Source organism: Amycolatopsis samaneae, from assembly GCF_039541975.1.
In the GTDB taxonomy this organism is placed as follows: Bacteria; Actinomycetota; Actinomycetes; order Mycobacteriales; family Pseudonocardiaceae; genus Amycolatopsis; species Amycolatopsis samaneae.
Genome location: NZ_BAABHG010000001.1, coordinates 170,038 through 226,182 on the forward strand (window position 1 = coordinate 170,038; position 56,145 = coordinate 226,182).

At 71.4% G+C, this 56,145-nt stretch carries 51 protein-coding genes and 1 riboswitch (2 of these 52 cut by a window edge); of the genes, 27 read left to right on the forward strand and 24 right to left on the reverse strand.

The window, feature by feature from the left end:
* Positions 1-583: the final stretch of a putative bifunctional diguanylate cyclase/phosphodiesterase gene (locus ABD987_RS00765; protein WP_345385684.1), read on the forward strand. 1,556 nt of this gene lie to the left of the window's left edge; only the last 583 of its 2,139 coding nucleotides appear in the window; its start codon lies beyond the left edge, outside the window; the stop codon is at positions 581-583.
* Positions 584-613: 30 nt separating this feature from the next.
* Here ABD987_RS00765 and ABD987_RS00770 read toward each other — a convergent pair whose 3' ends face one another.
* A complete protein-coding gene (locus ABD987_RS00770) occupies positions 614-1,657 on the reverse strand; it encodes an alpha/beta hydrolase (protein WP_345385686.1) in 1,044 nt (347 codons plus the stop codon).
* A 307-nt stretch (positions 1,658-1,964) separates the two neighbouring features.
* On the opposite strand from ABD987_RS00770, the gene ABD987_RS00775 reads away from it, so the two are divergent.
* Entirely contained in the window at positions 1,965-2,783 is an 819-nt protein-coding gene (locus ABD987_RS00775) for an SAM-dependent methyltransferase (protein ID WP_345385688.1), read from the forward strand.
* A gap of 4 nt (positions 2,784-2,787) precedes the next feature.
* Here the strand turns inward: ABD987_RS00775 and ABD987_RS00780 are convergent, their stop codons facing one another.
* Positions 2,788-3,345, reverse strand: coding sequence for a hypothetical protein (locus ABD987_RS00780; RefSeq protein WP_345385690.1), 558 nt, complete (start codon positions 3,343-3,345; stop codon positions 2,788-2,790).
* Between the two features lie 257 nt (positions 3,346-3,602).
* Here ABD987_RS00780 and ABD987_RS00785 point away from each other — a divergent pair, with 257 nt between their 5' ends.
* From ABD987_RS00785 to ABD987_RS00795, 3 genes are all read left to right on the forward strand, one after another.
* Entirely contained in the window at positions 3,603-4,184 is a 582-nt protein-coding gene (locus ABD987_RS00785) for a hypothetical protein (protein ID WP_345385692.1), read from the forward strand.
* Positions 4,185-4,187: 3 nt separating this feature from the next.
* Positions 4,188-5,225 (forward strand): hypothetical protein, encoded by a 1,038-nt coding sequence (locus ABD987_RS00790; protein ID WP_345385694.1) that lies wholly within the window; start codon positions 4,188-4,190, stop codon positions 5,223-5,225.
* A 78-nt stretch (positions 5,226-5,303) separates the two neighbouring features.
* A complete protein-coding gene (locus ABD987_RS00795; RefSeq protein WP_345385697.1) occupies positions 5,304-5,813 on the forward strand; it encodes a hypothetical protein in 510 nt (169 codons plus the stop codon).
* Here ABD987_RS00795 and ABD987_RS00800 read toward each other — a convergent pair.
* The 4 genes from ABD987_RS00800 to ABD987_RS00815 are packed head-to-tail and all read right to left on the reverse strand — an operon-like array spanning position 5,799 to position 11,198.
* The gene (locus tag ABD987_RS00800; protein ID WP_345385699.1) at positions 5,799-7,577 is read right to left on the reverse strand and encodes a dipeptide ABC transporter ATP-binding protein; all 1,779 of its coding nucleotides are present in this window, start codon (positions 7,575-7,577) and stop codon (positions 5,799-5,801) included. The two genes, ABD987_RS00795 and ABD987_RS00800, sit on opposite strands and share 15 nt — an antisense overlap.
* Positions 7,574-9,253, reverse strand: a complete 1,680-nt coding sequence (locus tag ABD987_RS00805; protein ID WP_345385701.1) for an ABC transporter substrate-binding protein — start codon at positions 9,251-9,253, stop codon at positions 7,574-7,576. The genes ABD987_RS00800 and ABD987_RS00805 overlap by 4 nt, the downstream gene beginning before the upstream one ends.
* 11 nt (positions 9,254-9,264) lie before the next feature.
* Positions 9,265-10,260: an ABC transporter permease gene (locus ABD987_RS00810; RefSeq protein ID WP_345385703.1), complete on the reverse strand. Its 996-nt coding sequence runs from the start codon at positions 10,258-10,260 to the stop codon at positions 9,265-9,267.
* On the reverse strand, positions 10,260-11,198 hold the full coding sequence (locus ABD987_RS00815) for an ABC transporter permease (RefSeq protein WP_345385705.1): 939 nt from the start codon (positions 11,196-11,198) through the stop codon (positions 10,260-10,262). The genes ABD987_RS00810 and ABD987_RS00815 overlap by 1 nt, the downstream gene beginning before the upstream one ends.
* Before the next feature lie 500 nt (positions 11,199-11,698).
* Here ABD987_RS00815 and ABD987_RS00820 point away from each other — a divergent pair, with 500 nt between their 5' ends.
* Entirely contained in the window at positions 11,699-12,202 is a 504-nt protein-coding gene (locus ABD987_RS00820) for an RICIN domain-containing protein (RefSeq protein WP_345385707.1), read from the forward strand.
* Between the two features lie 61 nt (positions 12,203-12,263).
* Positions 12,264-12,869: a GNAT family N-acetyltransferase gene (locus ABD987_RS00825; protein WP_345385709.1), complete on the forward strand. Its 606-nt coding sequence runs from the start codon at positions 12,264-12,266 to the stop codon at positions 12,867-12,869.
* A 17-nt stretch (positions 12,870-12,886) separates the two neighbouring features.
* Here ABD987_RS00825 and ABD987_RS00830 read toward each other — a convergent pair whose 3' ends face one another.
* On the reverse strand, positions 12,887-13,549 hold the full coding sequence (locus ABD987_RS00830; RefSeq protein ID WP_345385712.1) for a GDSL-type esterase/lipase family protein: 663 nt from the start codon (positions 13,547-13,549) through the stop codon (positions 12,887-12,889).
* A gap of 180 nt (positions 13,550-13,729) precedes the next feature.
* On the opposite strand from ABD987_RS00830, the gene ABD987_RS00835 reads away from it, so the two are divergent.
* Together ABD987_RS00835 and ABD987_RS00840 are read left to right on the forward strand one after the other, a co-directional pair.
* Complete coding sequence (locus ABD987_RS00835) at positions 13,730-14,497, forward strand: PIG-L deacetylase family protein (protein WP_345385714.1); 768 nt, start codon at positions 13,730-13,732, stop codon at positions 14,495-14,497.
* 54 nt (positions 14,498-14,551) lie between these two features.
* Positions 14,552-15,013, forward strand: a complete 462-nt coding sequence (locus tag ABD987_RS00840; protein WP_345385716.1) for a DUF7878 domain-containing protein — start codon at positions 14,552-14,554, stop codon at positions 15,011-15,013.
* Between the two features lie 116 nt (positions 15,014-15,129).
* On the opposite strand, the gene ABD987_RS00845 is transcribed toward ABD987_RS00840, so the two are convergent.
* Positions 15,130-15,579, reverse strand: coding sequence for a carboxymuconolactone decarboxylase family protein (locus ABD987_RS00845; RefSeq protein ID WP_345385718.1), 450 nt, complete (start codon positions 15,577-15,579; stop codon positions 15,130-15,132).
* Positions 15,580-15,662: 83 nt separating this feature from the next.
* Between ABD987_RS00845 and ABD987_RS00850 the strand changes: the two genes are divergently transcribed.
* Entirely contained in the window at positions 15,663-16,532 is an 870-nt protein-coding gene (locus ABD987_RS00850; protein ID WP_345385720.1) for a sigma-70 family RNA polymerase sigma factor, read from the forward strand.
* An 84-nt stretch (positions 16,533-16,616) separates the two neighbouring features.
* Here ABD987_RS00850 and metH read toward each other — a convergent pair whose 3' ends face one another.
* On the reverse strand, positions 16,617-20,234 hold the full coding sequence (gene metH / locus ABD987_RS00855; RefSeq protein WP_345385722.1) for a methionine synthase: 3,618 nt from the start codon (positions 20,232-20,234) through the stop codon (positions 16,617-16,619).
* A gap of 14 nt (positions 20,235-20,248) precedes the next feature.
* Positions 20,249-20,326: riboswitch (S-adenosyl-L-homocysteine riboswitch) on the reverse strand.
* A 266-nt stretch (positions 20,327-20,592) separates the two neighbouring features.
* Here metH and ABD987_RS00860 point away from each other — a divergent pair.
* Positions 20,593-21,051 (forward strand): hypothetical protein, encoded by a 459-nt coding sequence (locus tag ABD987_RS00860; protein WP_345385724.1) that lies wholly within the window; start codon positions 20,593-20,595, stop codon positions 21,049-21,051.
* Positions 21,052-21,101: 50 nt separating this feature from the next.
* Here ABD987_RS00860 and ABD987_RS00865 read toward each other — a convergent pair whose 3' ends face one another.
* Positions 21,102-21,677 (reverse strand): TetR/AcrR family transcriptional regulator, encoded by a 576-nt coding sequence (locus tag ABD987_RS00865; RefSeq protein WP_345385726.1) that lies wholly within the window; start codon positions 21,675-21,677, stop codon positions 21,102-21,104.
* Between the two features lie 70 nt (positions 21,678-21,747).
* Between ABD987_RS00865 and ABD987_RS00870 the strand changes: the two genes are divergently transcribed.
* The gene (locus ABD987_RS00870; RefSeq protein ID WP_345385728.1) at positions 21,748-22,242 is read left to right on the forward strand and encodes an FBP domain-containing protein; all 495 of its coding nucleotides are present in this window, start codon (positions 21,748-21,750) and stop codon (positions 22,240-22,242) included.
* A complete protein-coding gene (locus ABD987_RS00875) occupies positions 22,239-23,390 on the forward strand; it encodes a GDSL-type esterase/lipase family protein (protein WP_345385730.1) in 1,152 nt (383 codons plus the stop codon). Before ABD987_RS00870 ends, ABD987_RS00875 begins: the two co-directional genes overlap by 4 nt.
* Positions 23,391-23,484: 94 nt before the next feature.
* Here ABD987_RS00875 and ABD987_RS00880 read toward each other — a convergent pair whose 3' ends face one another.
* From ABD987_RS00880 to ABD987_RS00895, 4 genes are all read right to left on the reverse strand, one after another.
* A complete protein-coding gene (locus ABD987_RS00880) occupies positions 23,485-24,216 on the reverse strand; it encodes a S1 family peptidase (RefSeq protein WP_345385732.1) in 732 nt (243 codons plus the stop codon).
* 353 nt (positions 24,217-24,569) lie between these two features.
* Entirely contained in the window at positions 24,570-25,706 is a 1,137-nt protein-coding gene (locus tag ABD987_RS00885; protein WP_345385734.1) for a phosphatidylinositol-specific phospholipase C1-like protein, read from the reverse strand.
* A gap of 203 nt (positions 25,707-25,909) precedes the next feature.
* Positions 25,910-27,145: a glycoside hydrolase family 18 protein gene (locus ABD987_RS00890; protein WP_345385736.1), complete on the reverse strand. Its 1,236-nt coding sequence runs from the start codon at positions 27,143-27,145 to the stop codon at positions 25,910-25,912.
* 136 nt (positions 27,146-27,281) lie between these two features.
* On the reverse strand, positions 27,282-28,871 hold the full coding sequence (locus tag ABD987_RS00895) for a PucR family transcriptional regulator (RefSeq protein WP_345385738.1): 1,590 nt from the start codon (positions 28,869-28,871) through the stop codon (positions 27,282-27,284).
* Between the two features lie 145 nt (positions 28,872-29,016).
* Here ABD987_RS00895 and ABD987_RS00900 point away from each other — a divergent pair, with 145 nt between their 5' ends.
* Together ABD987_RS00900 and kynU are read left to right on the forward strand one after the other, a co-directional pair.
* Complete coding sequence (locus ABD987_RS00900; protein WP_345385740.1) at positions 29,017-30,171, forward strand: PrnB family protein; 1,155 nt, start codon at positions 29,017-29,019, stop codon at positions 30,169-30,171.
* 41 nt (positions 30,172-30,212) lie between these two features.
* On the forward strand, positions 30,213-31,457 hold the full coding sequence (kynU, locus tag ABD987_RS00905; protein WP_345385742.1) for a kynureninase: 1,245 nt from the start codon (positions 30,213-30,215) through the stop codon (positions 31,455-31,457).
* 28 nt (positions 31,458-31,485) lie between these two features.
* On the opposite strand, the gene ABD987_RS00910 is transcribed toward kynU, so the two are convergent.
* Genes ABD987_RS00910 through ABD987_RS00920 form a run of 3 tightly spaced genes read right to left on the reverse strand, consistent with a single transcriptional unit; the run spans position 31,486 to position 34,484 of the window.
* Positions 31,486-32,157 carry a winged helix-turn-helix domain-containing protein gene (locus ABD987_RS00910; protein WP_345385744.1) on the reverse strand — a complete coding sequence of 224 codons (672 nt, stop codon included), beginning with the start codon at positions 32,155-32,157 and terminating at the stop codon, positions 31,486-31,488.
* A gap of 9 nt (positions 32,158-32,166) precedes the next feature.
* Positions 32,167-33,813 carry a right-handed parallel beta-helix repeat-containing protein gene (locus ABD987_RS00915; protein ID WP_345385746.1) on the reverse strand — a complete coding sequence of 549 codons (1,647 nt, stop codon included), beginning with the start codon at positions 33,811-33,813 and terminating at the stop codon, positions 32,167-32,169.
* A complete protein-coding gene (locus ABD987_RS00920; protein WP_345385748.1) occupies positions 33,813-34,484 on the reverse strand; it encodes a helix-turn-helix transcriptional regulator in 672 nt (223 codons plus the stop codon). Before ABD987_RS00920 ends, ABD987_RS00915 begins: the two co-directional genes overlap by 1 nt.
* Positions 34,485-34,630: 146 nt before the next feature.
* Between ABD987_RS00920 and ABD987_RS00925 the strand changes: the two genes are divergently transcribed.
* The 3 genes from ABD987_RS00925 to ABD987_RS00935 all read left to right on the forward strand — a co-directional run bounded on the left by ABD987_RS00925 (position 34,631) and on the right by ABD987_RS00935 (position 38,247).
* The gene (locus tag ABD987_RS00925) at positions 34,631-35,296 is read left to right on the forward strand and encodes a response regulator transcription factor (RefSeq protein WP_345385750.1); all 666 of its coding nucleotides are present in this window, start codon (positions 34,631-34,633) and stop codon (positions 35,294-35,296) included.
* Positions 35,293-36,543: a sensor histidine kinase gene (locus ABD987_RS00930; RefSeq protein ID WP_345385752.1), complete on the forward strand. Its 1,251-nt coding sequence runs from the start codon at positions 35,293-35,295 to the stop codon at positions 36,541-36,543. The genes ABD987_RS00925 and ABD987_RS00930 overlap by 4 nt, the downstream gene beginning before the upstream one ends.
* Positions 36,544-36,990: 447 nt before the next feature.
* Positions 36,991-38,247 (forward strand): HNH endonuclease signature motif containing protein, encoded by a 1,257-nt coding sequence (locus ABD987_RS00935; protein WP_345385754.1) that lies wholly within the window; start codon positions 36,991-36,993, stop codon positions 38,245-38,247.
* 167 nt (positions 38,248-38,414) lie between these two features.
* Here the strand turns inward: ABD987_RS00935 and ABD987_RS00940 are convergent, their stop codons facing one another.
* From ABD987_RS00940 to ABD987_RS00955, 4 genes are read right to left on the reverse strand one after another with little or no spacing between them, the layout of a single operon-like run.
* Complete coding sequence (locus ABD987_RS00940; RefSeq protein WP_345385756.1) at positions 38,415-38,999, reverse strand: hypothetical protein; 585 nt, start codon at positions 38,997-38,999, stop codon at positions 38,415-38,417.
* A 23-nt stretch (positions 39,000-39,022) separates the two neighbouring features.
* Entirely contained in the window at positions 39,023-42,934 is a 3,912-nt protein-coding gene (locus tag ABD987_RS00945) for a WXG100-like domain-containing protein (RefSeq protein WP_345385758.1), read from the reverse strand.
* 12 nt (positions 42,935-42,946) lie between these two features.
* Positions 42,947-43,273, reverse strand: a complete 327-nt coding sequence (locus ABD987_RS00950) for a hypothetical protein (RefSeq protein WP_345385760.1) — start codon at positions 43,271-43,273, stop codon at positions 42,947-42,949.
* Entirely contained in the window at positions 43,270-43,650 is a 381-nt protein-coding gene (locus ABD987_RS00955) for a YbaB/EbfC family nucleoid-associated protein (RefSeq protein WP_345385762.1), read from the reverse strand. Before ABD987_RS00955 ends, ABD987_RS00950 begins: the two co-directional genes overlap by 4 nt.
* Before the next feature lie 137 nt (positions 43,651-43,787).
* On the opposite strand from ABD987_RS00955, the gene ABD987_RS00960 reads away from it, so the two are divergent.
* The 3 genes from ABD987_RS00960 (at position 43,788) to mycP (ending at position 46,443) form a co-directional block, all read left to right on the forward strand.
* Entirely contained in the window at positions 43,788-44,144 is a 357-nt protein-coding gene (locus ABD987_RS00960) for a hypothetical protein (RefSeq protein ID WP_345385764.1), read from the forward strand.
* Complete coding sequence (locus ABD987_RS00965; RefSeq protein ID WP_345385766.1) at positions 44,141-45,094, forward strand: DUF6177 family protein; 954 nt, start codon at positions 44,141-44,143, stop codon at positions 45,092-45,094. The genes ABD987_RS00960 and ABD987_RS00965 overlap by 4 nt, the downstream gene beginning before the upstream one ends.
* Before the next feature lie 77 nt (positions 45,095-45,171).
* Entirely contained in the window at positions 45,172-46,443 is a 1,272-nt protein-coding gene (gene mycP / locus ABD987_RS00970) for a type VII secretion-associated serine protease mycosin (protein ID WP_345386779.1), read from the forward strand.
* A gap of 63 nt (positions 46,444-46,506) precedes the next feature.
* Here mycP and ABD987_RS00975 read toward each other — a convergent pair whose 3' ends face one another.
* Both ABD987_RS00975 and ABD987_RS00980 read right to left on the reverse strand, forming a co-directional pair.
* On the reverse strand, positions 46,507-46,800 hold the full coding sequence (locus tag ABD987_RS00975) for a hypothetical protein (RefSeq protein ID WP_345385768.1): 294 nt from the start codon (positions 46,798-46,800) through the stop codon (positions 46,507-46,509).
* Positions 46,801-46,837: 37 nt separating this feature from the next.
* The gene (locus tag ABD987_RS00980; protein ID WP_345385770.1) at positions 46,838-47,167 is read right to left on the reverse strand and encodes a WXG100 family type VII secretion target; all 330 of its coding nucleotides are present in this window, start codon (positions 47,165-47,167) and stop codon (positions 46,838-46,840) included.
* Between the two features lie 162 nt (positions 47,168-47,329).
* Here ABD987_RS00980 and eccCa point away from each other — a divergent pair, with 162 nt between their 5' ends.
* The 5 genes from eccCa (at position 47,330) to ABD987_RS01005 (ending at position 54,874) form a co-directional block, all read left to right on the forward strand.
* Positions 47,330-51,304, forward strand: coding sequence for a type VII secretion protein EccCa (gene eccCa, locus ABD987_RS00985; protein WP_345385772.1), 3,975 nt, complete (start codon positions 47,330-47,332; stop codon positions 51,302-51,304).
* Between the two features lie 81 nt (positions 51,305-51,385).
* A complete protein-coding gene (locus ABD987_RS00990; protein WP_345385774.1) occupies positions 51,386-51,766 on the forward strand; it encodes a hypothetical protein in 381 nt (126 codons plus the stop codon).
* An 11-nt stretch (positions 51,767-51,777) separates the two neighbouring features.
* Entirely contained in the window at positions 51,778-53,157 is a 1,380-nt protein-coding gene (locus ABD987_RS00995) for a hypothetical protein (protein WP_345385776.1), read from the forward strand.
* 26 nt (positions 53,158-53,183) lie between these two features.
* On the forward strand, positions 53,184-53,639 hold the full coding sequence (locus ABD987_RS01000; protein WP_345385778.1) for a hypothetical protein: 456 nt from the start codon (positions 53,184-53,186) through the stop codon (positions 53,637-53,639).
* A gap of 11 nt (positions 53,640-53,650) precedes the next feature.
* The gene (locus ABD987_RS01005) at positions 53,651-54,874 is read left to right on the forward strand and encodes a hypothetical protein (RefSeq protein WP_345385780.1); all 1,224 of its coding nucleotides are present in this window, start codon (positions 53,651-53,653) and stop codon (positions 54,872-54,874) included.
* A 93-nt stretch (positions 54,875-54,967) separates the two neighbouring features.
* On the opposite strand, the gene ABD987_RS01010 is transcribed toward ABD987_RS01005, so the two are convergent.
* Positions 54,968-56,005 (reverse strand): zinc-binding dehydrogenase, encoded by a 1,038-nt coding sequence (locus tag ABD987_RS01010; protein ID WP_345385782.1) that lies wholly within the window; start codon positions 56,003-56,005, stop codon positions 54,968-54,970.
* 61 nt (positions 56,006-56,066) lie between these two features.
* Between ABD987_RS01010 and ABD987_RS01015 the strand changes: the two genes are divergently transcribed.
* Positions 56,067-56,145, forward strand: partial view of an ArsR/SmtB family transcription factor gene (locus tag ABD987_RS01015; protein ID WP_378213975.1) — the 5' end (the start) only. Its footprint extends 230 nt past the window's final position; 79 of the gene's 309 nt are visible here — the first part of the coding sequence; it begins with the start codon at positions 56,067-56,069; its stop codon lies off the right edge, out of view.

Below are 56,145 nucleotides of genomic sequence, written 5' to 3' on the forward strand. Positions count from 1 at the left end.
CGCGCTGATCGGCCCGCTCGGCGCGTGGCTGGTCGAGCGTGGCTGGACGGAGACCGCCGCCCGCGCGGACGCGGATCTGACGCTGCTGTTCCCGTGCACGCCGAACCAGCTGGCCGATCCCCGGCTGACCGCGAAGATCCGGGAGATCCTCGAAGCGGGCGAGCTGCCCGCCGGACGGTTGTGGCTCGGCCTGCCGAGCGCCGCGCTGCTCGGGCCGCGGCACGAGCTGGTCGACACCGCGCGTGTCCTCGCCGAGCTGGGCATCGGGTTGGTACTGCAGGATTTCGGCGCGACACCGGGCGAACTGGCGTTGCTGGAGGATCTCCCGGTGCGCGCCGTACGCCTCGACTCCCGCCTCGTGTGTCACGCGCTCGACGAGGACTCGCTCGTCCTCGCCGGGGCGCGGGCCACGCTCGCGCTGGTCCGCCGGGCCGGGATCACGGTGCTGGCCGGTGATCTCGAATCCGGCGCGCAGGCACGGTGGTGGCAGCGCGCGGGAGCCGAGCTGGGGACGGGCCCGCTGTTCACCGGTGCCGCCGGGCCGGTGCCCGACCTCGGCGCGCTCCTCGGCGGTGACCGGTAGGTTTCGGTGCCACGCCACCCGAAATCGCGGTCAGTGCCCGATCACGCCGTCGGCCCACCGCGTCACCGCGGCGAAGTACTCCGGCGCGTCCGGCGCGAGGTTGATCGCGTGCCCGAAGCCGGGCACCACGAAGGTGCGCAGATCCGCCGCCGGGGAGTAATACGGCCCCTCCGTGCGCAGCAGGCCCTCGGCCGTCGAGCAGTCGGTGGCGAGCGCACCGCAGAACACCGGGTCGTACTCGCCCATGACGAGCATGACCGGCACGGTGATCCCCCGGGTGACCGGGACGACGACCCCGAACGCGGCGGCGTCGACCACCTCCCCGGCCGCCACGACGTCCTTGGTCTCCTCGTCGAGACGGGCCGCGGCCGGGTTGTACGGCCCGGGTTTCTGGAAGGAGTCGTACCGGGTGCCGTCGCGGGTGGTCAGGTAGGCGGGGTCGAGCCCCTGTCGCCGGGACAGCCGGGGATCCAGCGCGACCGGGATCAGCGAGGCGAACACGGGCAGGGTGGGCACCACGTTCAGGCGATGGGTCATGTCGGTGATCAGCACACCGTCCACGTCACCGAAGGTGCTCGCCTCGATCATGTTGATGACCGAACCGAGCGAGTGCCCGCCGCTGATCACCTTGTCGAACCGCTGCCCCAGCGCGCCGGACCGCAGTGCCTGGATCACCTGGTGCGCCGCGATGGCCTGCCCGGTGGAGGTCAGCAGCGCGCCCAGCGGCCGCGAACTGCGCCCGGAGCCCAGCCGGTCCATGGCGAGGGTGGCGTAACCGGCGTCGTTCATCGCCCGCCGGTAGGAACGGACCCCGGGGGCGTCGTAGTCCCAGTACGCCCGGTTGAAGGTCGCGCCGGGGATCAGCACCTGCACGACGCGGGCGCCCTCGGGCACGCACAGCGTGCCACGCACGGTCTGCCCGCCGAGCAGCGGGACGGCCACCGGCACGGCCACCTCCCGGCAGGACGTCACGGGCGCGGTGGCCCGTGCCGGCGCGGCGAGCAGGGCGACGGCCAGCACGGTGAGCACGACCGTGCCCGCCCGGCGCGGGAATCCGCGGTGACGCCAACGCATTTCGGGAAACCTCCGTCAGTCGCGGGAAAACACCGTCGTGGGCAGACGGCGGGAATAAGAACCGGTGAAGCGGAATCGGCGGCGCGGCATCACCGGGGTGTGCCCGGGTAACGGCCATCGGCCGGGGGCCACAGATACCGGCATCGGTGCTCCATCGCGGACGCGCGGAAAGAACAGTGCACTTTAGTAACTGTTCGGCGATGCCCGTAAGTACCCGATCGGGTTGACCGAATCGGCCCCATGGCCGTCGAGGTTTTTCCCGGACCTCGCTACGCTGGACCGCCGACGAGCTGATGAGGGGTACGCGGTGACGCACCTGCCGGACTGGGTTCCGCCCGGAATCGACCTGTCGAAACCCAGCTCCGCCCGGATCTACGACTACCTGCTGGGTGGTGCCCACAACTTCGCGGTGGACCGGGAGGCCGCCGCGCAGATCGAGCGGATCATGCCGGGTGGCCAGCGCTCGGCACGGCTGAACCGGGCCTTCCTGCGCCGGGCCGTGGTGTTCATGATGGAGCAGGGGGTCCGGCAGTTCCTCGACATCGGCTCCGGTGTGCCCACCGTGGGCAACGTGCACGAGATCGCGCACCGGGCCGATCCGGAGTACCGGGTGCTGTACGTGGACCGGGACGCGGTCGCCGTGGCGCACAGCAAGCTGATCCTGGGCGACAACGACCGCGCCGACGTGCTCCGGGCGGACATGCGGGATCCGGAGTCCATTATGGACAGTCCGGAGGCGAAGCGGCTGCTGGACTTCGACGAGCCGATCGGCCTGTTGTTCCTGTTGATGCTGCACTGGGTCTCCGACGAGGACGATCCGGCCGGCCTGACCGCCCGCTACCGCGACGCGCTGGCGAGCGGCAGCTATCTGGCGATCACCCACGGCACCGAGGACATGCAGCCGCGACGGGTGCACGAGCTGACCGGGGTCTTCCGCAGGGCGCGCAGCCACGAGCAGGCGACGACGCGGAGCCACGACGAGGTACTCGCCCTGTTCGGCGACTTCGACCTGGTGGAGCCCGGCCTGGTCGGCTGCGGCAACTGGCGTCCGATGGGGCCGGGCGACATCGTCGAGGACAGCAAGTACAACGAGATCTTCTACGCGGGAGTCGCCCGCAAGCCCTGAACGGTCACCGCGGCCGGGCCGCGCCACCCGTCCCGGCCCGGTTCTTCGCGATGTTCCGTATCTTCTCGGTACGTCCGGACCCGGCCAGCAGGGCAAGCACCGGCCGCGACGCCGTCGTCTCGGCGAGGGTGCGCTGCATCCAGTCCGTGACGCCGGCCAACTCGTCCGGCGACGGCACCTTCCCGTCCTCAATGGACAGACGGAACGACCAGTCGCGGACACGGGCCAGGAGGAAGTCCCGGTCCTTCCCTGCCGCCAGCCGGTCGATCTCCGGCAGGATCCCGGCCGCCCACCGCCGGAACTCCGCGGGATCGCCGGCCTTCCTCGCGATACTGTCGACGAGCAGCACCACCGCGGTCCTGCCCTTCATCGCGATGGGGTCACGGAGAAGCACGCCCACGATCGCGCGGTCACCGGCGCGGTTCGCGGACCCGGCGGCCGTCAGGACGACGCGCCGGTACACCGACGACCGCAGTTGCTCGTCCGCGACCGCTTCGTCGACATCCACGTCGGAGAGACCGGCGTTCACGAGCAGTCCGGCCAGCTCGGCGCGCAGTGTCACTCTTCCTCGACCGTCCCCGGCAATCCCGTCGCGCCCGCCGGATTCTCCCTGACGTACTTCCCGGAGCGAGCGAGGAGGTGCCCGATCCTACCCGGGACGTTCCAGCCCCTGGCAAGGGCGGTCGCGGGGCGACGCCTGCCTTCGCGGGTTGTAACGCGCTGTCGCGGACACACGACTTCCGGACGGCAAGCCGGGGTCTCCGCTCCGATCGCCCGGAAACCCATGTCGGAGAACACTTTTCCGGAAGGCGGTTTTGTGTGTCGAAGAGTTTGGTAAGCCTGGCGGGCGGCCACCTCGTGTTCGGCGACGCCGTGTCGCGGATAGCCGAATCACTGAGCCCGCTCGGCGCCGCCGGCCGGGTCATCGCCGAGTCCTACGCCCTGGTCACCGAGATGCGCCGGATCAACCTGGAGAAGACCCAGACCGCCGATGCCAAGGAGATCACCCTGGCGAGGCTGGAACAGCGGCGCCAGGAGTCCTCCGCGACACTGCACCAGATGCAGGGGGAACTCGGCCGGGCCGACATCAGCGCGCGGTCGTTACGGGAGTGCATGGTCAACATGCAGCGGGAGACCGTCAAACCCGGGCTTCCGCTGGCGGAACGCCGCGCCTACATCGACCTGACCCAGCACTTCACCACGATGCTCGTCCAGCACCACGCCGACCTGACCGGCGGGGTCGCGGTCGTGGTCGACAAGGTGCTCAACGGCTCCGGCGCGGCAGCGCTCGCACCCCCGTCGCGCGGTTCAGAACCCCGGAAATCCGTGCCACGAAACGGTTCCCGGCAGCAGGCCGCCGGGCGGAAGGCCCAGGGTGGCGGCCGCGGACGGCGTCGGTGAGCCGTGGCGAACAACCGCACCGGCCGCGGTGGCTGTGCCCTCGTGCTGCTCGCCGTGTTCGGCGGCCTGCCACTGACGATGGTGCTCGCGGCCCCGGCGATCGCGGCCCACATCGTGCTCGGCGGCGCGCCCACGATGCTGCCCTACCTGCGGGAATGGCAGTGGGCCATGATCGGCTCACTGCTGCTGGCCCTGGTACTGGTCCGGATGGTCCTGGACCGGAAGGGCAGGCTTCGCGGTAGGTCGGTGCCGCCGGCGAAACGGTGGCTGGGCGTACTGGCGCGGGCGGGGCTGCTGCTCGGTGTGGTCAACGCCCTCGCCCTCCTGCAGCTGACCCGATCCGGACGGACCGACCACGTCATCACGGGCAGCATCTGGCCGTTCGTCCTCGACGCGCTGGCCGGGATCGCCGTGCTCGTCGCGATCGCGCGGTGGGACCGCCGCCCGGAACCCGTCACCATCGAGGAGATCCGTGCCGCGACAACGGAAGCGGACCGCGCCCTGCGCCGTGTCCGCGCCGAGAACGAGCGGGTGCGCCGTCAGGCCGAGCAGGTCCAGGCACGGCTGGCGAAACTCCGCACGCCGACCACCGGCCCCGCGAACGGCCGGGCGAAGGGAAAACCCGCCGATCGGCACTCGAACGGGATCGACGTCGGCTTCCACTCCCTGCGAATCTGCCACCGCGAGTCGTACCAGTGTGCCGACACCGCGCATCTGGCCTACCAGTCCGCGCAGTCCTCGGTCCGCACCATGTCGCACCTGGTCCGGCGCGCCCGGCTCGCGCCACGACAGTGGGTGCCGACCGGCCGCGCGGGGAGGCGGGCCCGCGCCGAACTGCGCGCCGCCGCGGCGCACCTGACCCGTTCCCACGACGAGCTGCGGGCGCGGGTCGGCGAGGGGTTGACCATGGTCCGGACCCTGAACTCGAATACCGCCGATCTCAAACACGAGATCCGCGACAGCTGCGGCAGGCCGGGGCGGCTGTGGTTCGAGGCGCTGGAGGAACGTGTCGCCGAGCGCCGAGCGCACCGCACCGGCTGAGCACCGCCGCTCTCCCCTGGTAATTCCGTCGTGTGCGCGAAGCCCGCCTGGCATGCTCGGCGGCGGAGGGAGGTGCGCGTGAACAGGATCACACTCAGGACGTTCCAGCCACTGGCCAGGGCGGCCCACCTCGCCGCCGGGGGTTCGCTCGTCGGCAGCTGGGCACACGTGCCCGTGCCGTTCGGGGCCGCGTACCGGGCGATGGTCGACGCGATGGGCGAGGCCGGGGTGTCGACCGGCGGGTACCCGCCGGTGTGGGCGTGGTGGGGCCGGCTGCGGCTGTTCGACGCGACGGCCCTGTTCAACCCCGAACACGAGCTGAGCACCGGCTACGCGACCGTCGAGTTCGAGGCGCCCGCCCAGCTGGTCGTGCCCTCCGACTACGGCGTGTGGAACGACTATCTCGACGCGGTCTTCGAAAACCGCGTCGCGGCAACGGGAGTCGGCGTCCACCGCACCGCGGTACCCCTCGACGCCGAGAAGCCGACCCAGGTCTGCCTGCCCTACGTGCGGGCGAGCTGGGTCCGCGACATCCGGCCGCTGCCCACCTCCGGCTGGGACGATCTCGATCCGCTACAACCGGTGTGAGCGCTCCTCCGGCGAGCGCTGCCCGAGTTCGCGCCACGCCTCACGACGACGGCGCTGCGCCGCGGGATCGGCGACCGGCGCGGCCGAAAGCAGCCGCTGGGTGTAGGGGTGGACCGGGGCGGTGAGCACCGCCTTCGTCGGGCCCTGTTCGACCACGTGCCCGCGATGCATCACCGCGACCCGGGTGGCGAGCTGCTCGATCACCGCGAGGTCGTGACTGATGAACAGGCAGGCGAACCCGAACTCGTCCTGCAGCGAACGCAGCAGGTCGAGCACCCGCGCCTGGATGGTGACATCCAGCGCGCTCGTCGGCTCGTCGGCCACCAGCAGGTCCGGGCGCAGCGCCAGCGCGCGGGCGATGCCGACCCGCTGGCGCTGCCCACCGGACAACTCGTGCGGATACCGCGTACGCAGCGACGGCGAAAGCCGCACGGCGTCGAGCAGTTCGGCGACGCGTTTGTCCACTTCGGACCTGCGGAGCAGGCGGTGCAGCCGGATCGGGGTGGCCACGCTCTCCCCCACGGTGAGCCGGGGATTGAGCGCGGACAACGGATCCTGGAACACCACGCCGACCCGCCGCCGCAACGCCTTCGCCGCCCGCCCCCGCACGCGCGCGACGTCGGTGCCGCCGATCCGGACCGTGCCCGAGGTGGGCGGGACGAGGCCGGTGACCGCGCCGGCGACGGTGCTCTTGCCGGAGCCGGATTCGCCGACCAGGCCGAGGATCTCCCCCGGCTCCACGTGCAGGCTCACCCCGGCCGCGGCGCGGACGGCCAGCGATCGGAAGCGGCCCCGGTAGGTGACGGACAGGTCTTCGACGGTCAGCAGCGGTGACTCCGAGGGCACGTCGGGGACCGACCGGGCGGCCGGGTACTCGGCGGCGGCGTGGTGTCCCGGCACGAGCACCGGTTCGGCCGACAGCGCGCGTTCCACGCCTTCGGTGGCCACCGCGCCGAGCGAGACCACCGAACCGAGCAGCTGCCGGGTGTAGTCCTCCCCCGGCGCGGTGAAGAGCGAGGTGACATCGTTCTGCTCGACGACGCGGCCGTCGTACATCACCACGACGCGGTCGGCGAGGTCCGCGACCACACCCATGTCGTGGGTGATCAGCAGGATCGCGGTGCCGAGCCGCCGGCCCAGCTCACGCAGCAGTTCGAGGATCTCGGCCTGCACGGTGACGTCGAGTGCCGTGGTCGGCTCGTCGGCGATGAGCAGGCTCGGCTCGTTCGCGACCGCCATCGCGATCACGATCCGCTGCAGCTGACCGCCGGACAGCTCGTGCGGATACGACCGGAACCGCTGCTCCGGCGACGGAAGGCCGACGAGCCCGAGCAGCTCGATCGCCCTGCGCCGCGCCTCGGCCGCCGAAAGCGGCTGGTGCGTCCGGATGGCCTCCACCAGCTGGTCGCCGATCGAGAACACCGGGTTCAGCGCGCTCATGGGTTCCTGGAACACCATGCCGACCTCGTTGCCGCGCACCGCGCGCAGTTCGCCGGGTGTCATCGCGAACAGGTCCCGGCCCGACAGCAGCGCCCGGCCGGAGACCTCCGCGCCCGGCGGGAGCAGGCCGAGCAGCGACATCGCGGTGACGGTCTTGCCCGAGCCGGACTCCCCGACCACGGCCACGACCTCCCCGGCGGCCACCGAGTACCGGACCGAGCGGACCGCCTCCGTCGTCCCGAACGAGACCGAAACGTCTTCCAGTTCCAGCAGTGCGGCCTCGCCGACCGGCCGGGCCGACGCGGTCGGCGAGGCCCCGGTCACTGGACCAGCCCGAACTGGCGGTGGTCGGCGTAGGCCGGGAAGCGGCCGATCACGACGTTGCCGAACTTCGACCCGTGCAGGAAGGAGTTACGGGTGTAGATGAGCGGCACCACCGCCGAGTCGCCGAGGATCTTCTTGTCGAGCTCGACCCACTTCTTCGCGGCGGCGGCCGGGTCGATCGTGGCCTGCGCCTCGGTGATCAGCCGGTCGGCCTCGGGGTTGTTGTAGCGGGACTCGTTGTAGCCGCCGTTGCCGATTTCGGTCGACTGGAACAACGGCTGGATGTTGGCGTTGGCGCTCGGGATGTCGGGCTGCCACGAGGTGAGCGTCAGGTCGAAGTCCGACAGCCCCTTGGTGTCCACTTCGGACGTGTAGGTGTCCTCGTCCAGCGCCTTGATGGTGACCTTGATGCCCGCCCTGGCGAGCGCGGCCTGGATCGCGGCGGCCTTCTCCGGGAAGCTGTTCTCGTTCTTGGTCGCGAGCACCAGCCCGTCGAGCCCGTTCGGCAGGCCCGCTTCGGCCAGCAGCTGCTTGGCCTTCTCCGGATCGCCCTCGGGCTTCGTCGGGTACAGGTCGAACTGCTCGCGGCCCGCGATGCCGGGCGTGATCAGCGTGGTGGCGATGTCTCCGGCCAGCTGCGCGTTGCCCGCGCTCGCGACCTGGTAGGCCGCCTTGTTCACCGCGTACTGGAAAGCCTTGCGTACCTGGGGATCGGTGAGCTTGCCGCGCTGGGTGTTCAGCGAAAGGTAGGCCAGCGCCCCGGACTCCGAGGTGACCAGCCGGGACTTCGCCGACGGGTTGGCCTGGATCTGCGCCAGCTGCGCGGGTGAGGCGAACGAAATGCCGAACGCGGCCTGGTCGTTGCCGCTGTCGTCGATCAGCCGCTTGGAGATGACCGAGGTGTCCTGGCCGAGCTGGGTGACGATGGCGTCCGGGTTCGCCGCGCGCGTGTCGTCGGTCCTGCGGTCCCAGTGCGGATTGCGGACCAGCCGTGCTTCCTTGCCCCGCTCGTACTTCTCCACCTGGTACGGCCCGGACGTGATCGGGCGATCGCCGTAGTTCGGCTCGGCGCCCTTCCCCTTCGGCACCGGCGCGAACGCGGGCGTGCTGGCGATCCAGTTCCAGTCACCGTAGGGCCGGGACAGCTTGAAGACGATCGTCTTCTCGTCCGGGGTCTGGATCGTGTCCAGTTCCTTGCCGCCGTCGAACGGGCCCTTGTACGCCAGTCCCGGCGACAGCAGGTCCTTGTGGTAGCTGAGCCCACCCGAGAACGGGGCGGCGAACGACCGTTCGAGGCCCCATTTGACGTCCTCGGCCTTGATCGGCGTGCCGTCGCTGTACTTCAGGTTGTCCTTCAGCGTGAACGTCCACGTTTTCCCGTCGTCGCTCGGCCTGCCGGTGTCGGTGGCCAGATCGGGGACGATCGTGGTGTCCTGCCCCGGCGCGACCTTCCACGAGGTCAGCCTGCGGTGCACGAAGCTGAGCGAGGTGACCACCAGGTTCGAGCTCTTCGCCGGGTCGTACTGCTGCGAAGGCGCGTCGGAAAGCAGGTAGAGCGTGCCGCCCGGCTTCACGCTCCCGCCCGACGGCGACGGGTCGTTCGCACCGCAGGCGGTGAGCACCGAGACGGCCGCGACCGCCCCGGCGATCGCCTTCAGCACAGGTCCGCGTTTCATGGTTTTCCCTCTCACGTCAGGCGTGCTCGCGGATCGAGCGCGCCGTAGCACAGGTCGACTAGGAAGTTCACGACGGTCACGAGCACGGCGGAGAACAGCGTCACGCCGAGCAGCACGGGCAGGTTCATCGACGCGATGCCGTCGACGAGCAGCCTGCCGACGCCGGCCATGCCGAAGATCCGTTCGGTGATCACGGTTCCGGCGAGCAGGGCGCCGAGATCCACCCCGAACACGGTGACCACCGGCAGCAGCACGTTGCGCAGCGCGTGCCTGCCGATCACCTTCCGCTCGGTGAGGCCCTTGGCCCGCGCGGTGCGGACGAAGTCCTCGCCCAGCGTCTCCAGCATCTGGCCGCGGGTCAGCCTGGCGTAGATCGCGGCGTGCAGGAACGCCAGCACCAGCCACGGCAGCACGAGGTGCCAGGCCCACTGCGCCGGGTTGTCGCCGATCGGGACATACCCGGACTTGGGCACCATGTCCAGCGCGAACGCGAACACGGTGATGCCGATCATCCCGGCGAGGTAGGCGGGCATCGACACCCCGGCCATCGCGATCGTCATGGTGATCCGGTCCCACGCGGTGCCGCGGCGCAGCGCGGAGAGCACGCCGAGGCCGACACCGGTGACGAGCCAGAGCACCGCGGCACCCGCCGCGACCGAGAAGCTCACCTCGATCCGGTCGCCGATCTCGGCCAGTACCGTCACGTTGTTCTGGAAGTCGTAGCCGAAACACGGTGCCGCGCAGTGGATCGCGGCGGCGCCGGTGCCGAACGTCCGCCCGGCGAAGATCCCCGCGACGAAGTCGAGGAACTGCCGGTACCACGGCACGTCGAATCCCATGAACTCCTTGGCGAGCGCCAGGCCCTCCGGGGTGCAGGGCCGGCCGCAGGCCATCCGCGCCGGATCGGCGGGCAGCAGGTAGAACACCACGAAGGTGACGAACGTGACGATGAGCAGGACGAGTGCCATCCCGGCGAGCCGGGTCAGCGCGAAGCGGAGCGCACGCATCAACGACCCCCTCCCGACCGCGGGTCGAGAGTGTCGCGGATGCCGTCGCCCACGACGTTGAACGCCAGCGTGACCAGGAACAGCAGGGTGCCGGGGAAGATCAGGTACATCGGGTCGGTCTGGAAGAAGTCGATCGCGGTGCTGATGGTGCGTCCCCAGCTCGGGGTCGGCGGCAGCACGCCCACCCCGAGGAACGACAGCGCCGCCTCGCTGCCGATCGTCGACGGGATGCTCAGGCTGGCCACGACGATGATCGGCGCCCACAGGTTGGGAAGCAGCTCGCGGGAGAACACGTGCCACGGGCCGCCGCCCATCGCCTTCGCCGCGGACACGAAATCGCGCTTGCTCAGCGTCAGGGTCTGCGCCCGGACGATCCGCGCGACCCGGGGCCAGCCGAACAGCCCGAGCACCACGATCAGCAGCAGCTGCCGGGGGAACTCGACCGGGGCGACCGCGCCCAGCGCGATCATGAAGATCAGGTACGGGAACCCGAGGATCACGTCCGCGGTCCAGGAGACCACGCGGTCCCACCAGCCGCCGAGGTAGCCGGCGCTCGCCCCGATCAGCACGCCCAGCAGGGTGGCCAGCGCGGTCCCGCCGAGCCCGACCAGCAGTGACGTCCGCGCGCCGTGGGAGACCAGCGCGAACAGGTCGATCCCGGTCAGCGGCTCCACGCCGAACCAGTGCGCCCCGCCGATGCCGCCGAGCGGGCCCGCCGGGAGGCCGGTCGGCCCGAGGTTCCGGATGTCCGGCTGGAGACTCTGCCCCTCGATCAGGGTCAGCAGATCGGCCGCGACGGCCATGACCACGATCAGCACGACCACGATCGCGCAGACGAGAGTCCAGCGGCCGGCGCGGATCGCCCGCCACAGCGCGGCGGGGACCGAGCGCGCCGCGGTCGGCGGAGCGCCCGCGGCGGACGGCAGGGGGTCGGGCACGGCACCTACTCGGGTTCGTCTGATCGGGTGACGGACACGGACCCTAGGGAAAGAATCTTCCCGAACCCAATCCCCCAGCGACCGTCCCAGCCTTTGGACGCCGTGGTAACGCGCGCCGCCCAGGCGTCCGGTACCGGTGTCGGCACAATCAGCGAGCGTAGCCTTCGCACGAGGGCGAGGGGAACCCTTCGGAACTGTTCGCTCGCCAACCGGTCGGGCCCGCGCACACCACCGCGATGACCAGGTCGAGAAGGTGCCGTTCACGACACCTTCTCGTCCGTAAAACCTTGGCGGAGTAACGAAAGCCCGCCACGAATCGTCCGCATGCAGGCTGTTCGCACCGGTATCGCCGTTTATGCTTGGCCCTTCGGCGAAAATCGGTGGCACGACGCCACGACCGCCGCATTCCGGTGATTCCACAAAAGTGAGTTTTCTTCCGCGCGACCAAGGAAAATCGGTGCGATCGCGAGGTATCGCCCGTGCAGGAGGGTGGCTACGAAATGGTCGGATTCCTACGCCGTGTTTCGATGGTGCTGGGCGCGGCGGCACTTTCGCTCGGCGGTGTTCCCGCCGTGGCGCAGGCCAGGCAGGCGGGCCCGTTCTCGATCGCCGCCCGGCACAGCGGACTGTGCCTGGAGGTGGACCACGGCAGACTGGACCCGGGAACACGGGTCCTGCAGTGGAACTGCCACCGCGGCCAGCACCAGCTGTGGCGGATCAACGACCTGGGCAACGGCTACGTTCAGCTGGTCGTGGAGCACAGCGCGCAGTGCCTGGAGGTGGACAACGCCGGTGGGCCGGGCGCCTACGTCCTCCAGTGGCCCTGCCACGGCGGTACGCACCAGCAGTGGCGCCGGAGCGACCTGCCCGGCGGCTTCCACCGGTTCATGGCGAGGCACAGCGGTCTGTGTCTCGAGGTCGAGGCCGCGAACCTGCCACCGGGTTCCTGGGTGCTCACCTGGCACTGCCACGACGGCGCCCACCAGCAGTGGAGCATCAGGTAGCCCTCCGGCCGGGCGGGCCACCGCAGGATAATCCGGTTGCCGCCGCTGCGACGATCGGTGCATGACCCAGCCCGTACTGCACACGCCGAGGCTGACGCTCGTGCCGCTGGCCGACGAGCATCTCGACCTGGAGGTCGAACTCGACTCCGACCCCGAGGTGATGCGCTATCTCGGTGGCCGCGCCGCCACCCGCGCCGAGGTCGAAACCGCGCACCGCCGCCGCATCGCCGCCGCGCTCGAAGTACCCGGGCTCGGCCTGTGGGCCGGCTTCGCCGAGGACGGGTTCGTCGGCTGGTGGCTGCTGAGGCCGCCGCACGGCCCGGATCAGCCGAAGGTGGACGGCGAGGCGGATCTCGGCTTCCGGCTGCTGCGCCGCCGGTGGCGTCGCGGGTACGCCACCGAGGGCGCGCGGGAACTCCTCCGGTACGGCTTCGCCGATCTCGGACTCGACCGCGTCTTCGCGCAGACACTCGCCGTCAACACCGCGTCGCGAGCCACCATGTCCGCCGCCGGGCTCACCTACGTCCGGGCCTTCCCGTGCTCCGGCGGCGACGAGGACGCGGTACCCGGCGTCACGCAGGGCGAGGTCGAGTACGAGATCACCCGGGCCACGTGGCAGAAGACGGCGCCCGATTCCGTACGCCACGACCGAACATCCCGCACCTGACCCCGTTTCCCCCGGCGTCAGGCGACCACCCCCAGCCAGGCTTCCGCGAGCGCGGCGTGGCCCGCCGCGGTCGGATGCACGCCGTCCGCCGACCAGTGCTCCGCTCCGGTGGTCGCGGCGAGTTCGGTGAACATGCCGTCCGCGGCGATCAGCTGGGCGCCGTACCTGTCGGCGAGGTCCCGCACGGCCTGGATCTTCGGGTCCAGGTCGGCGCGCCACGCGCGTCGCTCCTTTTCCCCGACGAACGTGGGGCCTGCCTCGACGACGCCGTGGATCGGCAGCAGAAACGGTTCGATGAGGATCAGCTCCGTGCCCGCCGCGGCGAGCGGCGCGAGCAGACGATCGTACCCCGCCGCGAACTCCGCCGCGGGAATCACGCGCCCCTCCGGGTCCAGCGTGTGCCAGCCCATGTCGTTGGCCCCGACGAGGATCGACACCACGTCCGGACGCGCGTCGAGCACGTCGGTCTGCCAGCGGGCTTCGAGGTCCATCACCTTGTCACCGGCGTTCGCGGTGTTCAGCCAGGTCATCGGACGGTCGGGGTGCCGGAAGCACCACTCGCCCGCGATCCGCTGCGGGTAGCCGCAGCCGGCGGGGTCCTCCTCGGCCAGGTGCCGGCGGTCGGTGATCGAATCGCCGGTGAACAGCACGGTGCTTCCCGGGCGGAGAGTGATCGTCATCTGCCTTTTCCTTTGCTACTGCCGAAACTCGCGCCGCGACGACCCGGTTTCGGGGCCGGGTGCCCGGCACACGCAGAGCTTGACGCGGGCCGATCACAGGGAACGCACACGACACTGACACCGGCCTGGTGCGTCCTCGGCGCGTTCGACGGGCGGACGACGGGGCCCGCGTGCGGCAGGATGGCCGCCATGACACTGCCTGCCCTCCCCGAGGAATCCTTCCGGCGCGTGCTCTGCGTCGTCGCGCACCCCGACGACATGGAGTACGGCGCGTCCGCGGCCGTCGCTCGCTGGACCGCGCGGGGCATCGAGGTCGGCTATCTCCTGCTCACCCGCGGCGAAGCGGGCATGCCGAACCCTCCCGAGGAGACGGCTCGCCTGCGTGTCGACGAGCAGCGGGCCGCCTGCGCTGTCGTCGGCGTCGACCGCCTGACCGTCCTCGACCATCCGGACGGTGTGCTCGTCTACGGCCTGGACCTGCGCCGGGACATCTGCCGGGAGATCCGCCGGTTCAAGCCCGACGTCGTCCTCGGCACCGGCTACGAGATCGAGACGCCCTACGGCTTCGACCAGGCCGACCACCGCGCGGCCGGGCTCGCGACGCTCGACGCGCTGCGCGACGCGGGCAACCGGTGGGTCTTCCCCGAGCAGATCGGCGACGAGGGCCTCGAACCGCACTCAGCCCGCTGGTTCATCGTCCCCGGGCTCGCCGGCTCCGCGACCCACGGTGTCGAGGTCACGGGTGAGCCGCTGCGCCGCGGCATCGCCTCGCTCGAGGCGCACGCCGCGTACCTGGCCGCCCTCCCGGACCACCCCGCCCCCGCGGACTTCATCCCGCGGTTCACCGCGATGAGCGGCAAGGCCATGGGCGTCGAGCACGCCGTCCTGTTCCGCGCCCACGACCTGCAGGCACCGCCGGAGTTCTTCACCGACGACACCCAGCACTGACGCGGTGAGTTATTGCTGGTCCGGCATTCACGCCTGCTCGGCTACGGTTCATCGGTGTTCACCTTTGACGCCCTGCATGACACCGACCTGCGTCGATACCGGGCAGTGGGGCCCTACACCCCGGCAGAGATCTGGATCCATGTCGAAGCGAGTTTCACCCTCGTGGATGCCGGGGACGTGGTGTACTCCGAGACGGACTTCCCCGTCGTCGCGCTGGCCACCGACCTGCACCGGTGGACCCGCCGGCCCCAGCGGGACCGAGACACCTATCTCTTCGACGATCGCTACCACAACGGCTTCACCGAGGACGGCGCGGTGCGCATCGTCGCCGCGGACGCGGGGTGGCGCGTCGGTTCGGTGTTCGCGCCCGACACCTGGACCAGAGCCATCTCGACCGAGCAACTCGATCACGCAGTCGCCGAATTCGTCTCCCAGGTGATCCACGCGTGTCGCACTCAGCTCGGTCTGGACGTGGCCGACATGATCCACGTCGGTAACCGAGGCAATTCGAAGTGACATCGGGCTTTCCCGGCGGTGTAAGGACTTCGCCCGGTGCGCCTCCTCCGCGCACGGGGCGCCATCCGGCGGGGCCACGGAGAGCCGTAGCCCCGCCGGATGACGCGCCGCCCGGCTCACCAGGTCTTACCGGCCTGCTCCCGGTTCGTGCGGTTGATGCGGTTGAAGAAGTTGGTCATCGCGATGTGCAGGGTGATCGCGGCCAGCTGCTTCTCGTCGAAGTGGGCGGCGACCTCGTCCCAGATCTCGTCGGTCACGCCCGGCGCGCCGTCCTGGATCCGGGTGGCGGCCTCGGCCAGTGCGAGCGCGGCCCGCTCCGGCTCGGTGAAGAAGGGCGTTTCCCGCCAGGTGACCACATTGTGCAGCCGCTGTTCGGTTTCCCCGCGTTTCTTCGCCGACTCGACCCCGGCGAACACACACGGGCTGCACCCGTTGATCTGGCTGGCCCGCAGGTGGACCAGCTCCAGCACGAGCGGGTCGACGCCACCGGCGTGGATCTCCTTGTGCAGGTGCTGGATCGCGGTGGTCAGGTCGGGGCTCGGCGTGCCCTTCATCCGTGCTTCCATCGGTCTTGCTCCCTCATCGGTTACCTGTGCCCCTCCGGGCCCGTCATCCCCCATGACGGAGCAGATCCGAGGAAGGTAACCACATGAGCTCGACAGACCCGATCGCCGAAGCGTTCGAAGCCCAGCGTGACCGGATGCACGCGGTCGCCCACCGCATGCTCGGCTCGCACGCGGACGCCGACGACGTGGTCCAGGAGGCGTGGCTACGACTGTCCCGCCAGGACACCGCGGCCATCGGCAACCTCGCCGGCTGGCTGACCACCGTGGTCGGCCGCATCAGCCTCGACGTGCTGCGTGCCCGCCGGGCCCGTCCCGAGGCGTCCTACGACGACCGGTTGCCCGAACTCGTCGTGACGGTCGACGACGGCCGCGCGCCGGAGGACGACGTGGCCCTCGCCGACTCCGTCGGGCTCGCGTTGCTGGCCGTCCTCGACTCGCTCGGGCCTGCCGAGCGGCTGGCGTTCGTCCTGCACGACCTGTTCGCGGTGCCGTTCGACGAGATCGGCCGGATCCTCGGCAAGTCCACCGGCGCCACCAAGATGCTCGCCAGCCGCGCCCGCCGGAAGGTGCGGGGAACGGCACACCCCGCGGCCGTCCGGCGAGAGCAGCGGGAAGTGGTCGACGCCTTCCTGACCGCAGCCCGCCACGGCGACTTCGAGGGGTTGCTGCGTGTGCTCGACCCCGAGGTCCGGTTGACCGTGGAGGGCCCCGACGGCGAGGTCGTCGTCCTCGGCGCCACCAAGGTCGCCGCCGGCGCCCGGCTGTCCGCCACCGGAGCCGTCCAGGGACGCCCGGTGCTCGTCGACGGCCTTCCCGGGATCGTGGCGTGGCGCGAGGACCACACCCCGCTCTCGGTCGTCGCGTTCACCGTCGCCGACGGCCGGATCGCCGACATCAGGATCGTCACCGATCCGGCCCGGCTCGCCGCACTGGACCTGCCGGATCCGGCATGAGCGAAGCTTGCGAGCGAATCATGGATGTCATGCGCCAAAAAGGATTGGACGCTGGCTCGCGGAGCGAGTCATTCGCATGAGGGCTCAGGCCTCCGGTTCGTAGGCGAGGTTGGGCCGCAGCCAGCGCTCGATCTCGGCGACGTCCAGGCCGCGCCGCCGCGCGTAGTCCTCGATCTGGTCCCGGCCGAGCCGTCCCACGGTGAAGTACCGCGACTCGGGATGCGCGAAGATCAGGCCGCTGACGCTGGCGGCCGGGGTCATCGCGAACGACGTCGTCAGGTCCATCCCGATCGCGTCGGCCTCCAGCAGCTCGAACAGCTGCCGCTTGAGGCTGTGGTCGGGGCTGGCCGGATAACCCAGCGCCGGGCGGATGCCGCGGAACCGCTCGGCGTGCAGGTCCTCGAGCGCCGGTTCGGCGTCGGGCTCGAACCAGTCGCGACGGGCCCGCAGGTGCAGGTACTCCGCGAACGCCTCGGCGAGCCGGTCGGCCAGCGCCTTCACCATGATCGCGCGGTAGTCGTCGTGCTCGGCCTCGTACTTCGCGGCGAGTTCCTCGGCGCCGTGGATCGCCACGGCGAAACCGCCGAGGTGATCGCCCTCGGGCGCGACGTAGTCCGAGAGGCAGCGGTTCGGCCTGCCCGCGGGCTTTTCGGTCTGCTGACGCAGCATCGGGAACTCGACGCCGTTGCCCAGCAGGATGTCGTCGCCCTTGGCGTGCGCGGGCCAGAAGGCGTAGGCACCCTCGGCCCGGAACAGTTCCTGCGCGATGATCTCGTCGAGCAGCGCGTTCCCCTCGTCGAACAGGTCCCGCGCGACCGGCTGGTCCAGGATGGCCGGGTACTTGCCCTTGAGTTCCCAGGCCAGGAAGAAGAACTGCCAGTCGATCATCTCGCGCAGTTCGGTCAGCGCGGGCCGGACGACCCGCAGCCCGGTGAACGCGGGCGTCGGCACCTCGTCGAAGGCGACCCGCTCCGGGTTCGCACGGGCCTGTTCCAGGGTGAGCAACGGGCGCTGCTGCCGGTTCGCGTGCTGCTCGCGCAGCCGTTCCTGCTCCTCGCGGTTGGCCACCGCGAGCCCTTCGGCCCGCTCGGGGTCGAGCAGGTCGGAGACGACACCCACCACCCGCGAGGCGTCGAGCACGTGCACCGTCGTCGCGTCGTAGGCCGGGGCGATCCGCACCGCGGTGTGCTGGCGCGAGGTGGTCGCGCCGCCGATCAGCAGCGGCAGCTTCAGCCCGCGCCGCTCCATTTCCGTGGCCACGTTGACCATCTCGTCCAGCGACGGGGTGATCAGCCCGGACAGCCCGACCGCGTCGGCGCCCTCGGCGACCGCGGTGTCGAGGATCTTCCCGGCCGGGACCATCACGCCGAGGTCGATCACCTGGTAGTTGTTGCAGCCCAGCACGACGCCGACGATGTTCTTGCCGATGTCGTGCACGTCGCCCTTCACCGTCGCGAGCACGACCTTCCCGCTGCCGTGGCTCGAAACGACATTCCCCGCGAGCCGCGCCTGTTCCTTTTCCTCCTCCATGAACGGTTCCAGGTAGGCGACCGACCGCTTCATCACACGGGCGCTCTTGACCACCTGCGGCAGGAACATCTTGCCCGAGCCGAACAGGTCGCCGACGATCTTCATCCCGTCCATCAGCGGGCCCTCGATCACTTCGAGCGGGCGCGCCATGGCCTGTCGCGCCTCCTCGGTGTCGGCCTCGATGAAGTCGACGATGCCGTGCACGAGCGCGTGCGAAAGCCGCTCCGCCACCGGCGCCTCGCGCCAGGACAGATCGACCTCGCGCCGCTTGCCCCTGCCGCTGACCGTCTCGGCGAAGGAGACCAGCCGGTCGGTGGCGTCGGGCCGCCGGTCGAACAGCACGTCCTCGACGAGTTCGAGCAGGTCGGCGGGGATGTCCTCGTACACCGCGAGCTGCCCGGCGTTGACGATGCCCATGTCCAGCCCGGCCTTCACCGCGTAAAAGAGGAACGCCGAGTGCATCGCCTCGCGCACGACGTTGTTGCCGCGGAAGGAAAACGAGAGGTTGGAGATGCCACCGCTGGTGTGCGCGCCGGGACAGCGCTCCTTGATCCGGGGCAGCGCCTCGATGAACGCCTTCGCGTAGCCGTTGTGCTCGGCGATGCCGGTGGCGACCGCGAGCACGTTCGGGTCGAACACGATGTCCTCGGCGGGGAAACCGACCCGCTGGGTGAGCAGGTCGTAGGCACGCGCGCAGATCTCGACCTTGCGGTCGGCGGTGTCGGCCTGGCCCTGTTCGTCGAAGGCCATGACGACCACGCCCGCGCCGTAGTCACGGATGCGGCGCGCCTGCTCCAGGAACTGCTCCTCCCCCTCCTTCAGGCTGATCGAGTTGACGATTCCCTTGCCCTGCACGCATTTGAGCCCGGCCTCCAGCACCGTCCACCGGGAGCTGTCGATCATGATCGGGATCCGGGCCACCTCGGGCTCGGTCGCGATCAGGTTCAGGAACGTCGTCATCGCCTGCTCGCTGTCGAGCAGGTCGGCGTCCATGTTGACGTCGAGCAGGTTGGCGCCGCCGCGGACCTGGTCCAGCGCGACGTCGACGGCGGCCTGATGATCGTCCGCCTCGATGAGCTTGCGGAAGCGCGCCGAACCGGTGACGTTGGTCCGCTCGCCGATCATCGCGAACCCGGTGTCCTCGCCGATCTCCCAGGGTTCGAGGCCACTGAAGCGCGTGCGGGCCGCCGGTGCCGGGACCCGCCGCGGCGCCGCGCCACGCACCGCCGCGGCGATCTCGGCGATGTGCTCGGGCGTGGTGCCGCAGCAACCGCCCACGAAGTTGACCATCCCGGCGGCGGCGAAGTCGCCGAGCAGCGCGCCCGTCTCCTTCGGGGTCTGGTCGTAGCCGCCGAACGCGTTCGGCAGGCCCGCGTTGGGGTGACAGGCGGTGTAGGTGCCCGCGATCCGGGACAGCTCGGCGATGTGCGGCCGCATCTCCTCGGCACCGAGCGAGCAGTTCACGCCGACGGCCAGCGGCGCGGCGTGTTCGATCGAGCGCCAGAACGCCTCGACGGTCTGCCCGGACAGCGTGCGCCCGCTCAGGTCGACGATCGTCACCGAGATCCACAGCGGCAGGTGCGGCGCGACGTCGCGGGCGGCCGCGATGGCCGCCTTCGCGTTGAGCGTGTCGAAAATGGTCTCGACCATCAGCAGATCGACGCCGCCGTCGGCCAGCGCCCGGACCTGCTCGGCGTAGGAGGCGTACACCTCGTCGAAGGACACCGCGCGGTACGCCGGGTCCTCGACCTTCGGGGACAGCGACAGCGTGACGTTGAGCGGCCCGATGGACCCGGCCACGAACCGCCCGCCGAACTCGTCGGCGGCCTGCCGGGCCAGCTCGGCGGCCCGCAGGTTCATCTCGCGGACCAGCGACTCCATCCCGTAGTCGGCCTGGCCGATGCTGGTGGCGGTGAAGGTGTTGGTGGTGGTGACGTCGGCACCCGCGGCGAGGTACTGGCGGTGCACGTCGAGGATCACGTCCGGCCGCGTGAGGTTGAGCAGGTCGGGGTCGCCGGTGACGTCCCGGGGATGATCGGTGAACCGGTCACCGCGGTAGTCGGCCGGGGTGAGCCCGGCGTTCTGGAGCATCGTGCCCCACGCCCCGTCCAGCACCACCACGCGCTGGTCCAGAAGCTCCCGCAATGCCGTCTCGCCGGTCGCCGCGGCCACAGCCCACCTCCCGATTCAGGGAGGCGCCCTTGCGGATGATGGTACGAGCCGAGCGTGGCGGGCCTTCGCCCGTTGCAGCGCCTCTCGGCTCGGCTACCACGATAGTGGGCGGGGCAACCCTCGCGCCAACCTTCCCACGCTTTGCGCGGCGAGTTCCCTTCTTCCACCACCCGTCCGGGTTCGCATCTCCGGCAAGCGATCATCCGGGTACTGGGAGTACCTAACGCAAACATCGTGCGCACGGCAGAATGGATGCCTTGCTGTTTCATCCTCCCGAGCGACGATGCTGCCGCCGTGACCCCTTGAATCCGGCGGACAGTTTCACGCCGTGCCCCCGCAGAACGGAGTGAAACTTGCCATGTTCGTGATCTCCACCCGGGCGATGCACCCCTGGCTCGCCGAGGTCGCCGGTAACGCCGCGACCTTCCGCCGTGCCCCGGAGGCCGACGAAGCCCATCCCGAGTACCGCCTGCCCCGCGTCTGGAGCGGGCACGGCCTGGCGATGCCGGAAGCCGACCTTCCCGGTTTCGCCGTGGCGCTGTCCGAGGTCATGAAGCTGCCGGACTACTGGATCGCGCGCGCCGAGCTGCCCGCTCCCCGGCCGGACGACGCCGACCTGTGGTCGGATCCCTGGTACGACGTCGACGACGAGTTCGTCTACATCAGCGGTCCCTGCGGCCAGGCGGGTGCCGCGCCCGGCTACCGGCCCGGCCGGGCCTTCGCGATCGCCCTGCCCCACCTCCGCGGGCTGCGGATCAGGGTCGCCGCCTACCTCCGTGCCCACCGCGAGATCCGCCCCGTCGCACCGGCACACTGATCGACCGGCGACCCACCACCGCGGCGGTGCGGGAGGTCCTGCGCGCCGCGCTAGGCCCGCGCGGACGGCCAGTTCCGCAGGACGGCGTCGAGGGCGTCCAGCGCCCGCGCCCACGACACGTCCGCCCCGCGCGAGGTGTGCCGGAACCCGCCCGCGCGCTCCAAACTCACGTAACCGTGGAACGTGCTGTGCAGCAACCGCACGGCGTCCGTCTGATCGGGCTCGGAAAGCGCGTAACCACGCAGGAGCGCCCGGGTCAGCTCCGCGTGCCTGCGCGCGGCGACCGGATCCGCCGACTCCCCGTCCAGCTCGTACCGCGTCGCGGCGTACCGCCCCGGATGTCCCTTCGCGTAGTCCCGGTAGGCGTTCGCGAAGGCCACCAGCGCGTCCTTGCCCGCCCGCCCGGCCAGCGCGTCGGCCACCTGGTCGGCGAGCTCGGTCAACGCCAGCGCCGCCACCCGCGTCCTCAGCTCCCGCACGTTCCTGATGTGCGAATACAGGCTCGCGTCCTTGACTCCGAACCCACGAGCGAGCGCCGATACCGTCACGTTCTCGAAACCGATCTCATCGGCCAGCTCCGCCGCCGCCCGTGTCAGGCGTTCGGCGGTCACCCCCGCGCGTGCCATCCATCACCCCTTCGTTCCTAGGGCATTAAACCATTTGCCTAGGGGCCCTAGGAAGGGTTAGCTTCCCCGTATGAGACCCGTAACCGAACGCGAGATCCGCGCGTCCTTCGTCAACTGCAGCAAAGGCGAGGCGAAGCGACTGGCCGTACCCCGGGATCTCGCCACCTGGCCATGGGACGACCTGGACTTCCTCGGCTGGCGGGACCCCGCCGCCCCGGACCGCGCCTACCTGGTCACCGACACCGGCGACGGACTCGTCGGCATCACCCTGCGCCGCGCCACCCCGCCCCCGGGCACCGCGCGCAGCAACCTCTGCTCACTGTGCCTGACCACCCACTCCGGTGGCGGCGTGTCGCTGCTGACCGCGCGCAAGGCGGGCAAGGAAGGACAGCAGGGCAACTCGGTCGGGTCCTACTTCTGCACCGATCTGGCCTGCTCGCTCTACCTCCGCGGCAAGAAGAAGGTCGCCTCCGGCGAACGGATCCGCGAATCCCTCACGCTCGAAGAACAGATCGACCGGGCCACCACCAAGCTCGCCGCCTTCCTCGCCAAGGTCCGCGGATGACCGGCCGGACCACCACCCGGATCGACGCCGGCCTCGTGCGCGGTGCGCTCGAACTCGAGCACACCGCGCACGGTGTGCTGCCGCACCGGCTGCCCGCGTCGGCGAGGAAGCGCTTTCCCGACGCGTATGTCGCGATGGTGGCGGCGCAGCCCACCGGCGTGCGGCTGGTCTTCCGTACCCGGGCCACGGCCATCGAACTGGACGTACTGCCCACCAAGACGACCTACCAGGGCATGCCCGCCCCGCCGGAGGGCCGGTACGCGCTGCTCGTCGACGGCCGTCCGGCGGGCACGGCGAGCGTGCCGGGCGGCACCGTCCACGTCCTCGACATGGCCACCCGGTCGGCGGTGACCCGTCCCGGGCAGCCCGGCACCGCCCGCTTCACCGGCCTGCCTCCGCGCCCCAAGGACGTCGAGATCTGGTTGCCGCACAACGAGATCACCGAGCTGATCGCCCTGCGCACCGACGCGCCGGTCGAGCCAGCGGCTGAGCGGGGAAATCGCAGGTGGCTGCATCACGGCAGTTCGATCAGCCACGGCGCCAACGCCGAACTCCCGACCGAAGCGTGGCCCGCGATCGCCGCCCGCCGGGGCGACGTGGAACTGGTCAACCTGAGCCTGCGCGGCAACTCCCTGCTCGACCCGTTCACCGCACGCGCCGTCCGGGACACGCCCGCGGACCTGATCAGCCTCAAGCTCGGCATCAACCTGGTCGGCGCCGACCTACTGCGCCCGAGGGCCTTCTCCCCCGCCGTCCACGGTTTCCTCGACACCATCCGGGACGGGCACCCCGATTCGCCGCTGCTGGTGGTGTCCCCGATCCTGTGCCCCATCCACGAGGACACACCGGGCCCCGGCACCCCAGACTTCGAGGACGGGAAGCTGGTCTTCCGGGCGACCGGCGACCCCGCCGACCCGAACCGGCTGACCCTCACCCGCATCCGCGACGAACTCGCGCGGATCGTCGGCGAGCGGAGGGCAGCGGACCCGAACCTGCACTACCTCGACGGTCTCCGGCTCTACGGCGAAGCGGACTTCGCCGAACTGCCGCTGCCCGACCGGCTCCACCCGGACACCGCCACCCACCGCCGGATCGGCGAACGCTTCGCCGACGCCGCCTTCTCCTCCGGCGGCCCGTTCGCCCCGTGACCGCTTCGGTCCATTGTGGAGCCCAGGTCCGTGAAGGCCTCCTTCACAGCGTTGAGCGCTGTGAAGGAGGCCTTCACGGACCGGTGTCGGAGACTCACACGCCCGCGACGGACCGGATCCAGTCGCGGTAGCGGGTGATGTTGGTGTAGGCGGTGGTGGTGGAGCGGTCGCTCGTGGAGGCGACGCCGACCTGCTTGCCGGAGGCGAACATCGGGCCGCCGGAGTCGCCGCCGGCGGTGATGCCGTCGCCGCGGCGCGCACAGACCGCCACGCCACCGGCGTAGTCGGAACAGTTCACCGAGGTGACGCTCACGTTGGCGTACTTGAGGTACTGCGACTGGCAGTTGATCTCCTGGCCGCAGCGGCTGGTGGCGCCCCAGCCGTAGACCTGCACCGACTGCCCCACGCGCACGTCGGAGGACTGGCCGAGCGGCGAGTAGGTGGCGTTCACCGAGCTGGTCAGCTTCACGATCGCGAGGTCGGCCGAGGGACTCCGGGTGATGGTGGAGCCGGTGGCCATGGTGCCGCCGGAGGTCTGGTCGAGGCTGCCGATCCGGAAGGTGTAGGTGCCCGAACCGCTCACGCAGTGCTTGGCGGTCAGGATGTACTGCGGCGCGATGATGGTCGACGTGCAGGTCTGCCTGCCGTTGACGAACAGCCGGGCGGCCCACGGGCCGCTGCCCGCCCGGCTGCCACCGATGATCATCGGCTCCGCGGCGGCGGGATCGCCCGCCGGGGCGGTGGCCGCGGCGGCGACCGGGGTGGCGACTCCGGCCAGGGCGAGGGCAGCACCGGCCACGGCGAGCCCGAGTCTGATCAGACGCATTTCTCATCTCGATTCCGCGGCGAGAAAGCCGCACGGGGGAACGGAGTGAGGAAAAGCATCACTCCCCCGCGAGCCGGGACGGTACCGACGAAGGTCGCAAAACGGTCAAGGACACGACGTTCGTCGGATGCCGCCCCGACACGTCCACAGTGGACAGTGGAGAGCGCGAGCGGTCGCGGACACGGCGTCGTCCGGTACCGCCATCCGGAGTAAGTCGTTCCGGCCGATGGGGCACCGGGGGTCGGGATCCGCTGGTATTCCTTTGTGGACAGAACGGGTTTCGCGTGACGGAAGGCGGAACTCGCGTGATCGAGGGGCGAACTCGCGTGATCAGACGGCGATCTCGCGTGGTTTCAGAGGGCGGGCGGGAGCAGGCACGGCCAGGACGCGGTGACCGGGTCGCAGCGGACCGGCCGCCTGCCGGGCAGCTCGACGACGTAGTCGCTGCCGTGGCGGGCCGCCATGCCCGGCGCCGGGAAGTCGGTGCTGACCAGCTGCGCGCCGCTGGCGAAGGCCGCGTCGCGGCGGGTGGTGTCCCCGGAGACCGCCTGGGCGAACGGTTCGTCGGCCCTGGTACGGACCAGGTAGCCACGGCGCACCCAGTCCTGGATCTTCGCGAGGTTCGGCCCGGTCGGGTCGTTCTCCTCCAGGAACGCCGCGTCCGGACGGCCCGGCGCCGAGTCGGTGAACAGCACCCGGCCCTCCAGGTTCGGCCGCCCGGCGAGGTAGGGCGCCTGCTGGGCCTGGTCCTTGTTGTCCATCAGGAAGAGGAACTTCCCCCGGGACTCGGTGACACCGGGCCAGCCGTGGCGCAGCACGGACTGTTCCAGCGTCAGTCCCGGCCGGCGGACGGTGTCGGGCGTGATCAGCCGGTCCGGCGGGAACACCGAGCGGATCTCGCGGTCGAGATCGTCGAAGCGCCGGGCGTCCCACGGCGGGCTGACCGGCCCGCCGCGCCGTTCCATCGCCGGGTCGGTCCGCTTGAGTTCGAGCAGCACGACGATCGGCGCGTGCCCGCGGTTCGTGTCCGACCAGCCCTTGGCCTGGGACAGGCAGGAACGCAGGGTCGCGCACGAGGTCCCGTAGTCGTGGTCGGCCCAGTGCATGACCTTCAGCCCCGGCGCGGCCATCGCCGGATCGGTGAGTGGGCCGAGCCCGGCGTCGGCGCGGATCAGCGGCCGGGTGTAGAGCCCGCGCTCCGGATCGTCGGGCATGACGTCCAGTTCGAGCTGACGCACCGACTGCTGCCCGAGCTGCACCGGGAGCGAGGCGTGGGAATACCACAGGTTGTCCTTCTCGCCCTGGAGAACCTTTTCGGCGAAGGACAGTTCGCGGTGGTAGCTGTTGTGGGTACCGACCAGCTGCACCTGGTTCAGCCGTGTCCCCCACGCCGGACGGGGCGCCGAGTGCGCGGGTGCGGAGCCGACCGCGCCGGCGCCGACGAGCACGGCCGCCGCCAGCGCGGCACAGGACAGTTTGGCGGACACCATGGTTCTCCCCAGGAAGCGATTCGCGACGCCCTCACCCTGTCGGCCGTCCGTGAGCACCGGACGACCGGACGGCGAAGAGCAGGGGAACGCTCGGCGTCAGAAAGCGCTTTCCAGTCTCCTGGCTCCGCGGTCCGTGAATGCCACATTGAGGGACTCAGAGTCCCTCAATGTGGCATTCACGGACCTCTTGGCGGGGAGCTACGTCAGCGGTCGAGCCAGGGGCCGGTCATCGCGGCGAGGAGGCTGTGCTGCGGGTCGTCGAGGCCGATCTCCCACATCATCATGCCCTGCAGGCCGTTGTTCCTGGCGAACCGCGAACGGTCCTGGATCGAGCGCGGGTTCGCGAAGTTGACCCAGGTCTTCGTCTTCGCGTTCCACAGGTACGGCGAGCGGACGACCGGGTCCCAGCCCTGGACGAAGTCGGGGTTGCCGATCCACTTCGGCCCGACCAGGTCCTTGTAGTTGAGGAACTCGGTCGCGGTGTAGGGCTGGTACAGCCCGCCGTTCTTGTCGGAGGTGACGGTGTAGGACCGGCCGTAGAACGGCACGCCCAGCACGATCTTGTGCTCCGGCACCCCGTGCGCCTTCATGTACTCCAGCGCGCCGGTGTCGTTGTTGTACTTGTCGTTCGGGTCGTCGGGGCGCTTCACCAGCGGGTCGTTGAAGCACGAGACCGTCGCGTACCCGGTGCACAGGTCGTAGGTCATCAGGTTGAAGATGTCCACGAGCCTGCCGACGGTCCTGAGGTCGAAGCTCTTCGACTGGTCGTACGGGGCACCGCCCTTGCCGGTGCCGTCGTCCTGGCGGCGGCCCGCCGGGACGTCGATCGAGAGCTTCATCGGCTGGCGCCTGCCCACCTGGTGCGCGTACCGGTTCATCTGCTGCCGGAACTCGACCAGCAGGTGGTTGAGGTTCTCCTTGTCCGCGGGCGAGGAGCCGATCTCGGGCAGGCCGCCGTAGACCGGGAACTCCCAGTCGACGTCGAGCCCGTCCACGAGACCGGCCGGGAACGAGCGCACCCAGTTGTCGACGCAGGAGGACACGAACGCGCGGCGGCTTTCGGCGGTCGCGGCGCCCGCGCTGAAGCCCGGCGCGGCCCAGCCGCCGATGGAGACCAGCACGGTCAGGCCGGGGTGGGTGCGTTTCACCGCCTGCAGGCTCAAGATGTCGTTGCGCTGCTTGTCGTTCGGTTTGTCGCAGTGCCCGCCCGCCGGTGACGCGAAGAAGTAGCTGATGGTGTTGACCATCTCCCACGGCACCTGATCGGCCGAGGGGGAACCGCCCCAGAACGCTTCGAGCACCGGCTGCTTGCGTGCCGCCGTCTCCGCGGCGGCGTCCGCTTCCGCGCTCGCCGACGCCGGGACCAGCGACAGGACCGTCAACACGGCCGCGCCGAACGCGATCCCGGCCCGCCGCGCACGCCCCCAGGTGAGTTTCATGCGGTGACCTTCCTGAAAAACACGTGATGAATGGTTTGGACCAATACCCGTCCATGTCTAACGCGCGGGAAGCCAAAAGTAAAGATTCCGTAGCCGGGAAACCACGTGCCGCGCCCGGATTCGTTCGGCCGGGCGGTCAGTGCCCGCGCAGCCCCCGGATCCGGAACTCGAGCTCGGCGAGGAACCGCGCGTCGGGGTCCGTCGCGTCGAAACCGGTGAGCTCCCGGATGCGGCGCAACCGGTTCCGGAAGGTGTTGGGGTGCACGTGGATCCGCTCCGCCGCGCGCTTCACGTCGCCGAAGAGGTCCAGATAGGCGCGGAGTGTCGGCACGAGTTCCGTGTGCTGCTCGGCGTCGTGCCCGGCGAGCAGGTCGACCGGGCCGCGCAGGCGGTGCCCCGCGCGGGCCAGCGCCCGCGCCGCCGACGACACCGCGAACGTGGTCTGGACATCGGCGAACGCGGCCACCGGCGGCCCGGCCAGCCGGTCGGCCAGCACGCGCAGCACCAGATCGGCCTCGTCCTTCGCGGCGGGCACCTCGTCGGGGGTCGACGCGACGCCGCCGACCGCCAGCACGAGGTCGCGGCCCCGCCCGGCGCGCCGCGCGAAGCCCTCCGCGAGCCGCCTCGTCCCGGCGAGCGCGGCGGCCGCGGACAGCGAAGGCGGCCAGGGCAGCAGCGCGTAGGCCGCGTCGCCGTCGAACGTGGTGACCGCGCGGGGATGACCGATCGTCAGGTGCAGGGCCAGCGGGCCGAGCAGCCCGCGGCGTCCGGCCCAGTCCCCCTCCGGCCCGCCCCCGGTCGCGAGCCGCGCCGCCAGCACGGTCAGTTTCGCGGTCCGGACACCGAGCCGCCGCGCCGCGCCGTCCGCGTCCTCCCCGCGCAGCAGCGCCGAGACCAGGTCGGCCACGACCGGCCGGTCCGCCCCGCTCCCGGCGCCGCGCCCGCGCAGGAAGGAGGCGACCGCCCCGGAGACGGCGGCGAAGTCGGCACTGCGTTCGGGCCCGAACGGCTCACCGGCCGTCGTCGCCCAGAGATAGCCGAGGAGTTCGCCGCCGAAGCGGACCGCGACCGCCATCCTCGGCTTCGCGTGCGCCGACGCGGGCCCGAGGAACAGCGGCTCGTCCGACGCGGCCAGCCGGGCGAAGTCGCCGCGGGCCTCCAGCGCCTCCACGAGCCAGCCGGGCGCCCGCCGTTCGAGGATGCCCGTCACCCGCTCCTCGTCGGCCTCGTCCTGGCCGCCCGACCAGGCGAGGACCGCGAGGGCGGTGTCCTCCAGCACGAGCGGGGCGTCCAGCAGCACGGAAGCCGCGTCCAGCAGGGCGAACAGGTCCTCGGCCCGCGGGGTGTGCCCGGTGCCGGGCGACCACGCGGCGGCGACGGCGCGCACGTCGTCCGCCAGCCGCGTCCAGTCGGCTCCCACCGCCAGTTCGAACACCGCCGTGCCGTGGTCCCGCGCCGCGCGGAGCACCGCCTCGGACGCCGGGACCGGGGCCCGGCAGACGATCGCCGGATGCCCGGCGGCGGCCACCGCTCCGAGCAGGTCCGGCAGCTCCCCCGCCGTGACGCCGGGCGCCAGCAGCAGACTGCCCGGCCGCGACGGCCCCGCCGGATCGTGGATGGTCACCTCGCGGATCGCCCGCCCGGCACCGCCGTCGGCGACGAGGCGGAGCACCGAACCGCCCAGCGCGCCGGCCAGCTCGGCCGCCGTCGGGTGCGCTGCGGACACGGCACTCCTCGTTCCCACCATCCGGACAGGGCTGTGCCGATCACACTGCCACATCCGCCGACACTGTGCGGACGCCCGTTCCCGCGCGGCACCACGGCGGTGATGCTGGGAACGGACGGCACGGGTGCGGACGAAAGGACCATCGATGCCCGAAACGATCGCGGTGCCCGTCGCGACGGACCTCGCGACCTACGACATCGACGCCGGGCGCGGGTTCGTGCCGGGCACCGATCCGGTGCCCGCGCTCGCGCCGCGCTACCGGCCGTGGGAGCGGCTCGCCGCGGACCTCGGCGCGCTGCTGATGACCGGCAGGCTGCGGGCCGCGGTAGCCGCGCTGCCGGAGCTGCCGACCGAGCACCTCGACGGCCCCGGCGAACGCGAACGCGCGTTCCTCCTGCTCTCCTGCCTCGGCAACGCCTACATGTGGGCGGAACCCGTTGCCGCCGAACGGTTTCCAGCCGCGCTGGCCGTGCCGTGGTGCCGGCTGGCCGAGGAGCTCGGCCGCCCGCCGATCCTCGCGCACTCCTCGATCGTGCTCACCAACTGGCGGCGCCTCGTCCCGGACGAACCGCTGAGCCTGACCAACATCGACACCGCCGTGACCTTTCTCGGCGGGGTCGACGAGAAGTGGTTCTACCTGGCCACGGTCGGCGTCGAGCTGGCCGGGGCGCCCGCGCTGCCGCTGCTGGCCGCCGCGCAGCACGCGGTCGCGGCCGACGACGCGGACCGCCTCACCGCGGCGCTGCGCGCGCTCGAACCGGTCCTCGCCGCGACCACCCGGGCGTTCCTCGACGTCGAGCGCTGGTGCGATCCCCATGTCTTCTACCACCGGGTCCGGCCGTTCCTCGCCGGCTGGCCCGCGCCGGGTGTCGTCTACGAAGGCGTCTGGGACCACCCCAGGGTGTTCACCGGCGCGAGCGCCGCGCAGAGTTCCCTCATCCAGGCCTTCGACGCCGGGCTGGGCGTTCCGCACCCGCACGAGCGGACCGGCGGGTTCCTGCGCGGGATGCGCGCGCACATGCCGCTGCCGCACCGCAGGTTCCTCGCCGACCTCGAAGCGGGCCCCTCGGTGCACGACTACGCCGCGCGCCGCCCCGACCGTCCACAGTTGACGGACGCGTACAACGCCTGCGTGCGCGCGGTGAGCGAGCTGCGGGCGCGGCACCTCGGGCTCACCGGCCGCTACATCGGCCGGTTCGAGCGGTCCGGCGCCGCGAAGGGCACCGGCGGCACCGACTTCGTGCGGCTGCTCGTGCAGGCCCGCGAGGAGACCCGCGCCAGGGAACTGGGCGGGCCGTGACGTATACCGGGCATACGCACCACCGCGTCGAAAGGGAGAACATGACCACCACCGTCCGGCCGGAGGCCCTGGCCGCACTCGACGCGGCCGACCCACTCGCCGCGTTCCGCGACCGGTTCCACCTGCCACGCGACGTCGTCTACCTGGTCGGAAACTCGCTGGGCGCGCTTCCGGAGGCGGCGCGGGCGCGGGTCGCCGAGGTCGTCGACCGGGAATGGGGCGACGGGCTGGTCGGCAGCTGGAACACCGCGGGCTGGTTCGACAAGCCCCGCGACGTCGGCGAACTGCTCGCCCCGCTGATCGGCGCCGCGCCGGGGCAGGTGCTCGTCTGCGACACCACCTCGCTCAACCTCTACAAGGCCCTCTTCGCCGCGCTCGCGCTGCGACCGGGCCGCGAAGTCGTGGTGGCCGAGGCGCACGCCTTCCCGACCGACCTGTACATGATCGAGGGCGCGCTCGGAACACGCGAAGGCCATCGGACGCGGCTGATCGGCCGCGACGCCCCCGATCTGGCGAGCGCGCTCAACGAGGACGTCGCCGTCGTGGTGCTCAGCCACGTCGACTACCGCACCGGCGCGCTGACCGACCTCGCCGAGGCGACCCGGCAGGCGCGAGCACACGGGGCGCTGGTGATCTGGGACCTCTGCCACAGCGTCGGCGCGCTGCCGGTGGACCTCGACGCGGCAGGCGCGGACTTCGCGGTCGGGTGCACCTACAAGTACCTCAACGGCGGGCCCGGCTCACCCGCGTTCGTGTACGTCGCCCGGCGGCACCAGGAGGCCGCGCGGCAGCCGCTTTCCGGCTGGCACGGGCATCGCGCGCCGTTCGAGTTCGCCGTCGGCTACGAGCCCGCCGCCGGGATCGACCGCTTCCGGACGAGCACCCCGCAGGTGCTGTCCTACGCGCCGCTGGAGGCGAGTCTCGGGATGTGGCGGGAGGTCGATCTCGGTCAGGTGCGGGCCAAGAGCCTCGCGCTGACCGGGCTGTTCATGGACCTGGTCGAATCCCGGCTCGGCGCGGCCGGGGTCGAGGTGGTGACGCCGAGGGACGAGCGGCGCGGCAGCCACGTCGCGCTGCGGCACGAGCACAGCTACGGCATCGTCCGCGCGCTCGCCGACCGCGGGGTGCTCGGCGACTTCCGCGCGCCCGACACCATGCGCTTCGGGTTCGCCCCGCTGTACCTGCGGCACCTCGACGTGTGGAATGCCGTCGCCGCGATGGAGGAGGCCGTCGCCACCCGTGCCTGGGAACGTCCCGAATACGCGAACCGTCCGACGGTGACGTGACCGCCCGGCCGTCCCGGGTTCCCAGGGCTCAGCCGGTCATCTGGTAGCCGATCCCGCGCACGGTGTGGATCAACACCGGTTCGCGGAGCTTGCGCCGCAGCCGGGCGATCACCACGTCCAGGACGTTCGACGCGGGATCGGCCGCTTCGTCCCAGGCGTAGGAGATCAGCTCGTTGCGCGACACCGGCCTTCCCGCGGCCTGCATCAGCCGTTCCAGGACGAGATATTCCTTGCGCGTCAAGGTGAGCAGCACCCCGGCCCGCGTCACCTGGTGCCTGCCACCGTCCAGTTCGACGTCCGCGCAGCGCAGCGTCCTGGCCGGCCCCGGCCCCGGCCCGGTCGGGCCGCCGCGGCACAGGCTGCGCACCCTGGCCACCAGTTCGGGCATGGCGAACGGCTTGACCAGGTAGTCGCCGCCGCCCCGGCGCAGCCCGTCGATCCGGTCGGCCACGCTGTCGCGCGCGGTCAGGAACAGCACCGGCACCGGCCAGCCCGCGCTCCGTCGCTGGTGGACGTACCCCAGCGCGTCACCGGAGGGCAGCATCCGGTCGAACACCGCGCAGTCGTAGGCGTTCACGAACAGCGCTTCGTCGGCCGCGGGCAGATCGGCCGCGGTGTCCACCGCGAACCCGGCGCCGCGCAGCGCGGCGTCGAGCGCCACCCGCAGGTTGTCGTCGTCTTCGGTTACCAGCACCCGCACATCGGCACGTTAGCGTGCCACTGCGGCCACCACGTCATCGACGACCAGTGCGCGCAGTTCCGCGACCGTCGGGACCCGGCCGAGCAGCCGCAACCGCTGCGACTGCGCCTTGCGCATGCCCTCGAACAGCCGCCGCGCGTCACGCGCGTTCCCGAAGTTCTCCTCGACGGCCGCGCGCTCGAAGAACCCGGTCAGCACCGGGTCCGCGGCGCGGTCGAGTTCGTAGTCCCCCGCGGCGACCATGCGGTCGACGATGCCCAGCAGCTCGTCCGGGCGGTAGTTCGCGAACTCGATCGTCTTGCCGAACCGGGAGGCGAGCCCGGGGTTGGCGGAGAGGAAGTCCGCCATCTCCGCGGTGTAGCCCGCCGCGATCACCGCGACCTCGTCGCGCTGGTCCTCCATCAGCTTGACCAGGGTGTCGATCGCCTCCTGCCCGAAGTCGCCGCCCGAGCCCGCCGACCGGGACAGCGTGTAGGCCTCGTCGATGAACAGCACGCCGCCGCGGGACTCCTCGAACACCACCGAGGTCTTCTCCGCGGTGTGCCCGATGTACTGACCCACCAGGTCGCGCCGGGACACCTCGCGGAACTGGCCGCGCGGCAGCACACCCAGCGCCTTGAGCAGACGGCCGTAGATCCGCGCCACGGTCGTCTTCCCGGTGCCGGGCGCCCCGGCGAAGATCAGGTGGTGCGCGGCGCCACCCACCGGCAGCCCCGCCCGGCGGCGCCACTCGTTGACCTGCAGCTCGTCGACCAGCGCGCGGACCTCGGCCTTCACCTCGGGCAGGCCGATCATCGCGTCCAGTTCGGCCAGCAGCTCGTCCAGCTCCTGATCGCCGTGACCGCCGGGCTCGGTGCCCTCGGACACGGTCGTGGTCGCCCCTTCGGCGATCGCGACACCCGGTTCGGCGGTGTTCTCCACCAGGCACCCGACGACACCGCCGCCACAGCCCGCGGCGAACGCGATCCCGGGACCGCGCGTGTCGCGGACCGTGCAGTGCCGCAGTTCGGGCAGGCCGTGGTGGGCCACCGCGACGCCTTCGTGGCCGGTCCGCGTGATTTCGCACCGTTCGATGACCGGCCTGCCGTACTGGTAGACGTACACGCCGCGCAGCCCGCAGCCGGTGATCACGCAGTTCCGGATCACCGGGTCCGCCGCCATCCCGACGACGATCCCGTCGCCGGTCACGTCCTCCACGGTGGTGTCCTCCAGCCTGCCCGAGGCGCCTTCGACGGCGATGCCCTGTTCGCCTCCGGTGACGACGCAACCGGTCACCTCGAAGCCCGCCGCACCCCGGATGCCGATCGCCGGGCCCCGCCCGCCGACGACGACACAGCCACGCACGGTGAGCGCGACGTCCTCGACCGCGATCGCCGCGGCGTCCCCGGCACGCAGCTCGATCCCGTGCAGGGCAAGGGAACCCCCGCGGGCGGCGAACACCGGCCGGTCCGCGCCGCGGCCGTCGACGAGCACCTTCGCCCCGTCCGCGGCGGCCAGGGTCACCCGGCGAGCCGACAGTTCCAGTACCTCGCGGTAGGTGCCACCGTCGAGGGTGATGACCGCGCCGTCCGGGGCGTCGGTCAGCGCGTCGCCGATGGTCGGATAGGCGCCGGGCCGCTCCCCCACCACCAGCGTCCGGCCGGATACGTGGTCCATCAGCCCGCCTTCGCCAGCAGCCAGCCGCGGTCGACCGCCTTGGCGCCGGCCTGGAACCGGCTGCGCGCGCCGAGCCGGTTCATGATGTCGGCGACCATCCGGCCGACCGTGCGGACCGAGATGCCCAGCTGGGCCGCGGCCGACTCGTCGGTGCTGCCGGTGCAGAGCAGCGTCAGCAGATCCCGCTCCCGTGCGGTCAGCATCTCCTCGTCGTCCGGGTCCGGCAGGTCCGTCGGCGCGAGCGGCACCGCGGCCTGCCAGATCCGCTCGAACAGCCCGGCCGTCGCGGTCACCACGCCCGGCAGCCGGAAGACCGCCACGCCCGCCTGGTTCCCGGTGCCCGCCCGGTCCACCGGCAGCACCACCGCCGCGCGGTCGATGACCAGCGCCTCCATCGGCACCTCGGCGTCCGTGCGCACCTGCGCCCCGGCCAGCGACAACCCGCTCGGCGTGGTGGCGCACCGCGCCGAGTCGGGGAACAGCGCCCGGCAGCGCACGCCGGCACGCAGGTGGGCGTGCGCGATCCGGCGAAACTCGCCGATCGGCCCGTGGCTCGCGCCGGCGCTCATGATCAGCACCTCGCTGACCGCCGACGCCACGAGCCCGTCCAGTCCCGCCGGTCCCGCCGGCCCGGTGCCCTCGACGAGGCTGAGCCTGCTCGGCTGGTTCATGGCGCATCCCCTCACTTCCCCGCGGCCGGTGCTGACCGGGCGCGGCCTGTTCATGCCAGATCCCGCGGATCCGATGGTCTACGCTCGCCGACGCGTTAGCGTTGCCGAGCACGTGCCTACTTTCTCTCCGCGCACATGAGGTTTTGATGACACGGGTGTTGGTCGTCGAGGACGACGAGAATCTGCGGGTCGCCCTGACCACGCAACTGCGGGCCGCGGGCCTCGACGTCGACGCGAGCGGCGACATCGCGGGCGCGGACCGGGCACTGGGCGCCGGGCACTACGACTGCGTGGTGTTCGACCGGATGCTGCCCGACGGGGACGCCATCGGGTACGTCCACACGCGACGCGGGCACGGCTGGCCGACCCCGGTGCTGTTCCTCACCGCGCGCGACGCGCTGGCCGACCGGGTCGCCGGGTTCGAGCACGGCGGCGACGACTACCTGGTCAAGCCGTTCGCGATGGCCGAGCTGACCGAACGCGTGGTCAACCTGTGCCGCCGGGCCGGGGCCGACCGGCCGTCGGTGCTGCGGCACGAGGACCTGGTGATGGACTGCGCGCGCCGCGAGGTACGCCGGGCCGGCGTGCTGCTCACCCTGTCGAACAAGGAGTTCGCGGTCCTGGAGTACCTCCTCGTCCACACCGGGCACACCGTCGCGCGGGCCGACCTGATCGAGCACTGCTGGGACAGCCAGACCGACCCGATGTCCAATGTGGTCGACGCGGTCGTGAAACGGTTGCGCCGCAAGATCCGCGAGCCGGAGCTCATCCACGCCGTGCGCGGCCTCGGGTACCGGCTCGGCGCCCGATGAGCCGGTCGGCGGCCGACCGGCTGCGCAGGCTGCGCTGGGGGCTGACCGCGCTGTTCACCGCGATCAACGCCGTCGGGCTCGTGGCGTTCGCCTGGTTCATGATCAGCGAGGACGCCGACCAGGGCACCAAACGGATCGACGCCGACCTGCTGCGGGTGACCTCCTCGATCAGCAGGCTGGTCATCTTCGACGAGACCGTCAACTTCAGCCTGGTCACCACCGACAGACTGGACCGGGAGTGCCCGCAGTTCGCGATCCTGCCGGGCGGCACGGCCGGGTTCCAGCCGCACCTGTCGCAGCGCTCGTGCGTGCCGATGAACACCGAGGTGCTCGACATGCTGGCCGCGGGCGCGGTGCGCGGCCGCACCACCATGGCCGGATACCAGCAGGGCACCGGCGGGGAACTGGTCCAGTTCCGGGCCGAACCGCTGCTGTCCCGGACGGGCAAACCGTTCGCCGCGGTGGTCGCGGTCCAGGACACCGGCCCGGAGCGGGACGCGCACACCCGGTTCGTGCTGCTGGTGATCGGCGGCTGCGTGCTGCTGGTCGGCGCCCTCGGGTTCGCCGGGCACGTCCTGTCCGGGCGGTCGATCCGGCCCGCCGCGGCGGCGCTGCAACAACAGGAGGTGCTGCTCGCCGAGACCGCGCACGACCTGCGCACACCGGTGGCCGCGCTGCGTGCGCTCGCCGAGACCGCGATGACGAATCCGGACCAGCGCGCCGATCTGCTGCCGCGCACGGTCCGGCTGGCCGCCAGGATGGGCGGCATCATCGACGACCTGCTGGTGCGGGCCCGGCTCGCGGCGGGCGTGGAACAGCTGAGCTTCCAGCCGGTGTGGCTGGACCAGCTGGTGGTCGGCGTCGTCGAGGACACCGAGCCGGACGGGGCGCAGGTCACCGTCACCGCGGCGCCGACGAAGGTGAACGCCGATCCGGCGCTGGTGCAGCGCGCGGTCGGCAACCTGCTCAACAACGCGCTGCGGTACGGGCGGCAGCCGGGCGCGGCGGCGATCGTGCACATCACGGTGGCCGGGGGCACGGTGACCGTGGCCGATCACGGGCCGGGCATCGACACCTCGCTGACCGAAGACGCCTTCGACCGCTTCACCAGCACCGGCGGTTCGTCGGGGCTGGGACTGTCCATTGTGCGCTGGGTCGCCGAATCGCACGGCGGCACGTTGTCGGTCTACAACGCCGACGAGGGCGGCGCGATCTTCGAACTCCGTTTCCCGGTGAGCGCTTCCTGAGCGCGGGGCGGTTTCGGGGGCCGGATCCCGGACCGCATGGACGTTGTTCCTGCGGGCGGCGGAGATGCGGGAGCGGACGCGGTCTCGTCGACGTGCGCCACCAGCGATGCCCGGGCGTCCCGGGCTGATTGCCCGGCCGACGCCCTCCGTGCGGAGCAACGACTTCGGCGCGGGCTTGCCGAAACGGTCCGACGAGGAGGCAGCGACGAATTACCCGAGTTCGCCCCAAGACGACGCTTCAGCCCGGCGACCTCAGACCGCAACCATGCGATCTCCTCACGCGCAAGCTCCACCGCCGCCAACGCAGCCAGTTCATCATACGACGGGCGAACGCCCTCCCTTGCAACAAGATCATCCTCAAGCCCCAACACCGCAGCCGGGCCCCTGACCAGCTATTCACTCATTCGAGTCGAACGTATGTGCGAGTGTCTGCGGTAGGATGGAGGCGTGTCCAGGAACCTGCCCACCCAGGAACCGCCACCACTGTGGCGGTTATCCGGTCGCGAACTCGCCGACGAGGTGCGTACGCGACTGGAAGCCTTGTGGCGTCTGGACGCGGAACTCGGCCAGCTACTGGTGGAGGTCGATTCTCGCGGGGTGTCCGAGCTGTACGGCTACGGGTCCACCGCGGCATGGTTCGCACACATGGGGCGGATGTCGCGTGGTGAAGCCAAGAAGCATCTTGATCGTGCGCGTGGCGTGAATCCTGGTCGTAGCATCGACGGTACCGAAACACCCGCCGCCGCGCCAGCGACCGGAGCGGCCGCACTCGCCGGGGAGATCGGACCACACCATATCGGCAGGATTGTGGGGTTCCTGAAGAAGATTCCAGCAGGTGTGTCCGAAGAGGACAGATCAAGTGCGGAGAAGATCCTGGTGGAGCTGGCACGTCAGGCGACACCACACGAGGTCGACAAGGCCGCCGACGAGATCCTGGCCCGCATGGACCAGGACGGAAAAGAACCGAAGGACCCAGACCCGACCGAACGCAAACCCGAACTACGGATGCGGCAGCGTAAGGACGGCTGGTTCGATATCGACGGGCAGCTCGATCCCATCACCGGAACCCGGCTCAGCACCATCCTCGACCCACTGTCCACGCCCCGGCCCGCCGGGGAAGACAAGTGGCCGGACCTACGGTCTACCTCACAGCGGTACGGGGAGGCGTTCGGTGAGGCCATCGCGATGCTGGCCAATGTTCCGGACGTGCCCGGCGGTGACCGCGCCCACCTGGTGGTCACCGTGGCCCTGAACGATCTGAAGTCCAAGCTGGGCACCGCGTGCCTGGACATGGTCAGCGAACTGACCGCCACCGAAACACGCATGCTGGCCTGCGACTGCCACATCATTCCGGCGGTACTCGGCTCGAAGGGCGAGCCGCTCGATCTGGGCAGGGCCAAGCGTTTGGTCACCCCGGCACTACGCAAGGCGTTGATCATCCGAGACGGCGGCTGCGCCTTCCCCGGCTGCCACCGAAAACCCAGACACTGCGACGTCCACCACGCGATCGAGTGGGCACACGGCGGACTGACGGTTCTCCGGAATCTCGTGCTGCTCTGCTCAGCGCATCATCGACTACTGCACAGTTCACCATGGACAGTCCACATCGCCGAAGACGGGATACCCACCTTCGTCCCGCCCGACTACGTAGACCCCCTACGCGCCCCCAGACGCAACATTCTGCACCAACCCCTCCTCCGGTGAATACGCAAAAGGGGGCTGAGGCTTTGCCTGGAAGGAGATCATCGTCGGCACCTCAATGCGGGCCTCCCTCGCCGCCAGCACGCTGCGCAATGCGATCGCACTGCGCGACCCACACGACGTCGAGGGCAAGCTCACCCCCGAAGTCCGGGCAGACCCGAGCATCCGGATCAGGGAGCTGGTGACGTTTCGATCCCGGTCAACTCGTGGAACGCCGCGAGGGTCGAGGCGGGATCGGTGCGTGCCACCAGGTCGACGCCCAGCGGGCCCGAGGCGTGCTTGTGCGCCAGTGCCACCACCTGCCCGGTACGCAGCCGCAGGATCAGCACGTCGACTTCGCCGTCGCCACCTGTGACGGTGTCGAACATCCGATTCAGCCGTTCTTGGACCTGCCGTACGGACAGCGGTATGCGCGCCAGGACGGGAGCGTCACGCATCGCCGGCCAGGTGTCCGGTTCCTCCTGCCGGAAGCGTGGCTCGGGCCACGGCCTGCGGTCGTCGAGTACCTGCTTGAACCGGGCGAGGAAGTCCCGGGTGACGGCCTCGTCCTGCTCGTCGCCGAACGCGATGGTCTCCCCCGAGGCGAGCGCGGCGTCCACCGCCCGGTGGTAGTCCGCCACCGGCTGGGTGAAGGTCCGCTGGTGGACAAGGTCGTCCGCGAGCGCGGCGACGAACCCGTCCTCGACCTGGTGGGTCAGATCGACCGCGTAGGTGAGCTGGTTGACGTACCCCCGCCAGGGAAATGCCGCTCGCATGCTGTCCTTTCCGCCGGGATCGGTCAAAACCCACCCTCGAACGTAATACCGTCGACGTCCAAGCCCTGCTCCTCGAGCATCTCGCGAAGCCGCTGCTGGTGTTCCTCATGTGGCCGGTAGTGGCCACTCTTGCGGGACACCGCCAGCGGCACGCCGTCCTTGACCGCGATCTCCCCCGCGCTCGCCACCGGAGAGCCGCCCAGGAAGCTCGAGTGGTGGAGCCTACCTCTGATCTGCAGATTCGACGCGTACAGGTTTCCGTGCTCGTCCATCACGAACATGGCGCGCCCGTGACCGACGCTGTGCAGGGTCGCCGCCGCCGACGTGTCGAACAGCGAGCCGTCCGACGCGTTGTACAGCTTGCCGTCGCGCACGAAGACCCGATGTCGCTCCAGTTCCGCCGGTGACATGTACTTGACCGTGTCGGGGTGGAAGAACCGGTGAGGATTGTGCGGATCGTTCTCCCCGTGGAACATCTGCTCGAGTTCCTTGGTCGGCAGTGGATGGTCCCGCACCAGCGGCTCCGGGATCCCGGGGTCGGCTGCGCCGCCGTGCCCGTGCCCGTCCCCGCCATGCGGCGGGCCGTGCTCTTCCGGCGGGTTGATCACGTCGTGGATGCCGGTGTGCCCGGTTCCGGGCCCCTTCGGCGGTTCCGCCGTGGACGGTTCCTTCGGTGTGTGCGCGGGTTCCGGCTCCGGCGGACGCGAATCCGGCGTCCGGCTCTCCGGCCCTGGCCCTGACTTCGGCTCGGTTTTCGGCTCCGGCCCGTGTGACGCGGGCGGTTCCCCCGCACCGGCCGGATGACGCGAGCCCGGGGTGAATTCGAGGGGCACGAAGGAGTTGTCGCCGTGCGACGGCGGCGCGTCGGCCCTGCCCGGCCGCAGCGGAGGCCGTTCGGTGGTCGGCTCCGGCGGCTCACCGGGGGTCCTGTCCCCGGACTTGGCGGTGCGTTCGCTCGCCTGTGCCGGTTTGGCGGGCAGGCTGTCCGGCGAGCTGTGGCTGAAATAGGTGTGTACCAGCGCGATCACCTGGAACATCAGGAAGTTCACCCGCTGCCAGCCGGCGAGCCGCCCCGGCTCGTCGACGTGCGCCGCCCGGTGTGCCTGGTCCAGCCAGGAAGGCTCGCCGGGCGTCCCGGCCGTGTTCCCCGGCTGGTCGGGGTGCCGGGTGCCGGGTACCCGGGCTCCGGGTACCCGGGCTCCGGGATTGTCCGGGTCGATGTGGACTCTCGGCGCGTCCCCCTGGCTCTCCCGTCCTCGCGCGGTCGGGTGCTCGCCGGTGGCTTCACTCCGCCCCGGTCCGTGTTCTCCCGGCGGCTCGTGCCGTCTCGGCGGCTCATGCTCCCCCGACGCCCGGGGACGCCCGGACGGCTCCGGAGGCCGGGGATGCTCCGGCTCGCGCGGGGCCGGTTTCTCCTGGGACGCCGACGGTTCATGCCGGGCCGGGGGCTGCTGAGCCGGCGCGTTCTCGGCGGGGCGATGCGATACCGGCCCGGTCCCCGGCTCCGGCCGGTGCCCTGGCGGCCGCTCGGGATCGTGGTGGCCCGGCTGGTGCGGAGCCGGTCGCCCGGGCTCGTGCGGACGCTCCGGTGGCCGCACCGGGTCGTGCTTGACCGGCTTCGGTTCCGGCATCGGCTCCGGCTGACGCGGTTTCCCCTTCGGTGCTTCCGTTCCCGGCTCGTGCGGCCCGGACGGCTTCGGGTTCTCCGGGCCGGTCTCGGGGGAACGTGGCGGGGTGGGCGGGTCCGGCGGGTCGATGCGATCGACCTTGCCGGTGACGGGATCGACGTGCGCGACGGCGTGGTCACCGAACCGCGGTGGCAGCCCGGGATCGCCCGGCTTCAACGGCGTTTTCTTGGCGTTTTCCGCACCGGGGGCCGTCTTCTCCCCGCTCTTGGGCGCGGGCTCCCTGGTCGGATGCGGCTTGGGCGGATCGCTGGTGGGCACCGCGTGGTGGCCCTCGGCGATGTCCTGCGCGGCGTGGATGACGCTGCTGCCCCTGACCACGGCGAAGATCGCCTTCTGGGTGAGCGTGCGTGGCTGGGGCGCGGCGGCTTCCGCCCACTGCTTCTGCGCCCACCACGCGGCGTCCCGGTCCACCCCGGTCGTGTTACGCAGGTCCTCGGGCGAAAGCGTGTCGGATAACCGGGCTTGCTGCGTCTTCGGGTCGATATAGGCCTTCGGCGGCTCCGATTCCTTCGCCGCCGGGTGTTCCGTGGTCCCCGGTTGTTCGTGATGCCGCGCGGGTGTGTGGTCCCCGGCGGTCCCGGGATGCCCCGCCTGCGCCGGATGCTCGACGGCGCCCGGATGTCCGGTCGTCCCCGCGTGTTCGGCCGCTGCCGACTGTCCTGCCGCGCCCGGATGTTCGGCACCCGCCGGACGCTGCGCGGCTTCCGGGCGAGGCGAGTGCTCGCCCGTCTGCCCGTGCTGGTTCGCCGGTGCCGGGTGCTCCCCCGGCCTTGGCTGCCCGTGGGCCTGGTGCTCACCGGCGCCCCGCGGGCTTCCGCCGGAGTGGGATTCCGGGGTGCCACCGGAATGCGGGCGCTCACCGCCGCTCGGATGCGACGACGCCGGGTGGGGCTCCCGTCCCATGGCTTCGCCGACCGAGCCCGGTTTCGGCTGGTGGTCGGGCACGGGCGGCCGGGACGGACGCTCGCCGGGCGGCGCTTGCTCGGGTGGATGATGCGGCGGACGATCCGGTGGTGTGCGCGGCTGATCCGGCGCGTGCGGGCTGGGCGGGGCGGGCGGGCCCGGCGGGTTGTCCGGCGGACGCGCCGGGGACCGCCCCGGCTCCCGGTGCGGCGGGTTCGGCGGGTCCCCGGCGTGCGGCGGCGTGCCCGGCGGGTGGTGGCCGAGCCCGACCCTGGACAACAGGTTGTCGACGCCGGGGATCCGCTTGACGGCCTTGACCGCCAGCTCGGTGCCGGTGGGGATCTTCGTGACGGCCGTCCCGGCGCGCTCCACCACGCGCCCGGCGGTGGCGAGGGCGCTGATCTTGCTTCCCGCGGCGGCGGCCCCGGCCCGGCTGACCACCGCGCCGGCGCCCTTCGTGCCGAGGACCGCGGCGGCGATGTTGAACGTGGTCGCGCCCGCCGCCCGCGCCGGATCCTCGCTCCACTGGTCCCAGTGGACCATCCCCTTGCCCATTTCGACCAACGGCCGGCCCGCCGCGCCCCGTTCGAGACCCGGCAGGCCGACGGTCTGGTCGACGACCGCCAGCCCCGGCACGCTGTAGGCCGCCGCGGACAGCGCGAACTTGCCGAGCCCGCCCCATGCCTGCCCCGCGTTGGACCACGAGAAATGGCCGTCACCCCACCCGGCCAGCGCGGCGAAGCCGAGCGCGTTCTCCTTGATCGCCTCGCCGACGCCGCCGAAGAACGCGCCGACGTTGCCCCAGAAACCGTGTGGCTTCGGCTTTTTCGGTGGCTCGGCCGTTTCGGGCGGCTTGATGATGTCCTGCGCGTAACCCGACACCATGTCCGAGATCTTCTTCGCGACCTTGATCGCGAACACCGTCCTGGCCGCCCAGCTGGTGCAGCGCGCGAACAGCTTGTTGTTGTCGGAAATGTACCGTCTGATGTCGTACTTGGCCTTGCTCACCTTGTTCGCGTAGTCGTCGCAGGCGGTCCCGAGCGTGTCCATGAGGCCGGCGATCCCGTCCAGGCCCTGCTCGCCCAGCTCGCCGTGGTTCATCGAGTGGACGGCGTAGTACGCCCCGAAACCCGCCGCGTCCGACCACGCCTTGCGCAGGTCGGCCGCCGCGCTGTCGGAAAGCTGGATGGCGTCCCTCAGCGCCTTCGCGGAGTCCTTCCACGCCTGCGCGAGATCACGGGCGGCGGTTTCGCTGTCCGGTGGCCACAGGTTCTCCTTGGCCTGACCGCCGTTCTGGACGACCCAGTTCCACAGGTCGCCGTCCGGCTCCACGGTGTCGGTCATGATCCGGCCGCGTCACCGGAGGAACTGACCGGCCGCCGCGGCGTCGGCGGCCAGGTACGCCTGCACGGCCTGGTCGCCGTTGTCGGCCAGTTGCTGGTAGGCGCCGGTGAGCTGGCCCATGGCGTCCACAACGGACTGCTTCGGTCCACTGTAGAGACTCAAGAACGCGGCGCCCATGGGCCCGCCACCCACCAGCCCGGGAGCCTCGATCCTCCCCCGCGCGCCCGGCCAGGCAGCGTCGAGCGCCTCTCCCGCCGCGCGCACCCGCTTCAGCTGGGCGGTGGTCTCGTCGGTGTCCATGTCGATCCGGCCGTCGCCGTCGCGGTCGATCCGGGTCATCGTCGTGCTCCTCCGCCGGTCTGCCGGTCCAGTTCGAGCAGCAGGGGATCGAATCGCAGATCGGTCGTCCCGGGGGTGGCGCCCTCGGGCAGGAAGCTCGCGACGATGGCGATGCCCTGTTCCTGGGACCGTTCGACGGCCCGGTGGATGGTGTCGGTGAGGTCCCGCGCCAGCGCGACGGAGTCGGGCGCGCGGTAGATGCGCGGGTCCAGCCACAGCTCCAGCAGCTCACCGGCGCCGCCGACGGTCACGCTGATGAACCCGTCGTCGGATTCGGCGGTGGCCCTGATCTCGGCCATGCGCCGCTGTGTGGTCCGGATGTCCTCGGCGAGTTCCTCGTACTCGGCCCGGACGTCCGGCCGGGATGAAGAGTCCACGGCACCTCCCTGCTCGCGTCCGGCCCAGTGTGTCGCCGGAACGGGCGCCGGATGGCCGCGTGTCCTGTTGCGGCCACGACGGCACCGGCCGTCCCCGGCCCGGGGACGATGGCCGGACGAGGAAAGGAGCCGACCTGATGACCTTCGACGTCGTCGGCCTGTGCCGCAGGGAACCCGACGCCGACACACTCGTCGGCGCGATACTGGCGGCGAGCGAGCCGTCGCTTGTGGACAGTCTGGAGGACCGGCGGCTCTTCCGGCTGCGTCATCCCGACGGCCGGTCCCTGCTCACCATCGAGGGCGCCCGGCTGGTCCAGGTGCCGGGCGAGGTGCGGCGGCTGCTCGGCCTTGACCGGACGGCCGACGTGCCGCATCCGGTGTGGTGGGTGGAAAGCCGGGCCCCGGACGGGGACGCCGAGGCCGAGGCCGCCGCCAGGGCGTTCACCGACGCGGTGGTGACCGCGACCGGCGGCCTCTCGTGGTCGAGCCGGTGACGCACCCCGCCGCCGATCACGCCACCGCGGAGGCCGTCCTCGTCGAGCAGCTCCGCGACGTCGTCCCCGCCTCCACCTGGCTGGTCGACGCCGCGCGCACCGCCGTGGACAGCGGACGGGACCTGCAACTGCTCACCGCGGCACACAGCCGGATCACCTATCCGCTGGAGCTGCTGCTCCGCGACGCGCACGCCGACTGGGTGGTGCCGGACGGCACCGGCCGTCATCGCGACGGGCTCCGGGGCTTCCCCTTGGTGTGGAACGGAAACCGGTTCGTCCCCGACGCCGATCCCGGGCCCGCGCCCACACTGGACGCGACTCCGGGATCGGGCGACCTCGAAGTGCAGATCACCGTCCATCACCCGGCGGGGGAACCGCCGCGCCTCGGCACGGGCACCGAGGACGCGATGCGCGCGCTCACCGGATCCGGCCCCACCGGCTGGGGTGTCGCCGAGCCCGCCACCCAGCCGTGGTCGGCCGGGGAGATCACCGCGCACTGCCGTGACCGCGCCCGGCCGGTCAAGCTGGTCGTCGTCGGCCATGGCGTGGTGGGACAGCTCGCGGTGTCCCCTGTGGACACCGGGGTGATCGAGGAGGTCCGGCTCAGCGGTCCCGAGGCGGGCACGGTACCCCGGGAACGCGTCGAGGACCTCGCCACGGCGTGCGCGGGCACCGCGCGGCTGCTGGTGGTCGCCGCGCACCCCGGCAGGCTGGCCGGGCTGCGCGCGGCGACCCCGGTGCCGCCCGCCCTGCCCTACGGTGTCCTCATCGGACACGAGATGGTCGCCGCCCGTGGGGTCGGGCACGCGCGGCGGACGCCCGCCGCGCGGGTGGACCTGCTCGGGGTGGGAGCGCGGACCGCCGTGTGGTGCCGGTTCGACGGGAGCGAAACGCCCCCGTTCGCACAGTTCGCGGAAATCCTCGACCACTTCGGCGAAGGCGGGGCGTGACCTGTTGTCGCCACCGCGCGACCGCGCCGCGGGTCCCGGCGGACGATGGCGGGGTGAGACGACATCGGATGACCAGGATGGCCGTCGTCGCCGCCGTGCTGGCCACGACAGCGCTTCAAACCACGACAGGCGCGACTCCGGCGAACGCGGCGCCACCGCCGGGAGCCTGCCACGATCCGGAACCCGCGCACTCCCCCGTCCCGGCGCAGCCCTGGGCGCAGCAACTGCTCGCCCCGGAGCGCGCGTGGCCGTACAGCCGGGGAGCGGGCGTACTGGTCGCGGTGGTCGACTCCGGCGTCGACGCCGATCATCCGCAGCTGAACCGGCCGGGAAAGGTGGTGCCTGGCCGGGACTTCTACCTCGCCGGCGCGCTGCCCGGCGCGTTCGACTGTGTTTCCCACGGCACCGGCGTGGCCGGGATCGTCGCCGCCGATCCGGTGCCCGGCATCGGTTTCCACGGCGTGGCGCCGGACGCGCGGATCCTGCCGGTGCGGATCAGCGACCGCGACGTCGGCGATCAGGGCGAGGCGCTGCGGATCGACCCGCAGGTGGTCGCGAACGGCGTGCGCTACGCCGCGGATCAGGGCGCGAAGGTGATCAACCTGTCGCTGGCAGGCCACGACGACTTCGCGGTCATCCGGGACGCGGTCGCGTACGCGACGGCGAGGGACGCGCTGGTGGTGGCCGCGGCGGGCAACGCCCAGAAGGACGCGGGCACCGAGCTGCCGTCCTTCCCCGCCGCCTACGACGGGGTGCTCGGCGTCGGCGCGGTGGACATCGACGGGGCGAGGCTGTCCGCGTCGCAGATCGGCCGCTACGTCGACCTCATGGCCCCCGGGGCCAAGGTGCTGACCGCCACGCGGGCGGGCGGTCACTCCTATGTGGACGGAACCAGCTTCGCCGCGCCGTTCGTGGCGGGCACGGCCGCGCTGGTGCGCGCCGCGTGGCCACGGCTTTCCGCGGCCCAGGTCGCCCAGCGACTGCTGGCCACCGCGAGCCCGGCCAGGGGCGGTGCGGGCAGTCACGCCTACGGTGCCGGGATCGTCGATCCCTATCGCGCGGTGACCGACGGACTGGATCCCGCCAAACCCGCCGCGCTGCCCGGTTACCTTCCCCGGCCACCGGACCAGGCCCGGCTCGACCGCGCGGCGGCGGAACGGGCCACGGCGGGCACCGCGAAATGGCTGACCGTCGCGGCGGTCGCGGACCTCGTGCTGGCCGCGCTGGTGGCGGTGGTCGTGCCCCGGGGTCGAAGGCGCCGCTGGCGTCCGGGCTGGGCTTCGGCCGTGCCCGCCGAGCCCGTCTCCACCGAACCGCCGGAGCAGATCTTCCTCGTCTCCGAACCGTGAAGCCGCGAAAGGAAGGGCCCCGGTGCGATCACACCGGGGCCCTTCCTTTCGCGCCGACAAGGGTTACATCGACATCAGGCGCCGGGCCTGCTCCACCGCGTTCGAAAAGGCCTGGACCGTCTGGTCGGCCCTGGCCGCCTGGTGGTTACCGCCCTGGTGGATCTCGTCGAGGCACTTGTTCAGCACCCCGTGGGTCGCGGCGTTCTCGCCACCCGAAGCGTCCGTGTGGAACTCCGAGGCGGCGTTCTGGACGTAGGTGAACTGGGTGGCGAACGTGTCCGCGTTCTCACTGCCGGTGGTCCGGATCTGGCCCGCGCCACCGGAGACCGGTTCGAACTGCATCATGATTCGGGTCATGCGTCATCCCTTTCCGTTATGGGGTTTCCCGCCGTTGTCAGACGTTGATGGCCGCGTCGATGCCGGTGCCACCGGCGTCCCAGCCGTGGTTGCCGTCCGCGTCGACCTGGTCGTAGCTGTTGGCCAGCGTCTGGGTTTTCTCGCCGTGCTCCTGCAACATGTTGGTGAACTTCTGGCTGTCGCCGAGCTGGCGGTCCGAAACGGCCTGGAATCCCGTGTGCGCCTGCCCGCTCCATGACGACGCCAGCGCGGAAAGGTTGTTCCCGAGCGTCACCGCCCTGGTGTTGATGTCTTCGGCGTGCGCGACCGTCTGCTTGGCCAAATTGAGGATTTGGTCGGTCTCACCGTGCAGGAAGTTTCCTGTCATCCGGCGCTCCATTCTTCTTGTCCACGGCTCCCCACCGGGCCCGTGCGTCCTCGTACAGGGCTGCGGTCGTCACGCTAATTCGCGAAACCGCCTCGTCAGCGCCGACGGCACGTTCCTGCCATCGCCCCCACGGGCGGACGCCGGTCCCGCACGATCGCCGGTGTGGCGATCATCGTGGTGAAGAGGCCGGCGCGCCGGCCGGCTCCGGAGCTGCCCGCGGGCGAACTGATCCTGCAGCCCCCGCCGGAGATCCCGCCCCCGCCGGGGCGGCAGTGGGCGCAACTGCTCATGGTCCTGCCGATGGTGGGCACGACCGGGGCGATGGCGCTGATGTTCTCCGGCTCGGCGAGCGGCTCGATCCGGTACGCGGTCTACGGGCTGATGGGCGTCGGCATGCTCGGCATGGTCGTGCTGGGCTTCCTGCAGGGCGGGGGCCCGAGCAAGCGGGAGATGGGCCACGCCCGGCGCAAGTACCTTCGTCACCTCGCCCAGCACCGGCTGCGGCTGCGCCGTTCGGTGCGCAGGCAGCGCGAGGCGATGGAGTACCTGCACCCGGACCCGGCATCGCTGTGGTCGCTGGCGGCGAGCTACCGGCTGTGGGAGCGGCGCAAGGACGACGAGGACTTCGGCGTCGCCCGGATCGGGCGTGGCGCGCAGAGCCCGGCCACCACGCTGGTCACCCCGGACACGAAGCCGCTGGAAGAGCTGGAACCGTTGTCCGCGCTGGCGTTGCGCCGGTTCATCACCACTTACGACACCGTCGGGCGGCTGCCGATCGCGATCGCCGTCAACGGGTTCAGCCGCGTCTACCTGCGCGGTGACCGCGACGCGGGCATGGGCCTGCTGCGCGCGATGCTGGCCCAGCTTGCCACCCTGCACTCCCCCGACGACGTGCGGATCGCGGTGTGCGCCGGGGAGGAACAACGTCCCGGCTGGGAATGGGTCAAGTGGCTGCCGCACGCGCTGCACCCGGAACGCACCGACGCGCTCGGCCCGTTGCGCCTGGTGGCCCCGAACGTCCCGGCGCTGGAGTCGATGCTGGAGGAGGAACTGGCCAAGCGGCCGAGGTTCGACCCCGAATCGGACGTCCGGCTGCCGGGGCCGCATCTGGTGGTGGTGCTCGACGGCGGCTCGGTCGCCGGGTCCGATCACCTGATGACCGGCGGCGGTGTCGAGGGCGTGACCGTGGTGGACCTGACCACCCTGCCGCCGCGCGCGCTGGATCGCACCACGGTCGTGCTGGACGTGGCCGCCGACGGCGATCTCGTCAGCGAGACGATCGACGGTGAGGCGCCGCTGGGCCGCGCGGACGCGCTGGGCCCGGTCGCGGCCGAGGGGCTGGCGCGACAGCTGGCCCCGCTGCGGCTGACCGCCGGGATCCGGGGCGACGCGCCGATGTCCGCCGAGCTGGGGCTGGCCGAGCTGCTGGAACTCGGCGACCCGTACGAGTTCGACCCGGTGCTCACCTGGGCACCGCGGCCGAACCGGGACCGGCTGCGCGTCCAGTTCGGCATCCAGGCCGACGGGACCCCGATCGAGCTCGACCTGAAGGAGTCGGCCCAGGACGGGATGGGCCCGCACGGCCTGCTCATCGGGGCCACCGGCTCGGGCAAGTCGGAACTGCTGCGGACCCTGGTGCTGGCGCTGGCGATCACCCATCCGCCGAACTCGCTGAACTTCGCGCTGGTGGACTTCAAGGGCGGCGCCACGTTCACCCGGCTCGACGCCCTGCCGCACACCAGCGCGGTGATCACCAACCTGGCCGAGGAACTGCACCTGGTCGACCGGATGACCGACGCGATCAGCGGTGAGCTGATCCGCCGTCAGGAACTCCTGCGCGCGGCCGGGAACTTCTCCTCCCTGCGGGACTACGAGAAGGCGCGTGCCGCCGGGGCGCCGCTGCCGGAGGTGCCGACGCTGCTGGTGATCTGTGACGAGTTCTCCGAGCTGTTGTCGGTCAAGCCCGACTTCATCGACATGTTCGTCCAAATAGGACGGCTGGGCCGCTCGCTCGGCGTGCACCTGCTGCTCGCCTCGCAGCGGCTCGAAGAGGGCAGGCTGCGGGGCCTGGAGAACCACCTGTCCTACCGCGTCGGCCTGCGCACGTTCTCCGAGATGGAAAGCCGGGCGGTGCTCGGGTCCACCGACGCGTTCAAGCTGCCGAGGGCGCCGGGGCACGGGTTCCTGAAGGTCGGCACCGAGCCGATGGACCGGTTCCGCTCCGCCTACGTCTCCGGGGTGTACCAGCGCGCCACGCGGGAGGGCGGCGTGGCCGCCACTCCGGGGGAACACCTGGTGCTGCAGGAGTACACGACCGCCTATCTGGCCGCGGAACTCGACGACCCCGCCGAGGAGGCCGCGCCGGAACCCGACGAGGACACCGCCGTCGGCGAGACGCTGCTGGACATCCTCGTCGACCGGCTGGAGGGCCAGGGCACCCCGGCACACCAGGTGTGGCTGCCGCCGCTGGCGGACTCCCCGACGCTGGACGAGCTGCTGCCCGAGCTGGTCGTCCATCCCGAACGGGGACTCACCGCGGCCTCGCCCGAGCTGGCCGGGTCGCTGCGGCCGGTGCTCGGGATCGTGGACCGGCCCTTCGAGCAGCGGCGGGACCCGCTGGTGCTCGACCTGTCCGGGGCCGCCGGGCACGTCCTGGTGCTCGGTGCCCCGCAGACCGGGAAGAGCACCGCGCTGCGCACGCTGGTCACCAGCCTCGCGCTCACCCACACCCCGCGCGAGGTCCAGTTCTACTGCCTGGACTTCGGCGGCGGGACGCTCGCTTCGATCGCCGGACTGCCGCACGTCGCCGGGGTCTCGGGCCGGTTGGACACCGGCGCAGTCCGGCGCACCGTCGCCGAGGTCGCCACCCTGCTGGCGCAGCGGGAGCGGCTGTTCGCCGAGCACCGGATCGACGGCATCGTCACCTACCGCAGGCTGCGCGCCGAAGGCCGGTTCGCCGAGCAGCCGCACGGTGACGTGTTCCTGGTGGTCGACGGCTGGCTGACGCTGCGCAACGACTTCCCGGACCTGGAGGAGACCGTCGGCGACATCGCCGCGCGCGGCCTGTCCTACGGCGTGCACGTGCTGGCGGGCTGCGCGCGGTCCTTCGATCTGCGGATGACCGTGCGGGATCTGTTCGCGAGCAGGCTGGAGCTGAAGATCGGCGACCCGATCGACTCGATCATCGACCGCCGTGCCGCGATGAGCGTGCCCGCCGACGCCCCCGGGCGCGGGGTCGCCATGAGCGGGCACCAGATGTTGCTGGCGCTGCCCCGGATCGACGGGGCGGGCCGGGCCGGGGATCTGGCCGACGGCATCGGCGCGCTCGTCGAGCGGGTCGCGACGGCGTGGCCGGGCGAGTCCGCGCCGTCGGTCCGGCTGCTGCCGGCGACGCTCCCGTTCGAGGAGCTGCCCGCCACCGACCAGCGCACCGGCGAGGACACGGGGCTCGCCGTCGGCATCCACGAGCAGGACCTTTCCCCGATGCGGCTGGACTTCGCCGCCGATCCGCACTTCTTCCTGCTGGCCGACACCCGGTCCGGCAAGACGTCGTTCCTGCGGGTACTGGCCAGGCGGATCCAGAACGCCTACCAGCCCAGCGAAGCCAGGATCGTCGTGGTCGACCATCGCCGGGGACTGCTCGGCGAGGTCGGCGAGGAGTACCTGCTCGGCTACGGGGTGAACGACGAGCACAGCGGCGGTCTGCTCGCCGAAACGGCCGAGGCGCTGGCCAAGCGGCTGCCCGGCCCGGACGTGACTCCCGAGCAGCTGCGGAAGCGGAGCTGGTGGCGGGGGCCGGAGATCTTCGTACTGGTGGACGACTACGACATGGTGGCCACGCACGCCGCGCACCCGCTGATGCCCCTGCTGCCGCTGGTGGCGCAGGGCGGGGACATCGGCCTGCACGTGGTGCTGGCCCGGCGTACCGGCGGCGCCGGGCGCGGGCTGTTCGAGCCGTTCCTCGGCAGGCTCCGGGAGGTCGGCACGCCGGGTCTGATGATGTCCGGCGACCGGGACGAGGGTCCGTTGCTCGGCGGCATGCGGGCGCAGGTGCTGCCGCCCGGCCGGGGCTGGCTGGTGGACCGGCGCGGGCAGAAGGGGCTGGTCCAGATCGCCTGGCTGCCCCCGGAGGACTAGCTGACCGGTTCCTGTCGTCATCGACGGCCGCGGCGGTGAACGTGGTTGCCTTGCCTGGAAAACCGAGATGGGGAGCGAGACATGACCGGCGAGATCAACGGGGACACCGACGCCATGCGGGAGTTCGTGTCGCGGCTGACGCACAGCATGGACACGAACCCGGTCAGCCCGATTTCCCGGCGCGGCCAGACGACGCCCTGCGGTGACGTGCCACTGGACGCGTGCCAGGCGCTGCGTGACGCGTGCGACGAGCTCACCAGCACCGACAACGACACCACCGGGCAGCTGCACGAGTTCATGTCCCAGGTGGAACAGGGATTCGCCACCTACAGCTCGTTCGTCCAGCGGATCGCGACGACCTACGACCACGCCGACGAGCAGAGCCGCGCGAACTTCTTCACCACGCTGGACTCCCAGCCGGGCCGGAACCAGGTGGCGATCGATCCCCGGCTCGAGCGATAGGGGTTGTGACGGTGTCGATCGAAGACCTGTACCGGCAGATCACCGCCGAGAAGAGCCATCTCGAAAAGCTCGCCCAGGCCGCGTGGATGTGGCGGGAGTCGCGGGCCTGGATCAAGACCCAGGCCGATCTCCTCATCACCCAGGCGACCCAGCTGACCTCGCGGGATCACTGGCCGGACGAGGCGGGGCAGCTGTTCCTGAAGCGGGTGCTGAGGGACGTGGCGATCATGGCCTCGTGGGCGGATCCGTCCTGGATGAGCACCTCGATGCTGACGAACGGGATCCCGGTTTCCCGGGGTGTCAAGGCGACCGACCTGTTCGACCGCATCGGGGAGCTGTCGAGGGGCATCGCCACCACACAGTCCACTGTGGAGAGACTGCGCGACGACTACCACGCGATGTCCGACAAGGACAAGGAAAAGAACAGGGCCGACTACGAACGGCAGGCCACCGAACAGCTCACCGCGCTGGCACCGGCGTACCGGGCCGTGGCCGTGGCGATGCGCGACGCCGTCGGCAAGTCGTGGGCGGGCCCTGGCGCCACCACGCCCGCCCAGCCGGGGAACGAACCGCCCTCCTCGGCCGGTCCCGGTCCGGCGTCGGCCGATCCCGCCGCCGCGCCCGCACCCGAGTCGCCGCAGGAGAATCCGGCCGCTCCGGAGCAGCCGTCCGAACAGCAGCAGGACCCGCTCAAGGCCGCGCTGGAGGAGGCGCCCAACGCGCTCGACTCGCTGAGCCAGGCCATCCAGGGACTGAGTCAGCTGATCGGCGGCGGCTCGTCCTCGCCGAGCCCGACGGACCCGCTCAGCTCGATCGGCCCGCTCGGCCCCGGAGATCTCGGCCCGTTGGGGCCCGCCGAGTTCGCGGATCGCCTCGGCTACGCGTCTCCCGACGATTCCGGCCTGCCGAGTCTCGCCGGGCTCGGCGGCGACGGCGCGGGCGGTCCCTTCGGTGGCGGTGGCGGTGGCGGCGCGGGGACCTCGGCGGTGTCCCCGGCGGCGAACCCCGCGTCCGCGATCGGCGGCACCGGTGCGGCGCTGTCCCCCGCCGCGTCGGGGGCGATGGCGGGCGCGGCCGGGGCGGCGGGCACGTCCGGTCCCGGCATGATGCCGCCGATGCAGCCTTCCCAGGCGGGGAAAGGGAAATCCGCGGGCGGGATCAACCCGGGAGCCGCCGAGCACCCCGCCACCGGACGGCCGCGTGCCCGCGGATCCGGTGGCACGCCCGGGGTTTCGCTCCGGGGGCGTGCCGGACGGCGTGGCGGCGGGGGCCCCGCGCCGGTCGCGCGGCGACGCTGGGACACCGGGAACGAGACCGTCCAGCTGCTCGACGAGGAGCTGTGGGAAGTGGACCAGAACGACAGCGCGCCGAAGTACCGCGCCGGTCATTAGGCGCCGGTCACGAGAAGGAGGGCCAGATGGCCGCAACACACATCAACGGTGACACCGAGGCGATGAACGCGTACTCCGGTAAGCTCACCGCTCCCGCGATGCCGCCTTCACTGGCGCGGCTGGGGACACCGCCCAATCTGTCCGGGCTTTTCGAGGGCATCGCGATGTCGGTGCTGGACAAGGCGGCGACCGCGGCCATGTCCGCCCTGCTGACCAAGGTCACCGGGGACATGGTCACCGACTCCACGAAGGTCAAGACGGCCGCCGCCGGCTACACCGCCGCCGACGTGACGAGCGCGCTGACGCTCGCGACGTCGGCCACGAAGGTCATCAAGCAGGGCGTCGACCTCGTGAAGAAGGCGGCCGGTTCCGCGCAGCAGCCCGACAAGTCCACCGGCGACACCGCCGACAAGAGCACGGGCAAGCCCGCCGACAAACCCGCCGTCCAGCCCGCGGTGATCACTCCGCCGCGCACCGTCTGAGGAGCGAACCCATGGTAGTCCCCTACAACCTGCTCCCCATCGAGATGCACCTGGCGATGATCACCGCCGAGCAGGGCAACATCCCGGTGCTCACCGACGCGGCGCGGATGTGGACCGAATGCCGTGCCTGGATCGACCAGGCCGCCGCGGAGCTGAACACGCGCGTGGGTGAGCTCACCCCGGAGTGGCAGGACGACGCGGGCCGCGCGCACGAGGAGAAGGTCCAGCGCTCGCTGGCGGAGCTGAAGATGTGGGGTGAGCGGATCGACGCGGCCAAGCCCGCCGAGACGCTGACCACGCTGGCGTCCGCGATCCCGGGGAAGGTCCAGGAGGTCACCGCGCTCCACGAGGCCTACCAGGCCGCGCTCCTCAACCCGTTCACCGCCGGGATGGCGCCGCTCATCCAGCAGGCGTCGGGCGCGGTGATGACCGAGATGGGCGCGCACTACGACATGTCGATGCTCAAGGTCGTCGCGGCGTCCGGGATCCAGAATCCCGGGGAGCTGATGCCGGCGCAGCAGCAGAGCAGCACCGAAGGCAACTCTCCCGCCGACTTCATCAAGGCCGCCGAAGCCGGGATGAACGCGCTCACCGAGGTGGAGGGTCTCGCCGAGTCGCTGGGCATGGGCGGCGGCGGCGGCCAGGGCGACGGCACCTCGGCGCCGGTCGACCTTTCCTCGCTGCCGGGGACAGGGGGTCACGATCCGTCCGGGCTGTCGCTGGCCGGGCTGGCACCGGCCACGTCGCCGATGCCGGTGTCCGGCGCCGCGCTCGGCGCCGCGGCGTCGGGGGCGGGTGCGCCGCCGGTGCCGTCCGGGATGCCGGGCATCTTCGGCGCGGCGGGCGGGATGGCCGGTATCCCGACGATGGCCAAACCGGTCGCCGGGAAGAAGGCGCCCAGCCTGGCCTCGGAGATCCGGCCCGGTGCCGCCACCCCCGCCGCGGCGAAGTCCACCGGGACCTCGATGCCGCCGATGATGCCCGCGCACGGCGGCCAGTCCGGCACGGCGGGCACGCTGCGGCCGGGATCGGGCGAGCAGCCGACCGGCCGGTCCGGCGGGAGCCGCAGGCCCGCGGCCGGGACCGACGGGGTGCCCTCGAAACTGCTCGGCCGGTCCGCCAAGGGCAATCCGGACGCCGAGTTCACCCTGTCCCGTGGCAGGCGCGCCGGCGAGACCGACGCCGACTCCGTCCAGTTGCTCGACGAGGAGCTGTGGCGGCCCGAACGCCGCTGACGCCCCACGGTGTTCCGGTGCGGGCTCCTGGCCCTGGGTGTTCATGCGGTCCCGGCCGGATGCCCACCCAGGGCCTTCCGTACGTTCCGAGGATCAGGACGTACGCGCCGCGGCAGGCGAAGACGTTGCCTGGCGCGGTGTTTCGTCCTGCGGGTGCACGGCGATGGCGATCTTGCCGCGCGGGCGTCGGCGGCCTTCACCGGCGGAGCCGCCTTCCAGCAGCGCGTGTGCCTGTGCGATGTCGGCCAGCGGGAGCACAGCGCCGATCACCGGCTTGAGTTCGCCCTGCTCGACCAGCCGGGCGAGGGCCGTGAGCTTCGCCCGGCCGGGACTGACGAAGAGGAAGTGGTAGGTCGCGTTCACGCCCCACGCGGCGAGCAGGTTCTGCGGTTCCGCGATGTCCACGATGGACACCACGCGGCCCCGGTCGGCGAGGACCTCCGGGCCGCGGGTGAGGGTGTCCCCGCCCACCGTGTCCAGCACGACGTCCACCCCGCCCAGTGCGCGGACCCGGGGCACGTGGTCCCCGGCCGAGAAGTCGATCACGTGGTCGGCTCCCAGCCCGGTGACGAACTCGTGATCCCGTGCCCGCGCCGTGGTGACCACCTCGGCTCCCAGCGCCTTGGCGACCTGGACGGCGGCCGAGCCGACCCCGCCCGCCCCGCCGTGCACCAGGACCCGTTCCCCCGCCCGCACCCCGGCGCGTTCGACCAGCGCCTCCCACACCGTCACGCCCACGAGCGCGAGGCCGGCGGCCTCGACGTGGGACAACCGGGCGGGCTTGCGGGCGACCAGCGCCTGGTCGACCACGTGGTACTCGGCGTAGGTTCCCTGCCCGGCGAACACCGGCGCCAGGTACCAGACCTCGTCACCCGGCCGGAAGTCGTCCGCCCCGGGCCCGGTCCCGGCCACCACGCCGGACACGTCGTTGCCGATCACCGCGGGCAGCGTCACCTGGTCGCGGTAGTCGCCGCGCCGGGTCTGCAGGTCGAGCGGGTTGACGGAGGTGGCCAGCACGCGCACGAGCACCTGACCGGGCCCGGGAACGGGTCTCGGCAGCTCTCGGACGGCGAACGCGGTGTCCGCGGCACCGAAACGGACGAGTTCCACCGCACGCATCGAAGTCGACATGGGCCGACCTTAGATCGAAATATCGCGAATCGTCAATATGTTGGTGCGGTACGATCACCCCGTGTTCTCGGAGGCGGAGTTGCTGGCTGTGTTCCGGGCCCTGTCCAACCCGACCCGCCGTCAGATGCTGGTGTGGCTCA

What these genes read in the sequence shown, in the direction of transcription:
- ABD987_RS00770 (WP_345385686.1), bottom strand. Translation starts at nt 1,657, where the DNA reads ATGCGTTGGCGTCACCGCGGATTCCCGCGCCGGGCGGGCACGGTCGTG.
- ABD987_RS00805 (WP_345385701.1), bottom strand. Translation starts at nt 9,253, where the DNA reads ATGAAACGCGGACCTGTGCTGAAGGCGATCGCCGGGGCGGTCGCGGCC.
- ABD987_RS00810 (WP_345385703.1), bottom strand. Translation starts at nt 10,260, where the DNA reads ATGCGTGCGCTCCGCTTCGCGCTGACCCGGCTCGCCGGGATGGCACTC.
- ABD987_RS00820 (WP_345385707.1), top strand. Translation starts at nt 11,699, where the DNA reads ATGGTCGGATTCCTACGCCGTGTTTCGATGGTGCTGGGCGCGGCGGCA.
- ABD987_RS00825 (WP_345385709.1), top strand. Translation starts at nt 12,264, where the DNA reads ATGACCCAGCCCGTACTGCACACGCCGAGGCTGACGCTCGTGCCGCTG.
- ABD987_RS00830 (WP_345385712.1), bottom strand. Translation starts at nt 13,549, where the DNA reads ATGACGATCACTCTCCGCCCGGGAAGCACCGTGCTGTTCACCGGCGAT.
- ABD987_RS00835 (WP_345385714.1), top strand. Translation starts at nt 13,730, where the DNA reads ATGGCCGCCATGACACTGCCTGCCCTCCCCGAGGAATCCTTCCGGCGC.
- ABD987_RS00845 (WP_345385718.1), bottom strand. Translation starts at nt 15,579, where the DNA reads ATGGAAGCACGGATGAAGGGCACGCCGAGCCCCGACCTGACCACCGCG.
- ABD987_RS00850 (WP_345385720.1), top strand. Translation starts at nt 15,663, where the DNA reads ATGAGCTCGACAGACCCGATCGCCGAAGCGTTCGAAGCCCAGCGTGAC.
- ABD987_RS00860 (WP_345385724.1), top strand. Translation starts at nt 20,593, where the DNA reads ATGTTCGTGATCTCCACCCGGGCGATGCACCCCTGGCTCGCCGAGGTC.
- ABD987_RS00865 (WP_345385726.1), bottom strand. Translation starts at nt 21,677, where the DNA reads ATGGCACGCGCGGGGGTGACCGCCGAACGCCTGACACGGGCGGCGGCG.
- ABD987_RS00870 (WP_345385728.1), top strand. Translation starts at nt 21,748, where the DNA reads ATGAGACCCGTAACCGAACGCGAGATCCGCGCGTCCTTCGTCAACTGC.
- ABD987_RS00875 (WP_345385730.1), top strand. Translation starts at nt 22,239, where the DNA reads ATGACCGGCCGGACCACCACCCGGATCGACGCCGGCCTCGTGCGCGGT.
- ABD987_RS00880 (WP_345385732.1), bottom strand. Translation starts at nt 24,216, where the DNA reads ATGCGTCTGATCAGACTCGGGCTCGCCGTGGCCGGTGCTGCCCTCGCC.
- ABD987_RS00885 (WP_345385734.1), bottom strand. Translation starts at nt 25,706, where the DNA reads ATGGTGTCCGCCAAACTGTCCTGTGCCGCGCTGGCGGCGGCCGTGCTC.
- ABD987_RS00890 (WP_345385736.1), bottom strand. Translation starts at nt 27,145, where the DNA reads ATGAAACTCACCTGGGGGCGTGCGCGGCGGGCCGGGATCGCGTTCGGC.
- ABD987_RS00900 (WP_345385740.1), top strand. Translation starts at nt 29,017, where the DNA reads ATGCCCGAAACGATCGCGGTGCCCGTCGCGACGGACCTCGCGACCTAC.
- kynU (WP_345385742.1), top strand. Translation starts at nt 30,213, where the DNA reads ATGACCACCACCGTCCGGCCGGAGGCCCTGGCCGCACTCGACGCGGCC.
- ABD987_RS00915 (WP_345385746.1), bottom strand. Translation starts at nt 33,813, where the DNA reads ATGGACCACGTATCCGGCCGGACGCTGGTGGTGGGGGAGCGGCCCGGC.
- ABD987_RS00920 (WP_345385748.1), bottom strand. Translation starts at nt 34,484, where the DNA reads ATGAACCAGCCGAGCAGGCTCAGCCTCGTCGAGGGCACCGGGCCGGCG.
- ABD987_RS00925 (WP_345385750.1), top strand. Translation starts at nt 34,631, where the DNA reads ATGACACGGGTGTTGGTCGTCGAGGACGACGAGAATCTGCGGGTCGCC.
- ABD987_RS00930 (WP_345385752.1), top strand. Translation starts at nt 35,293, where the DNA reads ATGAGCCGGTCGGCGGCCGACCGGCTGCGCAGGCTGCGCTGGGGGCTG.
- ABD987_RS00940 (WP_345385756.1), bottom strand. Translation starts at nt 38,999, where the DNA reads ATGCGAGCGGCATTTCCCTGGCGGGGGTACGTCAACCAGCTCACCTAC.
- ABD987_RS00945 (WP_345385758.1), bottom strand. Translation starts at nt 42,934, where the DNA reads ATGACCGACACCGTGGAGCCGGACGGCGACCTGTGGAACTGGGTCGTC.
- ABD987_RS00950 (WP_345385760.1), bottom strand. Translation starts at nt 43,273, where the DNA reads ATGACCCGGATCGACCGCGACGGCGACGGCCGGATCGACATGGACACC.
- ABD987_RS00960 (WP_345385764.1), top strand. Translation starts at nt 43,788, where the DNA reads ATGACCTTCGACGTCGTCGGCCTGTGCCGCAGGGAACCCGACGCCGAC.
- mycP (WP_345386779.1), top strand. Translation starts at nt 45,172, where the DNA reads ATGGCCGTCGTCGCCGCCGTGCTGGCCACGACAGCGCTTCAAACCACG.
- ABD987_RS00975 (WP_345385768.1), bottom strand. Translation starts at nt 46,800, where the DNA reads ATGACCCGAATCATGATGCAGTTCGAACCGGTCTCCGGTGGCGCGGGC.
- ABD987_RS00980 (WP_345385770.1), bottom strand. Translation starts at nt 47,167, where the DNA reads ATGACAGGAAACTTCCTGCACGGTGAGACCGACCAAATCCTCAATTTG.
- ABD987_RS00990 (WP_345385774.1), top strand. Translation starts at nt 51,386, where the DNA reads ATGACCGGCGAGATCAACGGGGACACCGACGCCATGCGGGAGTTCGTG.
- ABD987_RS01000 (WP_345385778.1), top strand. Translation starts at nt 53,184, where the DNA reads ATGGCCGCAACACACATCAACGGTGACACCGAGGCGATGAACGCGTAC.
- ABD987_RS01005 (WP_345385780.1), top strand. Translation starts at nt 53,651, where the DNA reads ATGGTAGTCCCCTACAACCTGCTCCCCATCGAGATGCACCTGGCGATG.
- ABD987_RS01010 (WP_345385782.1), bottom strand. Translation starts at nt 56,005, where the DNA reads ATGTCGACTTCGATGCGTGCGGTGGAACTCGTCCGTTTCGGTGCCGCG.